The 57,671-nt window shown below is 55.3% G+C and carries 45 protein-coding genes and 3 pseudogenes (1 of these 48 running past the window's edge); 30 read left to right on the forward strand and 18 right to left on the reverse strand.

Annotated elements, in window-relative coordinates; all coding sequences use genetic code 11:
- Nucleotides 1-169: 169 nt before the first annotated feature.
- Nucleotides 170-1,354 carry a NupC/NupG family nucleoside CNT transporter gene (locus EIEH_RS12570; RefSeq protein ID WP_035609768.1) on the reverse strand — a complete coding sequence of 395 codons (1,185 nt, stop codon included), beginning with the start codon at nucleotides 1,352-1,354 and terminating at the stop codon, nucleotides 170-172.
- A 382-nt stretch (nucleotides 1,355-1,736) separates the two neighbouring features.
- On the opposite strand from EIEH_RS12570, the gene EIEH_RS12575 reads away from it, so the two are divergent.
- The gene (locus tag EIEH_RS12575; protein WP_015870631.1) at nucleotides 1,737-2,975 is read left to right on the forward strand and encodes an Nramp family divalent metal transporter; all 1,239 of its coding nucleotides are present in this window, start codon (nucleotides 1,737-1,739) and stop codon (nucleotides 2,973-2,975) included.
- Here EIEH_RS12575 and EIEH_RS12580 read toward each other — a convergent pair.
- On the reverse strand, nucleotides 2,972-3,286 hold the full coding sequence (locus tag EIEH_RS12580) for a hypothetical protein (protein ID WP_015870632.1): 315 nt from the start codon (nucleotides 3,284-3,286) through the stop codon (nucleotides 2,972-2,974). The genes EIEH_RS12575 and EIEH_RS12580 overlap by 4 nt on opposite strands.
- A gap of 391 nt (nucleotides 3,287-3,677) precedes the next feature.
- Between EIEH_RS12580 and glk the strand changes: the two genes are divergently transcribed.
- On the forward strand, nucleotides 3,678-4,643 hold the full coding sequence (gene glk / locus EIEH_RS12585; protein WP_015870633.1) for a glucokinase: 966 nt from the start codon (nucleotides 3,678-3,680) through the stop codon (nucleotides 4,641-4,643).
- A gap of 68 nt (nucleotides 4,644-4,711) precedes the next feature.
- Here glk and EIEH_RS12590 read toward each other — a convergent pair whose 3' ends face one another.
- Nucleotides 4,712-5,080: a MysB family protein gene (locus tag EIEH_RS12590; protein ID WP_015870634.1), complete on the reverse strand. Its 369-nt coding sequence runs from the start codon at nucleotides 5,078-5,080 to the stop codon at nucleotides 4,712-4,714.
- 292 nt (nucleotides 5,081-5,372) lie between these two features.
- On the opposite strand from EIEH_RS12590, the gene EIEH_RS12595 reads away from it, so the two are divergent.
- The 3 genes from EIEH_RS12595 (at nucleotide 5,373) to mdoH (ending at nucleotide 10,284) form a co-directional block, all read left to right on the forward strand.
- Complete coding sequence (locus EIEH_RS12595) at nucleotides 5,373-5,714, forward strand: DsrE family protein (RefSeq protein ID WP_015870635.1); 342 nt, start codon at nucleotides 5,373-5,375, stop codon at nucleotides 5,712-5,714.
- 525 nt (nucleotides 5,715-6,239) lie between these two features.
- Nucleotides 6,240-7,736, forward strand: coding sequence for a glucan biosynthesis protein G (locus EIEH_RS12600; protein ID WP_226092419.1), 1,497 nt, complete (start codon nucleotides 6,240-6,242; stop codon nucleotides 7,734-7,736).
- Nucleotides 7,729-10,284 carry a glucans biosynthesis glucosyltransferase MdoH gene (gene mdoH, locus EIEH_RS12605; protein WP_015870637.1) on the forward strand — a complete coding sequence of 852 codons (2,556 nt, stop codon included), beginning with the start codon at nucleotides 7,729-7,731 and terminating at the stop codon, nucleotides 10,282-10,284. Before EIEH_RS12600 ends, mdoH begins: the two co-directional genes overlap by 8 nt.
- A 521-nt stretch (nucleotides 10,285-10,805) precedes the next feature.
- Here mdoH and EIEH_RS12610 read toward each other — a convergent pair.
- From EIEH_RS12610 to moeA, 3 genes are all read right to left on the reverse strand, one after another.
- Nucleotides 10,806-11,501 carry an aspartate/glutamate racemase family protein gene (locus EIEH_RS12610; protein ID WP_015870638.1) on the reverse strand — a complete coding sequence of 232 codons (696 nt, stop codon included), beginning with the start codon at nucleotides 11,499-11,501 and terminating at the stop codon, nucleotides 10,806-10,808.
- A gap of 593 nt (nucleotides 11,502-12,094) precedes the next feature.
- Complete coding sequence (gene moeB, locus EIEH_RS12615) at nucleotides 12,095-12,874, reverse strand: molybdopterin-synthase adenylyltransferase MoeB (protein WP_035609775.1); 780 nt, start codon at nucleotides 12,872-12,874, stop codon at nucleotides 12,095-12,097.
- Nucleotide 12,875: 1 nt separating this feature from the next.
- The gene (gene moeA, locus EIEH_RS12620) at nucleotides 12,876-14,114 is read right to left on the reverse strand and encodes a molybdopterin molybdotransferase MoeA (RefSeq protein WP_015870640.1); all 1,239 of its coding nucleotides are present in this window, start codon (nucleotides 14,112-14,114) and stop codon (nucleotides 12,876-12,878) included.
- Nucleotides 14,115-14,563: 449 nt separating this feature from the next.
- Between moeA and folE the strand changes: the two genes are divergently transcribed.
- From folE to EIEH_RS19750, 3 genes and pseudogenes are all read left to right on the forward strand, one after another.
- Nucleotides 14,564-15,226, forward strand: a complete 663-nt coding sequence (gene folE / locus EIEH_RS12625; RefSeq protein ID WP_015870641.1) for a GTP cyclohydrolase I FolE — start codon at nucleotides 14,564-14,566, stop codon at nucleotides 15,224-15,226.
- A gap of 72 nt (nucleotides 15,227-15,298) precedes the next feature.
- Complete coding sequence (yeiB, locus tag EIEH_RS12630; RefSeq protein ID WP_015870642.1) at nucleotides 15,299-16,471, forward strand: DUF418 domain-containing protein YeiB; 1,173 nt, start codon at nucleotides 15,299-15,301, stop codon at nucleotides 16,469-16,471.
- A 791-nt stretch (nucleotides 16,472-17,262) separates the two neighbouring features.
- Nucleotides 17,263-17,595: pseudogene (locus EIEH_RS19750) on the forward strand (EAL domain-containing protein); the annotation flags it as partial.
- A 55-nt stretch (nucleotides 17,596-17,650) separates the two neighbouring features.
- Here EIEH_RS19750 and sanA read toward each other — a convergent pair.
- From sanA to sbcB, 7 genes are all read right to left on the reverse strand, one after another.
- Nucleotides 17,651-18,385, reverse strand: a complete 735-nt coding sequence (gene sanA / locus EIEH_RS12640; RefSeq protein ID WP_015870644.1) for an outer membrane permeability protein SanA — start codon at nucleotides 18,383-18,385, stop codon at nucleotides 17,651-17,653.
- 179 nt (nucleotides 18,386-18,564) lie between these two features.
- Entirely contained in the window at nucleotides 18,565-20,262 is a 1,698-nt protein-coding gene (locus EIEH_RS12645) for an NAD-dependent malic enzyme (RefSeq protein ID WP_035609780.1), read from the reverse strand.
- Between the two features lie 181 nt (nucleotides 20,263-20,443).
- Complete coding sequence (gene cdd / locus EIEH_RS12650) at nucleotides 20,444-21,331, reverse strand: cytidine deaminase (protein ID WP_035609784.1); 888 nt, start codon at nucleotides 21,329-21,331, stop codon at nucleotides 20,444-20,446.
- 195 nt (nucleotides 21,332-21,526) lie between these two features.
- A complete protein-coding gene (locus EIEH_RS12655; RefSeq protein WP_035609799.1) occupies nucleotides 21,527-22,216 on the reverse strand; it encodes a CidB/LrgB family autolysis modulator in 690 nt (229 codons plus the stop codon).
- An 8-nt stretch (nucleotides 22,217-22,224) separates the two neighbouring features.
- Nucleotides 22,225-22,641 (reverse strand): CidA/LrgA family protein, encoded by a 417-nt coding sequence (locus tag EIEH_RS12660; RefSeq protein ID WP_015870648.1) that lies wholly within the window; start codon nucleotides 22,639-22,641, stop codon nucleotides 22,225-22,227.
- A 236-nt stretch (nucleotides 22,642-22,877) separates the two neighbouring features.
- Nucleotides 22,878-23,759, reverse strand: a complete 882-nt coding sequence (gene rarD / locus EIEH_RS12665; protein WP_015870649.1) for an EamA family transporter RarD — start codon at nucleotides 23,757-23,759, stop codon at nucleotides 22,878-22,880.
- A 138-nt stretch (nucleotides 23,760-23,897) separates the two neighbouring features.
- A complete protein-coding gene (gene sbcB / locus EIEH_RS12670) occupies nucleotides 23,898-25,322 on the reverse strand; it encodes an exodeoxyribonuclease I (protein ID WP_172468380.1) in 1,425 nt (474 codons plus the stop codon).
- 251 nt (nucleotides 25,323-25,573) lie between these two features.
- Here sbcB and EIEH_RS12675 point away from each other — a divergent pair, with 251 nt between their 5' ends.
- The 3 genes from EIEH_RS12675 (at nucleotide 25,574) to wzz(fepE) (ending at nucleotide 30,262) form a co-directional block, all read left to right on the forward strand.
- Complete coding sequence (locus EIEH_RS12675) at nucleotides 25,574-26,632, forward strand: FUSC family protein (RefSeq protein ID WP_015870651.1); 1,059 nt, start codon at nucleotides 25,574-25,576, stop codon at nucleotides 26,630-26,632.
- Nucleotides 26,633-26,721: 89 nt separating this feature from the next.
- Entirely contained in the window at nucleotides 26,722-28,890 is a 2,169-nt protein-coding gene (dinG, locus tag EIEH_RS12680) for an ATP-dependent DNA helicase DinG (RefSeq protein WP_035609787.1), read from the forward strand.
- 298 nt (nucleotides 28,891-29,188) lie between these two features.
- Nucleotides 29,189-30,262, forward strand: coding sequence for an LPS O-antigen length regulator Wzz(fepE) (wzz(fepE), locus tag EIEH_RS12685; RefSeq protein ID WP_233420356.1), 1,074 nt, complete (start codon nucleotides 29,189-29,191; stop codon nucleotides 30,260-30,262).
- A 154-nt stretch (nucleotides 30,263-30,416) separates the two neighbouring features.
- Here wzz(fepE) and nfo read toward each other — a convergent pair whose 3' ends face one another.
- The 3 genes from nfo to EIEH_RS12700 form a co-directional block, all read right to left on the reverse strand.
- Entirely contained in the window at nucleotides 30,417-31,265 is an 849-nt protein-coding gene (nfo, locus tag EIEH_RS12690; RefSeq protein ID WP_015870654.1) for a deoxyribonuclease IV, read from the reverse strand.
- Between the two features lie 105 nt (nucleotides 31,266-31,370).
- The gene (locus tag EIEH_RS12695; protein ID WP_015870655.1) at nucleotides 31,371-32,435 is read right to left on the reverse strand and encodes a YeiH family putative sulfate export transporter; all 1,065 of its coding nucleotides are present in this window, start codon (nucleotides 32,433-32,435) and stop codon (nucleotides 31,371-31,373) included.
- A 136-nt stretch (nucleotides 32,436-32,571) separates the two neighbouring features.
- The gene (locus tag EIEH_RS12700) at nucleotides 32,572-32,829 is read right to left on the reverse strand and encodes a DUF2545 family protein (protein ID WP_015870656.1); all 258 of its coding nucleotides are present in this window, start codon (nucleotides 32,827-32,829) and stop codon (nucleotides 32,572-32,574) included.
- A 375-nt stretch (nucleotides 32,830-33,204) separates the two neighbouring features.
- Between EIEH_RS12700 and yieE the strand changes: the two genes are divergently transcribed.
- Both yieE and EIEH_RS12710 read left to right on the forward strand, forming a co-directional pair.
- Nucleotides 33,205-34,071 carry a DNA-binding transcriptional regulator YeiE gene (gene yieE / locus EIEH_RS12705; RefSeq protein WP_015870657.1) on the forward strand — a complete coding sequence of 289 codons (867 nt, stop codon included), beginning with the start codon at nucleotides 33,205-33,207 and terminating at the stop codon, nucleotides 34,069-34,071.
- Between the two features lie 209 nt (nucleotides 34,072-34,280).
- Entirely contained in the window at nucleotides 34,281-35,762 is a 1,482-nt protein-coding gene (locus EIEH_RS12710; protein WP_015870658.1) for an amino acid permease, read from the forward strand.
- Nucleotides 35,763-35,901: 139 nt separating this feature from the next.
- Here EIEH_RS12710 and metG read toward each other — a convergent pair whose 3' ends face one another.
- Nucleotides 35,902-37,950, reverse strand: coding sequence for a methionine--tRNA ligase (metG, locus tag EIEH_RS12715; protein ID WP_015870659.1), 2,049 nt, complete (start codon nucleotides 37,948-37,950; stop codon nucleotides 35,902-35,904).
- A gap of 474 nt (nucleotides 37,951-38,424) precedes the next feature.
- Here metG and apbC point away from each other — a divergent pair, with 474 nt between their 5' ends.
- A complete protein-coding gene (gene apbC, locus EIEH_RS12720; RefSeq protein ID WP_015870660.1) occupies nucleotides 38,425-39,537 on the forward strand; it encodes an iron-sulfur cluster carrier protein ApbC in 1,113 nt (370 codons plus the stop codon).
- A gap of 188 nt (nucleotides 39,538-39,725) precedes the next feature.
- The gene (udk, locus tag EIEH_RS16945; RefSeq protein WP_049640149.1) at nucleotides 39,726-40,367 is read left to right on the forward strand and encodes a uridine kinase; all 642 of its coding nucleotides are present in this window, start codon (nucleotides 39,726-39,728) and stop codon (nucleotides 40,365-40,367) included.
- A gap of 36 nt (nucleotides 40,368-40,403) precedes the next feature.
- Here udk and EIEH_RS12730 read toward each other — a convergent pair.
- Nucleotides 40,404-41,338: pseudogene (locus EIEH_RS12730) on the reverse strand (EamA family transporter).
- Between the two features lie 206 nt (nucleotides 41,339-41,544).
- On the opposite strand from EIEH_RS12730, the gene dcd reads away from it, so the two are divergent.
- The 15 genes and pseudogenes from dcd to EIEH_RS12795 all read left to right on the forward strand — a co-directional run.
- Nucleotides 41,545-42,126, forward strand: coding sequence for a dCTP deaminase (dcd, locus tag EIEH_RS12735; protein WP_012848051.1), 582 nt, complete (start codon nucleotides 41,545-41,547; stop codon nucleotides 42,124-42,126).
- 38 nt (nucleotides 42,127-42,164) lie between these two features.
- On the forward strand, nucleotides 42,165-43,976 hold the full coding sequence (gene asmA / locus EIEH_RS12740; RefSeq protein ID WP_015870662.1) for an outer membrane assembly protein AsmA: 1,812 nt from the start codon (nucleotides 42,165-42,167) through the stop codon (nucleotides 43,974-43,976).
- Nucleotides 43,977-44,244: 268 nt separating this feature from the next.
- Nucleotides 44,245-45,603 carry an anaerobic C4-dicarboxylate transporter DcuC gene (dcuC, locus tag EIEH_RS12745; RefSeq protein WP_015870663.1) on the forward strand — a complete coding sequence of 453 codons (1,359 nt, stop codon included), beginning with the start codon at nucleotides 44,245-44,247 and terminating at the stop codon, nucleotides 45,601-45,603.
- Nucleotides 45,604-46,469: 866 nt separating this feature from the next.
- A pseudogene (locus EIEH_RS18545) lies at nucleotides 46,470-47,144 on the forward strand (IS1 family transposase).
- A 237-nt stretch (nucleotides 47,145-47,381) separates the two neighbouring features.
- Entirely contained in the window at nucleotides 47,382-48,629 is a 1,248-nt protein-coding gene (locus tag EIEH_RS12755) for an oligosaccharide flippase family protein (protein WP_015870667.1), read from the forward strand.
- A gap of 559 nt (nucleotides 48,630-49,188) precedes the next feature.
- On the forward strand, nucleotides 49,189-50,352 hold the full coding sequence (locus tag EIEH_RS12760; RefSeq protein ID WP_015870668.1) for an O-antigen ligase family protein: 1,164 nt from the start codon (nucleotides 49,189-49,191) through the stop codon (nucleotides 50,350-50,352).
- A 74-nt stretch (nucleotides 50,353-50,426) separates the two neighbouring features.
- Nucleotides 50,427-51,212, forward strand: coding sequence for a glycosyltransferase family 25 protein (locus tag EIEH_RS12765; RefSeq protein ID WP_015870669.1), 786 nt, complete (start codon nucleotides 50,427-50,429; stop codon nucleotides 51,210-51,212).
- The gene (locus EIEH_RS12770) at nucleotides 51,209-52,309 is read left to right on the forward strand and encodes a glycosyltransferase (RefSeq protein WP_015870670.1); all 1,101 of its coding nucleotides are present in this window, start codon (nucleotides 51,209-51,211) and stop codon (nucleotides 52,307-52,309) included. The genes EIEH_RS12765 and EIEH_RS12770 overlap by 4 nt, the downstream gene beginning before the upstream one ends.
- A 1-nt stretch (nucleotide 52,310) precedes the next feature.
- Nucleotides 52,311-52,820: a glycosyltransferase gene (locus tag EIEH_RS19755; RefSeq protein WP_239642634.1), complete on the forward strand. Its 510-nt coding sequence runs from the start codon at nucleotides 52,311-52,313 to the stop codon at nucleotides 52,818-52,820.
- A 20-nt stretch (nucleotides 52,821-52,840) separates the two neighbouring features.
- A complete protein-coding gene (locus EIEH_RS19760) occupies nucleotides 52,841-53,347 on the forward strand; it encodes a glycosyltransferase (RefSeq protein ID WP_239642635.1) in 507 nt (168 codons plus the stop codon).
- A complete protein-coding gene (locus EIEH_RS12775; protein ID WP_015870672.1) occupies nucleotides 53,344-54,315 on the forward strand; it encodes an NAD-dependent epimerase/dehydratase family protein in 972 nt (323 codons plus the stop codon). The genes EIEH_RS19760 and EIEH_RS12775 overlap by 4 nt, the downstream gene beginning before the upstream one ends.
- The gene (locus EIEH_RS12780; RefSeq protein ID WP_015870673.1) at nucleotides 54,302-55,204 is read left to right on the forward strand and encodes a sugar phosphate nucleotidyltransferase; all 903 of its coding nucleotides are present in this window, start codon (nucleotides 54,302-54,304) and stop codon (nucleotides 55,202-55,204) included. The genes EIEH_RS12775 and EIEH_RS12780 overlap by 14 nt, the downstream gene beginning before the upstream one ends.
- Before the next feature lie 15 nt (nucleotides 55,205-55,219).
- Entirely contained in the window at nucleotides 55,220-56,236 is a 1,017-nt protein-coding gene (galE, locus tag EIEH_RS12785) for a UDP-glucose 4-epimerase GalE (protein ID WP_035609796.1), read from the forward strand.
- Between the two features lie 23 nt (nucleotides 56,237-56,259).
- Nucleotides 56,260-57,426 carry a UDP-glucose 6-dehydrogenase gene (gene ugd / locus EIEH_RS12790; protein WP_015870675.1) on the forward strand — a complete coding sequence of 389 codons (1,167 nt, stop codon included), beginning with the start codon at nucleotides 56,260-56,262 and terminating at the stop codon, nucleotides 57,424-57,426.
- A 146-nt stretch (nucleotides 57,427-57,572) separates the two neighbouring features.
- Nucleotides 57,573-57,671: the beginning of an NAD-dependent epimerase gene (locus EIEH_RS12795; RefSeq protein ID WP_015870676.1), read on the forward strand. It continues 909 nt past the right edge of the window; the window shows 99 of its 1,008 coding nt (coding positions 1-99); it begins with the start codon at nucleotides 57,573-57,575; its stop codon lies off the right edge, out of view.

Here is a 57,671-nt window from a genome sequence, read left to right on the forward strand (position 1 = left end):
TCGTCCTTCGTCGTCCTTCGTCGTCTTCGTCGTCTCGTCCTCTGCCTCTGCCTCTGCCTCTGCCTCTGCCTCCCTTAGCATCTCAGTAATTCTAGGAACCAACATGAACGGGAGAAATAAAAAAGACGCCCCGTAGGGCGCCTGGTATCGTAATGGCGTGGATAGCAAATTACAGGAACAGGCCAGCGATGGACGCAGAAAGAATGCTGACCAGCGTAGAGCCATAGACCAGCTTCAGACCAAAACGGGAGACTACGTTACCCTGGTGTTCATTCAGGCCCTTGATGGCACCGGCAACGATACCGATAGAAGAGAAGTTGGCAAAGGAGACCAAGAATACTGACAGGATCCCCAGGGCGCGCGGAGAGAGCTCACCGGCGATCTTCTGCAGGTCAATCATGGCAACGAACTCATTGGAGACCAGCTTGGTTGCCATGATGCTACCGGCGTGCAGGGCCTCACTGCTCGGGATCCCCATGATCCAGGCGAATGGGTAGAACACGTAGCCGAGGATACCCTGGAAGCTAATGCCAAAAAGCGTGTCAAACAGGGCGTTGACAGCCGCGATCAGGGCGATAAAACCAATCAGCATGGCAGAGACGATGATCGCGACCTTGAAGCCCGCCAGGATATATTCCCCCAGCATTTCGAAGAAGCTCTGCCCTTCATGGGTGTTTTTCAGCTGCAGATCCGTCTCCCCCTCAACGGAATAGGGGTTGATCAGGGACAGCACGATAAAGGTGCTGAACATGTTCAATACCAGCGCGGCTACCACATACTTGGGATCCAACATGGTCATATAGGCGCCGACGATGGACATCGATACGGTCGACATCGCCGTTGCTGCCATAGTGTACATGCGACGCTCTGACATTTTGCCCAGAACGTCTTTGTAGGCAATGAAGTTTTCAGACTGGCCGAGGATCAGCGAACTGACGGCGTTGAAGGATTCCAGCTTGCCCATGCCGTTGATCTTGGACAGAACGGTACCGATAGCGCGGATAACGATCGGCAGGACACGGATGTGTTGCAGGATACCGATTAGCGCAGAGATGAAGACGATCGGACACAGTACATTCAGGAAGAAGAAGGCCAGGCCTTTATCGGTCATGTTACCGAAGACAAAGTTGGTACCTTCTGCGGCGAACTTGAGCAGTATCTCGAAGAAGCCAGAGAAACCTTTGACGAACCCCAGACCGATGTCGGAGTTGAGGAAGAAGTAAGCCAGCAGAATTTCCACCACGAGCAACTGAATAATAAAGCGCACGCGGATGCTCTTGCGGTCATGGCTGACCAGCAGGGCGAGTACCGCCACCACCACAAGGGCCAGTAAAAAGTGCAGAACGGGGGACATACTTTGCTCCAAATTATGAGGCAGGCTAAATTTCTCAGCTAATTTTATGTAACACTGAAACTAAAAACGAGACATTGATTGCATTTATTTAAATTGTTTTCACGTGGTAAGTGAAAAAGTTAGAAAAGTAACAAAAATGCGCGAGGTCAACGGGATAGGAGGAGAGCGCTTAACGCTACACACAGCGCGGGATGGCAGCTGTGCGAATGTGATTAGCATATCAGAATTACGCAGTGATTGCCCTTTATTGTGAGATTATTTTCAAGCGTGCGATTGAATATGCCGATTGCAGAGATAGGTATTAACGCAAAAGTGCTGTTGATAATCATTATCACCTATCTATACTGAGAGATAATAGAAACAACGGCAGTAAGGGCATCTTATGTTGAACTCTCGGACCGTAGACGGCGTCACCCGCTCCCCGGCGCGCAGGATTAAGATCTCGCTGATGGGGCCTGCCTTTATTGCCGCCATTGGTTATATCGATCCGGGTAATTTTGCCACCAATATTCAGGCCGGTGCCTCATACGGCTACACCCTGCTGTGGGTGGTGGTGTGGGCCAACCTGATGGCGATGCTGATTCAGCTGCTGTCGGCCAAGCTGGGGATTGCGACCGGAAAAAATCTGGCAGAACATATCCGAGATCGCTTCCCGCGCCCGGCGGTATGGGCCTATTGGGTGCAGGCCGAGATCATCGCGATAGCCACGGATTTGGCGGAGTTTATCGGCGCCGCCATCGGCTTTAAGCTGCTGTTGGGCGTCAGTCTGCTGCAGGGGGCGGTGCTGACCGGAATCGCGACGTTCCTGATCCTGGGACTACAACGCCGCGGTCAAAAGCCGCTGGAACTGGTGATCGGTGCGCTGCTGCTGTTTGTCGCGGCCGCCTATATCGTGGAGCTGGTCTTCTCACGCCCGAGTGTGGCCGGGCTGGCTCAGGGTATGCTGTTGCCGGAGCTGCCGACGCAGGATGCGGTGGTGCTGGCCGCTGGTGTCCTGGGGGCGACGATTATGCCGCATGTTATCTATCTGCATTCGTCGCTGACCCAAAACGGCAGTAAAGGCAGCCGGGCGGAACGCTATGCCTCGACCAAACTGGACGTGGCGATAGCCATGACCATTGCCGGCTTTGTTAACTTGGCCATGATGGCGACAGCAGCGGCGGCCTTCCACTTTAACGGGCACAGTGGGATCAGCGAGCTGGATCAGGCGTACCTGACGCTGAAGCCGCTGCTCGGTGAGGCCGCCGCCACGATCTTTGGCCTGAGCCTGGTCGCGGCAGGTCTCTCCTCGACGGTGGTGGGGACGCTGGCGGGGCAGGTTGTCATGCAGGGGTTCGTTCATTTCCACATTCCGCTGTGGCTGCGCCGTGCAGTGACCATGCTGCCGTCGTTTATCGTGATCCTGGCCGGTCTGGATGCGACCCGTATTCTGGTGCTCAGCCAGGTTTTACTGAGCTTCGGGATCGCCCTGGCGCTGCTGCCGCTGCTGGCCTTTACCGGTAACCGTGCGCTGATGGGGGACATGGTCAATAGCCGCCTGGTACAGGCAGTGGGCAGGGTGATTGTCTTTCTGGTGGTCGGGCTTAACCTGTACCTGCTGTTCACCATGTTGGCCGGTTAATCATCGTCATCCTCATTGTGGTGGCGATGCCAGATCGGGCGGCGGCCCTGCTCGTCCCGATCGCCACGCCATTTCCTGTGGCGCAGCGCGTTCTCTGGCCAGTCATCCAGCGGCGCCAGCGCTTTTTCAGACCAATCATCCAGCGGCTCAAGGGCGTTTTCTGACCAGTCGTCCAGCGGCTCCAACGCTTCCTCCAGCGGATTATCGATGGACAGTTTGACCCCCGGCAGCAGGTGCAGATCCGTATCGGCCTGCAGGGGAGCGCTGAGCAGCCACAGCGTCGCCAGCAATAGATAACCATTTTTTGCCATCTCTCTCTCCAGATACATCGGGCAGCAACGGGATATCACCCAGTGTAGCGGTTTTGTCCCCCCTCCGGTGGGGGGGCGAGGCTGCCGGTGCCTTTTTGAGAGTTATCCGTATGCCGGATTCGTGTCTAAAGATGCCCACCACACCGTACCGTCTGTGTTAGGCTGAACAGCGTAGGTGCCGTTGGTGTCCGGCGAGGCTGTAACCCGACGTGCGCGGTGCAGGTGGCAGGTACCCGTTGCGCCGGAAGGGGGATGAGGCGCAGGGATGAGTCTCCCGCTGTCGGATGATGGCATACTGTTCGATGACATGCATAGGCTCTCCGTCGGTATGGCGGGGCTGTAGAGGTGATCCCGCTAAGACGCGGCAGAGAGAAAGGGGGAGTGACGGAAAATGAGCCGTTTTGCGTTGGTTGGTGATGTGGGTGGGACCAATGCCCGCCTGGCGCTGTGTTGCCTCGATACGGGCTCTCTCGAGGCGGTGCAGAGCTACCCGGGACAGCAGTTTGATAGCCTGGAGTCGGTCATCCGGACCTACCTGCAGGCGCAGGCGGTATCGGTGACGTCGGCCTGCATCGCCATCGCCTGTCCGATCACCGGCGATCGCGTGGCGATGACCAATCACAGCTGGGCGTTTTCCATCAGCGCGATGCAGCGCTCTCTGGGGCTGGCGCATCTGTCGGTGATCAACGACTTTACCGCGGTCTCTATGGCGGTGCCGGTTCTCCCTGCGGAGAGTCTGCTGCAGTTGGGCGGTCAGACGGTGCAGCCAGATCGGCCTATCGCCATCTACGGCGCCGGTACCGGGCTGGGCGTCGCTCACCTGATCCGGGCCGGGGAGCGCTGGATCAGCCTGCCGGGAGAGGGAGGTCACGTGGACTTCGCGACCGGCAGTGATGAAGAGGACGCACTGCTGGCGGCGCTGCGCACTGATCTGGGGCGGGTCTCTGCCGAGCGGGTGCTCTCAGGGCCTGGTCTGGTCAATTTGTATCGTGCCGTCGCCCGGGTTGCGGGACGGACGCCTCAGCCCCTGACGCCACAGGAGGTCAGCGAGCGGGCGCTGGCTGACCACTGCCCGGACTGTCGGCGGGCGCTGTCACTGTTCTGTGTGATGATGGGGCGCTTTGGCGGCAATCTGGCGCTGAATATGGGCACCTTTGGTGGGGTGTATATCGCCGGTGGGATCGTGCCGCGTTTTCTGGCTTTTTTCCGCGACTCCGGCTTTCGTCAGGCGTTTGAGGACAAGGGGCGCTTTAAGGCGTACCTTGCGCCGATCCCGGTCTTTCTGATCGTGCATGATAACCCCGGCCTGCTTGGTGCCGGAGCCTACCTGCGTCAGCACTTAGGCGCCCGCCTCTAGGGTGCCATCGCCGCATCCCGCTGCGGGGTGCGGCACCAGGGACGGGCGCGGCTGGTGAGCGCCACAGCTCAGCTCGGCTCATCCCACTCTGCGGTGGCGTTCTCTCCTTCCTCGCTGTCCAGCGGCGGCTGATTCTGAAAGTCATCGTCGTCCCACTGATAGAGGGTGCTCTCCTCCTGCCACTCCTCGGTGATTTCGCCGTCGTCATAGTCGCCATCGAAAATCGCCTGCGCCGCGGCGCCAAAAAACAGCGCGATGCCGTCACCATCCTCCTGAGTATCCTCATGAAACTCGGCCATCCATAGGGTATCGCCATCCTGCAGGATATATTTTTGCAGGTTAAGCTGACTGACCTGCGGGGTGTCGTCGCCATGTTCGTCCAAAAACGTCTCACGCGCGGCGTCAATGGCTTCATCCAGCGTCAGATACATATCCATGGTGTGCTCCTTCCGGTCGGGTAGGGGAGGGCCATCGGGCAGGTACCCGCTACGGCGACGACCCTGATAATGTTTTATTGTTGACCTAATTCGCAGGGCTGCAAGGCGCGTGGCAAAAAATTTACTCGGGATGGGCAGACTAAGCTATGGGAGGACAATGACATATGCCGCATTGGCTGCTATGGTCAGACGGGAGCGGTACGGCGGCAGGCCGTGCACATCGCATTTTTTAGTGAATAACGCTGCCTCCGGCCATCGGCGGGGCGCGCTGCTTGGGATAAGGTTAACGCTGATGCAAACCATGAAAGTGATTTTTCACGTCTCTGAGGCTGCCAACTGTCTGCACGCATTTAATAACGCCCGTAACCTGATGGCCATTCGCGATGGTCAGCCGACGGAAATTCATATTTTGTTCAACGGATCGGCCATCAGTACGCTGCTGGCGGACTGTGAGGAGTCGCCGCATTGGGAGACGCTGCAGATGCGGGGGATCGCACTGTTTGGCTGTGAGAATAGCATGCGGGCAAACGGGATCTTAGTCGATCAGCTATTGATGGGCGTCCATACGGTGCCGGCGGGAATGCTGTCGCTGGTGGAGCATCAGCAGCAGGGTTTTCTGTATATTAAACCCTAAGCACGATCCGCAAGCGGAGCCTTCCCCCTGTGCTAAATGAGAAAGTCTTTCATACTGTCTCAAATTAGCGACAATCCAATTTGTTCCTCTGTCGCAAATTAACGACAATTCAGGCGAGTGTCTGAAAAATATTTCATGGATAAAAAAACAGTTTATGGAAACTTATTATGCTGCACTCTATTTAGGTGTGCATTTTTAAATCTACAGTGCGAATAGTTTAGCCGCTAAATGGTTAAAGTTGGGCAGAAATATTAGCAATGGAATTGTTTTAATTTATTGTTTTTTATGTGAAATTATCATAAATTTTATGCGTTCGGCAGGATGTGTCTGATCGCTGGTCCAGCGAGTATTATCCGCTTGTTGTCTGTAGGGTAACTAATCCATTACTATAGCCGCAGCAAGTAACTTAATTACCGTGTTTTTAGGTTTGGTTGAGCACCATCAGGGGGGTATGTGCTTACACGTTTAATCTCCATCCGGCCGACATCGCGTTCTGTTTCCGGACTGGCTGTATCAATGTTAATGATGTTTGCCAGCGCGCAGGCGTGGGCATTTTCATTGGATGATGTTGCCGCACAGGCACAGAAGCTGGCGGAGCAGTCTTATAAGGCACCCAAAAGCAATCTGCCGTCCGAGTTTCGCAATATGAAGTTTGCTGACTATCAGCAGATTCAGTTCAACAACGACAAATTGTACTGGACAGGGCAGAAGAATCCGTTCCGTCTGGCCTTTTACCACCAGGGGATGTACTTCGACACGCCGGTGAAGATCAATGAGGTGACGGCGACGTCGGTGAAGGAGATCAAGTACAGCCCGGATTACTTCAACTTTGGCTCCGTTAAGCATGATAAGGATGCGGTGAAGAATCTGGGGTTTGCCGGATTTAAGGTGCTGTACCCGATCAATAAGGCGGGTAAAGACGACGAGATCATGAGCATGCTCGGTGCCAGCTACTTCCGGGTGATCGGTAAAGGGCAGGTTTATGGCCTCTCTGCCCGCGGCCTGGCGATAGATACCGCGCTGCCCTCTGGCGAGGAGTTCCCGCGTTTCCGCGAGTTCTGGATCGAGCGTCCGAAGCCGCAGGATAAGCACCTGGTGATTTTTGCCCTGTTGGACTCACCGCGTGCGACCGGTGCCTATCGCTTTATCCTGCGCCCGGGTACGGATAGCGTGGTGGATGTGCAGGCCCGCGTCTTCCTGCGCGATAAGGTGGGGGTGCTGGGCATCGCTCCACTGACCAGCATGTACCTGTTCGGTGCCAATCAGCCGTCGCCGACGGTGAACTACCGCCCGCAGTTGCACGACTCCGAGGGGCTGTCTATCGCCTCCGGTAACGGTGAGTGGATCTGGCGTCCGCTGAATAACCCGAAACACCTCGCCGTCAGCACCTTCAGCGTCGACGACCTGAAAGGCTTCGGCCTGCTGCAGCGTACCCGCGACTTCAACGCCTATCAGGATCTGGATGACCGCTACGATCTGCGTCCAGGCGCCTGGATTGAGCCGCGCGGCAACTGGGGGAAAGGCAAGGTTGAGCTGGTTGAGATCCCGACTGCTGATGAAACCAATGACAATATCGTTGCCTTCTGGATCCCGGATAGCCTGCCGCCGATCGGGAAACCGCTGGACGTGGCCTACCGCCTGATCTTTACCCGCGACGAAGCCAGGCTGCATCGTCCCGATCTGGCCTGGGTGAAAAGCACCCTGCGCTCCGCCGGTGACGTGAAGCAGTCCAACCTGATCCGCGAAGCGGACGGCAGCACCGCGCTGCTGGTGGACTTTGTCGGTCCGGTGCTGAAAGGGCTGGAGCCGAATGCGCCGGTAACAACGCAGGTGACCACCGACGACAATACCAAGCTGCTGGAGAACAGTCTGCACTATAATCCCGTGACCAAGGGATGGCGTCTGACGCTGCGCTTCAAGGTTAACGATCCGAAGAAGCCGGTGGAAATGCGCGCTTATCTGATCAAGGACGGTAAGCCGCTGAGTGAAACCTGGAGCTATCAGTTACCCGCCAATGAATAAATCTCAGGAAAATGCCAACGCCTATCTACAGGCGTTGGCGTCGGGCGCGGAGCAACGGAGCGCACTCGATCAACACCTTTCCCATCTGCCGCACTCCGTGGAGGATGTTCATCTGTCGCTCGCCGGTGCGAACGACGGTGTAGATGAGGATGCCGACGTTGCGCTGCGCTCCGTGGCCGCACGCCTCGATTTGGGCTGGCGCGATGGGGAACATCAGCGGGCGGCGCTGGTGCAGGATCAGGCAGGTCATACTGCTATCAAGGCCATGCCGACGATCCGCCGTACCTCCATGTTCCCGGAAATCTGGCGTACCAACCCGTTCGTCCGTCTGTGGGAGCGGCTACTGGGGCGTACGCCGCCACCAAAGCATACGTTTCAGAGCCATCAGGAGGCTGAGGCCGATAAGCGCTGGCGCCGGATGGGCTCTCTGCGTCGCTGGGCGCTGTTGCTGCTGACCTTTGGACAGACGGCGGTTGCCACCTGGTATATGAAGACCATCCTGCCCTATCAGGGGTGGGGGTTGGTCGACCCTATGTCAATTTTCCACGGTAAACCGCTGATGCAGTACACGCTGGAGCTGCTGCCCTATACGCTGCAGTCCGGTATCCTGATCCTGTTTGCCATTCTGTTCTGCTGGGTTTCCGCTGGCTTCTGGACGGCGCTGATGGGCTTTTTGCAGCTGCTGATCGGGCGGGATAAATACAGTATCTCCGCCAGTACCGTCGGCGATGAGCCGATCGATCCGGCGCATCGGACCGCGCTGATCATGCCCATCTGCAACGAAGACGTCTCACGGGTGTTCGCCGGGCTGCGGGCCACCTATGAATCCGTGGCGGCAACCGGCCAACTGGCGCACTTTGATGTCTTTATTCTTAGCGATAGCAGCGATCCGGATATTTGCGTTGCCGAGCAGAAGGCCTGGATGGAGCTGTGCCAGGAGGTCGACGGCGCAGGGCATATCTTCTATCGCCGCCGCCGCCGCCGCGTGAAGCGCAAGTCCGGCAACATCGACGACTTTTGTCGTCGCTGGGGTGGGAACTACAGCTACATGGTGATCCTGGACGCCGACAGCGTGATGAGCGGCGAGTGCCTGACCGGGCTGGTGCGCCTGATGGAGGCCAATCCGACTGCCGGTATTATTCAGACCGCACCGAAGGCCACCGGCATGGATACGCTGTATGCGCGTATTCAGCAGTTTGCTACCCGTGTGTATGGCCCGCTGTTTACCGCTGGCCTGCACTTCTGGCAGCTGGGGGAGTCCCACTACTGGGGGCACAACGCGATTATCCGTGTGAAGCCGTTTATTGAACACTGCGCTCTGGCGCCGCTGCCCGGCAACGGGACATTTGCCGGCTCGATCCTCTCCCATGACTTTGTCGAGGCCGCGCTGATGCGCCGCGCCGGCTGGGGAGTCTGGATAGCCTACGATCTGCCGGGATCCTATGAGGAGCTGCCGCCCAACCTGCTGGATGAGCTGAAGCGCGACCGCCGCTGGTGTCAGGGCAACCTGATGAACTTCAGGCTGTTTTTCGTCAAGGGCATGCATCCCGTGCACCGGGCGGTGTTCCTGACCGGGGTGATGTCTTACCTGTCGGCACCGCTGTGGTTCCTGTTCCTGATGCTGTCAACCGCGCTGCAGGTGGTGCATACGCTGATGGAGCCGCAGTATTTCCTACAGCCGCGTCAGCTGTTCCCCGTCTGGCCGCAGTGGCGTCCAGAGCTGGCGATCGCGCTGTTCTCGACAACCCTGGTGCTGCTGTTCTTGCCCAAGCTGCTGAGCGTGGTGCTGATCTGGGCCAAGGGATCGCGTCAGTTCGGCGGGCCGTTGCGTCTGCTGGCCTCAATGCTGCTGGAGATGCTGTTCTCGGTGCTGCTGGCGCCGGTGCGGATGATCTTCCACACCGTCTTTGTGGTCAGCGCGTTCCTTGGCTGGTCGATCACCTGGCAGTCGCCGCAGCGTGACGACGATGCCACGCCTTGGAGCGAGGCTTTCCGCCGCCATGGATCGCAGATGCTGTTGGGGCTGGTCTGGGCCGGGGGAATGGCGGTGCTGGATCTGCGCTTCCTGTGGTGGCTGTCGCCCATCGTGGTGTCGCTGATCCTGTCACCATTTGTCTCGGTGATCACCAGCCGTCGTACCCTCGGGCTGCAGTGCAAGCGCGCCAAGTTGTTCCTGATCCCTGAGGAGTATCAGCCGCCGGTTGAGATGGCCGCCACCGAGCGCTATGTGGCGCTGAATCATCAGCGTCTGCTTGACGATGGCTTTATGCACGCCCTGCTGGATCCGCTGTATAACGCGCTGGCTTGCGGTATGGCCACGGCGCGTCACCGTAATCATCCGCTGATTGCCCGCGACCGGGACGCACGGGTGACTCAGGCGCTGGCCGAGTCGCCGCGGAGCCTGGGCAAGACGGAGCGTCTGGCGCTGCTGAGTGACCCGGTGGTAATGGCGCGTCTGCATCAGGCGCTGTGGGCCGATCCGGAACGCTACAGTCAGTGGCATACAGCCTACCGTCAGCTGGCGCCGGCTTACCGTATGCCGGCCTGAGTATGAAACAGCGTTAAGCCCCGTATAGGCGTGTTCCCATCCCCTGCGGGCGGTCTGCTGGCAGGGGTTTTTTCATGGTTCCCTATGCTGAGCAGCGTCTCAGAAAATACTGCGATACTTAATCTGGCGATCTCTCCGATGGTAGCGTGATGGGCGAGAGCCGGGAGATACCGGCGGCCTTGTCCCGCGGGGGAAAATCGGCTTGGCCGTGAGCGTTGGATGGGGCCCAGCGTATACTGAACACATGCTGAGTGGACGCCGGACGCTGTCGGACGGTCTTGAATGGCAGATCGTGGTACAGGGTAACGTGGCGGGAGCGGGCGATCTATACGGCAGAGGGGACTACCGCCGCCGGAGTGCGATGGATAAATCTTTGCTATTCGGATGCTACCATCAATAACAGCGGCTGGTCGTTGGTCGCCCCAGTCCCATGCAAACCACAGCATTGACCTGCGGTAGCGGCATTTTTGGGACTCGGGGCTTAGCGCGCCATACAGCAGCGCGTATGATGGCCGACGAACTTAATGGGCCAGAATATACTCCGCCGCGGCGCGTGCATGGATCGCCGTGGTGTCGAAGACCGGTACCCCGGCGTCTTGTGGGCCGACCAATAGGCCGATTTCGGTGCAGCCGAAAATAATTCCCTGCGCGCCCTGCTGCTCCAGACGGCTGATAATGCGCCGATACTCCCGGCGCGACGCATCGTGAATGCGCCCCAGGCACAGCTCCTCATAGATAATCCGGTGTATGCTGTCGCGATCCGCCGCCGCCGGTGTTACCACCTCAATGCCAAACTTATCCTGTAGTCGACCGCGATAAAAATCCTGCTCCATGGTAAAGCGCGTGCCCAGCAGCCCGACGCGGTGGATATGTTGCTGCTGCACCTGCCGCGCTGTTGCATCGGCGATATGGATCAGCGGCAGGCCGCAGGCCTGTTCTACCTGCTCAGCCACCTTGTGCATGGTGTTGGTGCAGATCGCTATCGCCTCGGCACCTGCCGCGCGCAGTGATGCCGCTGCCTGTGCCAGAATCAGCCCGGCGCCTTGCCAATCGCCGCGATGCTGCAGCTGCTCGATTGCATGGAAATTGACGCTGTACAGAACGATTTTCGCCGAGTGCAAGCCGCCCATCTGTGCTTTAACGTATTCGTTGATCAGCCGGTAATAAGGAATCGTGGATTCCCAGCTCATCCCGCCTAACAGTCCCAGTACTTTCATATGCCTCCATTTCTTAGGGGTATAAATTCCATATCATAATAATGACATTACCCGACCCACCGCGGATTAACAACGGGTTACCCTATCGCTGATGAGTCACGATATAGCGTATGAATTACAACGATACCCTCTTCGGACCGCCGCCGATCGGCCAGGCGTTCATGACGAAAACACTTGCCCCGGCTAACGCCGGACCCGGTCTCATCAACCTGCATATCAGCCATGCTGTCGGTACATCAGCGTGGCGTTCAGGCGCAGGCTTCTACGCCTTGCCCCGCAGCGGCGGGCTGATTTGTCCGCATTCGTCGAAGGCGATCCGCATAGTGCGCTGCAGTGGCCCATCGGACTGGATGATCTCCTGCTACACGTCGCGTACGGCGCCGGACAGGAAGAATAATGCGGACCCGCGCCTGCGCGTGTGCGGTCTGAGATGCTGGCCAAGCGCTGCGGGGAAAGCAGCAGAAGGCTACGGCATAACAGGGCGGAGCAGTGGTGCAGGGGGACTCGGGGGGCGACCCGACGGCAAGCGTGAATGAATGGGAGGAGCGTAACACCGGCCGGGAACAAGTGTTACGCACGGCGTCGGAGGCGCGTCAGCTGACGCTCTGGCTCCCGCAGATCTCACACGCCGGGCTGGCGGTCAGCGCCATACTGCGCCACTGTGACGCCATGGCGTCGTACAGCATCAGGCGCCCGCGCGGGATCTCCCCAAAGTGACACAGCAGCTTGATGCACTCCATGGCCTGGGTCGCACCGATGATCCCGACCAGAGGCGACATCACGCCCGCCTCAACGCAGGTGAGGGCGTTAGCGCCGAACAGACGGCTCAGGCAGCGATAACAGGGCTCGCCCGGCTGATAGGTGAAAATGCAGACCTGTCCCTCCATGCGGATGGCGGCCCCGGAGATCAGCGGGACCGCCGCGCTGCGGCACAGGCGGTTTAGGCTTTCGCGGCTCTCCACGCTATCGGTGCAGTCCAGCACGGCGTCGGCCTGCGCTATCTGCTGCGCCAGTGCTACATCGTCAAGGCGCCGGGCGATGGCGGTCAGGCGTATATGGGGATTAATGGCGGCCAGTGCCTCCTGGGCAGAGGCCACCTTATCCATCCCGATGCGCGCGTCCGTATGTAGGATTTGCCGCTGCAGGTTGGACAGAGAGACGGTGTCAAAGTCGAGCAGCGTCAGGTGGCCGACGCCGGCCGCCGCCAAGTATTGGGCGGCGGCGCAGCCCAGCCCGCCGAGGCCGACGATCAGCACCCGGCTGCCCTTGAGACGCTCCTGGCCGTCAAAGTCAAAGCCGCGCAGTACGATTTGACGGTTATAGCGCAGGGTTTCCGCATCGCTCAGCGGAGGCAACGGTACACGATCGCCCATCTCAGCTCCTCAGCAGCGGGTTGAACAGCTCCACATCCACCGTCTCACCGGCGGAGACGGCGCCGCGCTCACGCTCCAGCACGATAAAGGCATTCGCCGCAGCGAAGGAGCTGAAGACGTGGGAACCCTGATGACCGGTGCTGCGCACCTCCAGATCTCCCTGCGCATTGCTGCTGACAATGCCGCGCTGAAAATCGAGGCGCCCCGGCGCCTTTTTCAGCGGACTCAGGGTGCGGGCTTTCAGACGCTGCGGTGCCTGCCAGTGGCTGTGGCCGGAAAGGTGCGCCAGCAGTGGCTGCACCAGCTGATAGAAGGTGACGGCAGCGGAGACCGGATTGCCCGGCAGACCGCAGAACAGCGCGTGGCGCAGCTGGCCAAAGGCAAAGGGTTTTCCCGGTTTCATCGCCAGCTTCCAGAAGCTGATGGTGCCGACCTCATCAAGGATCTGTTTAGTAAAGTCGGCCTCGCCAACGGAGACACCGCCGCTGCTGATCACCAGGTCGGCCTGTGCATCGGCGCGGCGGAAAGCGTCGCGCAGCGCCTGCGGATCGTCGCGGACGATGCCCAGATCGAGGATGTCACAGCCCATCTGTTTGAGCATCAGGGTGACGGCAAAGCGGTTGGTATCGTAGATTTGCCCCGCTGCCAGCGTGCTGCCGACCGGCTGCAGCTCATCGCCGGTGGAAAGCAGCGCGACGCGCAGGCGGCGCATGACCCGGACACGAGTGATGCCCAGCGAGGCCAGCAGCGGCAGCTCGGCGCAGCCCAGGCGCACGCCGGCATCCAGCACCACGGCACCGCGGCGGATATCTTCGCCCACCAGGCGAATGTTTTGCCCCGGCTGCGCGGGATGGCTAAAGCTGACCCCCTGCTCCCCAGCCTGGGCCTGCTCCTGCATGATCACCGCTTCCGCCCCCTCCGGCACGGCGGCGCCGGTCATGATGCGTATCGCGCTGTGCGCTGGCCAGGTGCCTTGAAACGGCGTACCGGCAAATGCCTTGCCGGCGATGGGCAGCGGCTGGGCGCTGCCCAGATCGGCCAGACGTACGGCATAGCCATCCATGGCAGCGTTGGCAAAGGGCGGTACATCCAGCGGTGAGACAATGGGCTGTGCGCTGATGCGCCCGGCAGCGTCGGTCAGGGAGACCTCTTCATCATCGGCGATTGGCTGAGTGTCGTTCAGCAGCCGATCCAGTGCCTGTTGCAGGGAAAGCAGATCCGGGGGGGTACAACAATCCATCGTAATCTCCGATGTGATCACCCGCCGGTGGCGGGATGATAAGTAAACGATGGCGTCCATTATGGCAGATTATCGCTCCGGGGAGAATCTGACCCGGCTGTGCGGGCGGCTTGCGCTGCGAGGCGGATTTCTGCGATAGGCAATAACGAATTTACCGCGCGCGATCGAGGGCGAAAGCGGCGCCCGGGGCGGGTGAGCCCATGCGCCCGCGTCGGGAGGGGATGTGCGGATCGCATGCCTGACTGTCGGCAGTAGGGATTGCGCTGGATTAAGGCTACGGACTTCATTACAGTGGGAGACAACGCATTGCCGTGATCTGTATCATGTTAAGCCGTGTTTCGCTGCGCGGTGTCATATCGGTGCAGAGCCAGAATGAGATCATCGGTGTGGGGAGGCTGGCGCGGGGCCGGGGTTCAGGGGCAGAGATAAGAGGTATCGGGAGATAAGTGATGTCATCGCTAAGTAAAGAAGCTGCACTGGTGCACGAGGCGCTGCTGGCGCGCGGGTTGGAAACTCCACTGCGCGGCGAGCCGCTGGCGCGCGATACGCGCAAGGCGCAGATTGAGGCGCACATGACCGAGGTCATGAGGCTGTTGAATCTGGATCTGTCGGATGACAGCCTTGTAGAGACACCGTCGCGGATCGCCAAAATGTACGTGGACGAAATTTTTTCCGGCCTGGATTACGCCAACTTTCCTAAAATCACCATTATTGAAAATAAGATGGATGTCGATGAGATGGTGACGGTGCGCGATATTACGCTGACCAGCACCTGCGAACACCATTTCGTCACCATCGATGGCAAGGCGACGGTCGCCTACATCCCGAAAGAGAGGGTGATTGGGCTGTCCAAGATCAACCGGATTGTCCGCTTTTTTGCCCAGCGCCCACAGGTACAGGAGCGGTTGACCCAGCAAATCCTGGTGGCGCTGCAGACGCTGCTGGGGACCAAGAACGTCGCCGTCTCCATCGATGCGGTGCACTACTGCGTCAAAGCCCGCGGCGTACGCGATGCGACCAGCGCGACCACCACCACCTCGCTGGGCGGGCTGTTTAAAACCAGTCAAAATACCCGCCAGGAGTTTCTGCGCGCGGTGCGTCACCACGTTTAGCCCGGGCTCAGAAGCATGAAGACACCGGCGCGATACCGGCGTCCTCATCTGCAAACGACGGGGAATACCACCATGGCCGGGGTGCCTGTGGCGGCGGAGCGGGGACGGACGCCCCGGATCGCAGCGCTGGATGCCCTGCGCGGCATCGCGCTGCTGGGGATCCTGCTGATGAATATCATCGGGTTTGCCCTGCCCAAGGCGGCGTACCTGAACCCTGCCTATCAGGGGATCCCCCCGGTCTGGGATCAGGGGGCATGGCTGCTGCTCAGTCTGGCGGTGCAGGGTAAGTTTCTGGCCATGTTTGCGCTGCTGTTCGGCGCCGGTCTGCAGCTGCAGCTGCCGCGTGGGGGACGCTGGATCCAGGCGCGCCTGGGATGGCTGATGCTGTTTGGGCTATTGCATACCCTGCTGCTGTGGGATGGCGATATTCTTCTGGCGTATGGCCTTATCGGCCTGATGTGCTGGCGGACGATCCGCGACGCCGATTCTAGCCGCGGCCTGCTGTACCGCGGAGTGGGGATGTATGCCGTTGGCGTGGGGATACTGCTGCTGTTGGCCGTGATGAGCCAGGCAGAGCCGCATGGCTTTTGGCAGGCCGACTATGCCGAGATCCAGTATGAGACCTATTGGAAGCTGCGCGGGGGCGTTGAGGCCTGGCGTAACCGCGGCGAGCTGTTGATCAGCAATCTGCTGGCGCTGGCGCTGCAGTATGGTTGGCAGCTGTGCGGGGTGATGCTGCTGGGCGCGGGACTGATGCGCTGCGGCTGGTTGCGCGGCCGCTTTTCCTCTGCCCACTACCGGCGCTGCGGAGTCGGGCTGCTGCTGGGTGGGCTGGCGATCCAGGCGTTGGGCAGCGGTCTGCAGTGGTATCTGCGCTGGGATTTTCGCTGGTGCGGCTACCTGCTACAGCTGCCCGGTGAGCTGGCAGCGCCGCTGATGATGCTGGGGTATGTGGCGCTGATCTATGCCGCCTGGCCGCGCCTGTCGGGCTGGTGGCTGACCGCCGCCCTGCAGCGGGTTGGCCGTATGGCCCTGAGCAACTATTTGCTGCAGACGCTAATTTGTACTACGTTATTTTATCGACTGGGGCTGTTCAACCACGCCGGGCGCGCCATGCTACTGCTGTGGGTGCTGCCGGTATGGGGTTGCTGCCTGCTGTTTGCGACGCTCTGGCTGCGCGTCTTCCGTCAGGGGCCAGTAGAGTGGCTGTGGCGCCGTTTGACCGGACTGTTTCTGCACAGCTGATCTTACTGGGGATCCCGATGTCATGCCCAGCACATTCTAAAAATCGTCATTGTCAATTTCGCTATTGCGCTTGACCTCCTCCCGCACTGCCATTAAAAATAGCGGGTTTCTGGTTTTATTTTCTCTGCATGATTTAGATCTTATCCCAGCAGGCTATTTGATTTGCCATTGTGGCCCTGGGCTGTGCTCACCATTCTCACCTACTGCGTGTACACTCCGGTTGTTGTGCGTTGTCCGTGTCCAAACTGGTTGCAACAATATATTCCTACTGGGATAGGCTGTTATTCTGCGGGTTTTATTATTTTATATTTGTGTTCGGCGCTAATTTCCTCATCCGCAGCGTGATTTGCCCTGAGGTTGATTTTATTTGTGTGATTTTGTCATTGTAATAATTTAATTTTTATTAATAAATTTATCTCCTGCGTTTTGTATCACCGTTCTGGTGTTAGATTGTTTAATCTATAAAATATGCCACTTGGAAAGCGCGACGTACGCGTTTATTCGCGTTGCGTCACGGTATAGGCTTTATGATCAGCCGGGTTGGTGCTGATGCGGCGTTAAAATGACGGAAGGTGCTGGGTAATAACCTGCCGGGAGCACGGTCCTACGCGGAGAATCTGTCCCGCCCGGAATGCTCCCCGATTCACGCCATCATACCCCGCGCCGGGCTGAACAGCTCCAGTACCTATTTTTGGGTAAACCTGATGCCGCTGACGCTGATGCAAAACGGTGTGGCCGCGCAGGCATCATCCTCTCTGAACGTTATCAGGTACGGCTGCAGGCGATGATCGTTGAGATCACCGGGCAACAATTTACTGGATGAAAACGCCGAGCTGGAGACGGTGCGCACCTTACGTACCTACTGTTTTAAGATCGCCATCGATGACTTCGGTACCGGACTCTCCAACTATCAGCGTCTGAAATACCTTAACGCGGATGTGGTGAAGATCGACGGCATGTTTGTCAAAGATATCGTCAGCAGCTCACTGGACCACCTGATCATCAAGTCTATCTACGACATCGCCCGCGAGCGGCGGTTGCAGGTGGTTGTCGAGTACGTTGAATCGTGTGAGTCAATGGAGGTCCTGTGCAGTTTTGGAGGGCGGTATCTGCAGGGGTTTTTACTGGGCGAGCCGCGTCCACTGACGCAGGCACTGCAGCGCGCCCGATTTGTGTCGGCTAGGGGGCCGCCGGGTGATGGGCCTGCTGCTCCAGCGCCTGCAGCTGTTCAGGCAGTACCGCCGGGTAACTCTGGGCATCGGCCGCGACCTTATGCACCGCAGGGATCGGGATCGGCGGGCCGAGAAAACGCGGCTGGCGCTGAAGTAGGTAGAGATCGGAGAGGGCGCCAAGGCGGGCGCCAATTTCGCGCAGGCGCACCAGCAGCATATCTTTGGGAGAGGGTACCGCCAGACACTGAGCCTGAATGCCGAGATGCATGGCGATAAACAGCGCCCGCTCGCAGTGGAAACGCTGGGTGATAATGGTGAAGTCATCGGTATCAAAGACCCGGCGGGTACGCACGACCGAGTCCAGGGTGCGGAAGCCGGCATAGTCCAGCACGATATCGCCGTTCGGTACCCCTGCGGCGATCAGATCACGGCGCATGGTCACCGGCTCATTGTAGCTTTGCAGGGCATTGTCGCCGCTCAGTAGCAGATAGCTGACCTTATTGCTGTTATAGGCATTCAGCGCGCCCTGGATACGGTAGCGGTAATACTGATTGATAACACCGGGGGCTACATATTTAGCGGTTCCCAGCACCACCCCGACCTCGCGGCGCGGCAGGTCCTGCACGTCTTCGTAGATATAGGGGGCCGTGACCCAGCTTATCCAGCGGTCAAGCGCCAGCGCCGCCAGCCCCGATAGGATGCCAACGCCGATCAGGCCATATATGAGTCGCTTCCACCACATGGCGTACTTCCCGTTATTTTCTCTCTCCCGAGGCTACTTTACCCGCCGGTGCGGCGCAAGTCATAAGGCACGCGTGCAGGGCGGATGGCGGTTATTTACGCGGGAAAGAGAGCCGGGCCGCAGAGGCCCGGGCATGAGACGGCCAGCGCCCCGTTATGGGGCACCGCCGAGGGTGGCGATCAGAACGAGGTCCGCTTATAGCTACGGTATATCGGCAGCCAGAAGTTATGCTCAATGGCCTGTAGCAGCGCCTCGTCCGAGGTCTGCACTGCTACGCCCTGGCGTTGGGCTGCCTTGGCAACCTGAAAGGCGATGTCGCGTGAAACCTGCTGGATATCCTTCAGATCCGGTAACAGGGATCCGTGGCCGTCGCGTGCCAGCGGCGAGCTGTCGGCCAGCGCCCGGCTGGCGGCCATCAGCATGCCGTCGGTTACCCGCCGCGCACCGCTGGCCAGGACGCCCAGGCCGATACCGGGGAAGATATAGGCGTTGTTACACTGGGCTATCGGGTAGCGCTCTCCCTGATAGAGCACCGGTTCGAAGGGACTGCCGCTGGCGACCAACGCCGCGCCATCGGTCCAGTTGATGATATCCTCCGGACGGGCTTCCACCCGGGAGGTGGGGTTGGAGAGCGGCATGATGATGGGGCGGGGGCAGTGGCTGTGCATTTCGCGCACGATCGCTTCGCTGAACAGCCCCGGCTGGCCCGATACGCCGATCAACACCGTGGGGTGGGCATTGCGTACCACATCGAGCAGGGAGATCCCTTCACTCTCCGTTTGCCATCCGGCCAGCGCTGGCCGTTTCTGTACCAGACGACTTTGGAAGTCGAGCAGGTTGGGCAGGCGATCGGTTAGCAGTCCGAAGCGATCGACCATGAAGATGCGCGTCCGCGCCTCTTCATCGCTCAGCCCCTCGGCGATCATCTGGGCGATGATCTGTTCCGCGATACCACATCCGGCAGATCCGGCGCCAAGGAAGGTAATGGTCTGATCGCGCAGACGGCTGCCGGCGGCGTGACTGGCGGCGATCAGGCTGCCCAGGGTGACAGCCGCGGTGCCCTGAATGTCGTCGTTAAAACAGCATAACCGATCGCGATAGCGGCTCAGCAGCGGCATGGCGTTTTTCTGGGCAAAGTCCTCAAACTGCAGCAGAACATCCGGCCAGCGACGTTTGACCGCCTGAATGAACTCCTCGACGAACGCATTATATTCATCGCCGGTGATGCGCGGATGGCGCCAGCCCATGTACAGTGGATCGTTGAGGCGTTGTGGATTATTGGTACCGACGTCCAACACAACGGGAAGGGTATAGGCCGGGCTGATGCCGCCACAGGCGGTGTACAGTGACAGTTTACCGATAGGGATCCCCATACCGCCGATGCCCTGATCGCCAAGGCCAAGGATACGTTCGCCATCGGTGACCACGATCACCTTTACATTCTGTTTAGTGGCATTTTGCAGCATGTCATCGATGCGATCGCGGTTGGGATAGGCGATAAACAGCCCGCGGGCGCGCCGGTAGATATAGGAAAAGTGCTCACAGGCTTCGCCGACCGTCGGAGTATAGATGATGGGCATCATCTCGCTAAGGTGGCTGCGCAGCAGGCGGTAAAACAGGGTCTCGTTGGTATCCTGAATATTACGCAGGTAGATATGTTGCTCGGTGGCGCTATGAAAATCACAAAACTGGCGATAGGCGCGCTCAACCTGCTCTTCAATGGTTTCGATGGCCTCAGGGAGCAGGCCGTTCAGATTAAAGGTGTTACGCTCTTCTTCGCTGAAGGCGCTGCCTTTGTTGAGCAGTGGAAATTCCAGCAGGATGGGACCGGCATAGGGAATATACAGCGGACGTTTACTTTCGTGTTCCAGATCCATAAGTACGCTCTTATGTTAACGGGATAAAATAACACGCTGAAGATCCTAAAAGAGAGTTCGCCATTGTTCAATGTTTGTTATCAAAAACATTCATTTAATATATGTTTTGTAACAATGATTTTAGGGGGCGGGAGTGTTGGGGTAACGCGCCAAGGCTCCCGGGGGAACCCTGGCGTCAGGGTTACAGCGGATGGTGCTGCAGATCGTTGCAGCCGAGCGCCTGTAGGGTGGCGCGCGTCGCCGCATACTGTGACAGGGGCGCCTGACGGGATTCCACCAGCGCGGCCCGGCGAATAGCGTTGACGTTGTCGCCGGACATATTCAGCAGGATCAGGGCGGCCTGCAGCGGTGGCAGGCTGGGATTAAAGGCAGCATTTTCCGCATAGCGGCCGGCATAGACGGCTCGGGGGGTTTCGACAGCAACGCCGCTGTAGGCCTGGCTATATGGCGCATGGCTGGCGTTGGCGGCGTCCAGCGCCGCCTGCTGCAGGGGATCGCTGGCTGCATTGTCCAGCATCAGCCCGTGATGGGTAGGGTCCAGCAGCAGGGTTTTTATCTGCAGATCGCGTGGGCCAAAGGCGTCGGGCAGATAGTCGCCCAGGGTGGCGGTGTGGCGGCCCGGTAGATGGATTGGCAGCGAGGTACCGCTGTTCAGTTCATTCATAAACTGGCGGCAGTGGCCGCAGGGCGTGCAGTTAACGGTAATTGACGCCAGTGCCGTTTCGCCCCGTAGCCAGGCGTGGGTGATCGCGCACTGCTCAGCATGGATGGTCTGCTGCAGCGGGGTGCCGGAAAACTCCATATTGGCGCCGAAGTAAAGGTTACCGCTGGCACCGTGGACGATAGCACCGACCTGAAAATGAGAGATAGGCGTCAGGGCATAGGCGGCAGCCAGCGGCAACAGGGCAAAACTCAGGGCCTGGCGATCCAGGTGGCAGGCATGACCAATGGCATCCACCTGGGCTGCGGTGATCACGGCGTTGAAGGTGTCAGACGCCATTACTGGCGTAAGCGCCGCTTGGAGTTCGGCAGGCAGCTGGCTGAATGCAGCGGCAAAGCGTGCGTGCATGGGAAAGCCTCTTGTGAGTTACGGGAGGCTATTGTAAGGAAGCGAATAGGTGATATTTGTGATAATAATCACTTTTTAGATGCAATAATTGTAATAAATATCTCGAATGAGGGAAAAATTTCAACGTTTTTAACGTAAAAAAGGTTTGTCGATAGCGGAGAGCGCATACCGGCACCCCCCGCTGTGACAATGTTATCAGAAGATATGCAGCAGTATCGGGAACAGAAACGGCGCCAGCAGGGAGGTAATGATCCCGCAGATAACCAGCGCCAGAGAGCTAAAGGCACCCTCCTGGTAGTCGACCTCTGCGCAACGGGCGGTTCCCAGGGCGTGTGATGCCGTCCCCATAGCCAGACCCCGCGACGCCTTGGTACGGATGTTCAGGGCATTCAGCAGGGTGTGGCCAAATACGGCGCCCAGGATCCCGACAAAGATCACGCAGACGGCACTGATGGCCGGGATCCCGTGGATGGACTGAGCGACAGCCATCGCGATCGGTGTGGTCACCGATTTCGGCATTACCGAGGCGGCGATCTCCGGCGTCGCACCGAGCCACAGGGCGATGGCGGTGCCGGTGATCATCGCGGTGGCGCTGCCGATAAAGCAGATGGTGATAATGGACTTCCAGCGGGCGCGGATCTGGTGCAGCTGTTCATACAGTGGGAAGGCCAGCGCTACGACCGCCGGCTGTAGCAGGCTGTTGAGCGCCGAGCTGCCGGCAAAATAGTTTTTATAGGGAATATGCAGCAGCAGCAGCAGCGGAATGATCACTGCCATAGAGACCAGCAGCGGGTTGAGCAGCGGCATATTCAGGCGTTGGGCGAGACGACGGGCGCCAAAGAAGACCACCAGCGTCAGCGGCAGTGACCACCAGATATTCAGCATGACGGTCATCATTGTTTACTCTCCTGCGGATGGCTCAGGGGCTGCTCGCCGCTGCCGGGCCGTTCGCGATGAACCAGGTGTGAGCAGTAGGCTACCACCACCATAATGATCAGGGTGCTGACCACGCAGGAGACCACAATGGGGCCAAACTGGCGGCACAGTACGTCGTAATACTGCATGACACCCACGCCGATCGGCACGAACAGCAGCGCCATATAACGAATAAACAGACTGCACCCCGGTTTGACCCAGGTGGCCGGCATGATCTGCGAAGCCAGCAGGGCAAACAGGATCAGCATACCGATGATGCTGCCCGGGATCTTGATTGGTAACAGGGTGGCGAGCGCATTACCGGCAAACAGGCACAGGTAAATCAGCACGAAGGCACGTGCGTATTGCCAGCAAAGAGAAAGTGGATTTGACATCATAGTGTACCCAAAAACGAAAACATAATCATCATACAATTAATTGGTAAAATGTGCTACTGATCACATCATGAATTCGCTCTATGACAGCTATGCCCATTTGGTGGGGTATTGGTGCTGCCGTAGAGACGGAGCGTGCCGGGTAGCCCGGCGCGGAAGGAAAGCGTGAGCGAATTAGGTTTTCTCTGTGCTGTGCAGAGGAGGCGTATAGGCCTCTGTCGCCGCGCTGGCCCGGTTTACCGCGCAGGGCGGTGCGGGTTGCGAAACAGTTCATAGATACACAGCGCCAGTCCCAGCCAGATCAGTGAGAAGCTGATCATTTTGGGCAGGTTGATCGGTTCACCGAAGGCCAGCACCGCCAGTAGAAATTGCAGCGAGGGTTCGACATACTGCGCCAGGCCCACCACCGTCAGAGAGGTGCGCTTGATGGCGGCGGCAAACAGCAGCAGCGGTGCATAGGTCACTGGCGCAGTCAGAATATACAGCGAATATTCCGCCAGACTGAGGTTGCCCAGATGGCTGTCGCCGCCGATCTGTAGCCAGAGAGTGATCCCCAGCGCCAGCGGCAGCATCCAGAGAGTCTCCAGCGTCATGGAGGTCATAATATCGTAACGGATATACTTACGCACCAGGCCGTAGAAGGCAAAGGTGATACCCATTACCAGTGCCAACACCGGCACGCGCCCCAGCAGGATTATCTGGTAAGTCAGGCCGATGATGGCCAGCAGCACCGCAATGCGCTGAAAGCGGGTTAGCCGATCGTGCAGAAAGATGACACCCAGCGAGATGGCGAACAGCGGATTGGTGAAGTAGCCCAGGCTGGCGTCCAGCACCAGGTTGTGAGTCAGGGCATAGATGAAGGTGGTCCAGGAGATGCTCATGATGGCGCCGCCCAGCAGGCAGCAGTACAGCGAGCGTTTATCCTGCCAGGCCTCACGCCAGGAGGTGCGGTGCCTGAACAGCAGACGCAGCGCCAGCAGCAGGGGCACCGACCAGAACAGACGCTGGGCCAGCAGTTCGAAGGCATTGGCATCGTTAAGCAGCTTATAGAATAGCGGCGTGATCCCCCACAGAATAAACGACAGTACCGCCAGCAGCGGTCCATTGCGCAGCCACATAGTTCAGCCTTGATTGTCTGCTCCGTCGCGGAGCCTGGTTATCGGCCACTCTGCCGTGGGCAGAGTGGAAATAGAGAGAAGGATGGTGCAATAAACGTCATCAATCTGACGACGGTTGCATCCTTCCGGCGCAGATTATTATCCTACTAATTCACGGGCATAATCAAACAGCGCCTGCAGCAGCGTCAGCCGCTGAGGCTGATCCTCATAGCGGTTGTACAGCATTTCCAGCGTCTGTAGATAATCCTGTACGTGCTGCGGTGTCAGCATGCTCTGGCGATGCTGCTGCCAGCGGCGCATCTCGCTCTCATCCAGCGTCGCCGGGTAGTTACGGGCGCGGTAGCGAAACAGCAGCGGCGTGATGCGCCGATCGTTGAAACGCAGATCCAGCGCCGGCAGGTTCTGCGGCAGGGTGGCGCGAATAATTTGCATCGCCTGGCGATCGGCATCGCTGAAGAAGCCGTCGTACAGCTGGCTGTCCACGTCGTCCGATGGCGGAAAGGGCGGCGCATCGGCAAACAGGGATACCACCTTGTCACGGATCTCGCTGTGCTGCTGTAGCAGGGCCAGATTATCCCGGCAGCGCTGGCGATCGAGCCCCAACCGGACGGCGTTGTCCGCGAGCAGGGTTTTTTCCGGTGCCAGCACCGGACATTTATTGATGTGGACCAGCTTGATGGGCACCGGGGCGGCGTCGCCCAGCTCGTTGCGCGGCGTGTAGAGCCGTTCGCGCAGGGCGTCGGCATCCAGGGTCAGCAGCGGGGTGATATCGCTGTCCAGATCGCAGACGATCACGGCGTTTTTGTTTTCGGGATGCCAGGCCAACGGTGCGATCAGGCTGGTATTACCGCGCAGGGCGCCAAACATGCCGGAGACATGCACCAGGGGCGTCATTGCGGCGATGTCGATAAGCTGAGCTACCCGGTTTTTGTTGCGCAGCTGGAACAGATAGTCGAACAGCCGTGGCTGAGCCTGTTTGACCCGCTGGGCCAGCGCGATGGTGGCGTAGACATCGGCCATGGCGTCGTGGGCGTTGCTGTGCTCAATGCCGTTGGCCTGCGACAGGTGCTCCAGCTTGAAGCTGGGCAGCCCCTGCTCGTTTTCCGGCCAGACGATCCCCTCGGGGCGCAGGGCGTAGCAGGTGCGCACCACATCCAGCAGATCCCAGCGTGAGTTGCCGTTTTGCCAGCTGTAGGCGTAGGGGTCAAAGAAGTTGCGGTAGAACAGGTTGCGGCTCACCTCATCGTCGAAGCGGATGTTGTTATAGCCCAGTACGCAGGTACCCGGCACGCTGAACAGCCGGTGGATACGCCCGGCGAATTCGGCTTCACAGACCCCCTGGGCCAGCGCCGTCTGCGGGGTGATCCCGGTGATCATCACTGCATCGGGCTGGGGCAGATAATCATCGGCCGGACGGCAGTAAAACACCTGTGGCTCTTCGATGATATTGAAGTCGGCATCGGTGCGCACGCCGGCGAACTGTGCGGGACGATCCCGCGCCGGATGCTGACCGAAGGTTTCATAGTCGTGAAACAGGAAGGTGGGCGCAGCCTTGCTCAAAATAGGGCCTCTACAGCGAAAACGTGAATGAAAGTCAGCGGCGCTCCCTCTGGGTACAGATGCGATGCACAGTGACGTAACATGCCTTAGTGTAACCGTGCCGGGCGGGAAACCCAATATTCTATTATTTATTGCGATATCGGTATGACCTGTCCCAGAAGTGATGATAAGAGTGCTGGGTATTTTTTTATGCCGAGGATTTCCGTTACACTAAAGATTCATTTTTGTTGAGATCCTGATCCAAGGTCGTTTCCGTGCGTTTAAATAAAAGCATCACTCCGTTTGACTCTTTCATCTATGGGCATTATCGCGCTGTACACGGTGTGCGCATGGCGATCTCTTTCGTATTAACGTTCCTTCTGATCCGGGTGTTGGCGGTGCCAGAGGGGGTTTGGGCGCTAATCACCATGGTGGTGGTGATCGGACCGATCTCCTTTTGGGGTAACGTTACCGTCCGGGCACTGCAGCGCTGTATGGGGACGGTGTTTGGTGCCGCATCGGGGCTGGTGGCACTATATCTTGAGCTCTATTCGATGAGCCTGATGCTGGTGTGGTGCACTGTCGTTATGTTTGTCTGTGGTATCGCAGCCCTGGGCAAGCGCCCCTATATGGGGCTACTGATCGGCATCACGCTGTGCGTGGTGTCCGCCGCCGGGCCCGGCGATATTCAGACGGCACTGCTGCGCAGCGTCAACGTGATCATCGGCTCGCTGCTGGCGCTGCTGTTTGCCAGCATTTATCCGCAGCGGGCCTTCACCCACTGGCGGTTAAAGATGAACCATGGCCTGACCTGCATGAGTAACATCTATAGTGCCTATATTTCACCTAATATGGTTGAACGCCCGCAGTTGACCGAACATCAGCAGCTCATTCTCTCCGATCTGGGCACCGTACGCGGCCTGCTGGCACCCAGCGCCCGGGAGACCAAGGTGGATAAAGCGGTGTTCGACGCCATTCAGGTGATCACCCGTAACCTGGTGGCCACGCTGGAGATGATGACCGACGCCTATTGGGCCAGCCGTGAAAGCCACTTTATCATGCTGAACGCCACCCGGCTGCGGATGTTTCAGAAGCTGACCATCAACGCCCTGCACGGACTGTCACAGATGCTGCTCAGCGGACGGGGGGAGGAGGCGCTGGAGCACCTGCCGGAGATGGAGCCGATGGTGGTAGAGCTGAAGACATTGATCGCGCAGGCGCAGGTGCACAGCGACAGAGAAGCGCCGATTTATGGCTATCTGTGGCTGAATATGCAGCTGGCGATGCAGCTGGATGAGCTGCGCGATCTGTTGAGCAACGTATTGCGCCGCTGATCGGCGCCGGGACAACGGTGGGGCGGGTGGCTGATTTTGTCCGCCCGCTGTGCGACAATAGCGCGCCATGTTTCCCGCAGCGAGTATCAATGACCCTTTCCAGCGCACTCAAAACCCAGATCTCCCAGTGGTATAAGGCCCTGGCGCAGCAAATTCCCGATTTTGTCACCCGTCCGCAGCAGCGGAAAATGATCGCTGAAGTCGCCCGGGCACTGAGCGGCATTGACGCCCGTCATTTGGTGATCGAGGCGCCGACCGGCGTCGGTAAAACCCTCTCCTATCTGTTGCCCGGCATTGCCATCAGTCGGGCACAGCAGAAGCCGCTGGTGGTGAGTACCGCCAACGTAGCGTTACAGGATCAGATTTATACCCAGGATCTGCCGCTGCTGCGGCGAATTATCCCCGATCTGACTTTTACCGCCGCCTTTGGCCGCGGTCGCTACGTGTGTCCGCGTAATTTGGCGGCGCTCTCCGAGCATCAGGATGGGCAGGGATCCCTGCTGCTGTTTATCGATGATGCGCTGCAGCCGGGCAGCGAGGAGGATCGGGCGCAGTGCCGCCGTCTGCAGGAAGAGCTGGAGAGCCGCCGCTGGGATGGGTTGCGCGACCATCTGCATGACAATCTGGATGATGGGCTATGGGCCAAGATGAGCACCGATCGGGCCAGCTGCCTGAACCGCAGCTGTTCCCATTTTCGCCACTGCCCGTTTTTTCTGGCGCGGCGCGAAATTGAAAGCGCCGATGTGGTGGTAGCCAACCATGCGCTGGTGATGGCGGCGCTGGAGAGCGAGTCGGTGCTGCCGCCGCCGAAGGATCTGTTGCTGGTGCTGGATGAGGGGCACCATCTGCCCGATGTCGCCCGTGATGCGTTGGAGATGGAGGGTGAGATCACCGCTCTGTTTGTGCAGGGGCAGATCGATATGATCGTACGCCATATCGAACAGTGCCAGGCACAGTATCAGCCCAAGAATCCCCCGCGCTTGCTGGGCAGCGGGCGCCTGCAGGCGCACACGGCGGAGCTGCGTCAGCTGCTGACAGATTTCGATCGTGCTGCCGCCGGGCTGCTGGCCGGTGAGGAGCAGCACCGCTTTATTCTGGGCCAGCTGCCCGAAGCGCTGGGTGAGCTGGCACAGCGCCTGTATAAGCTGTGCGATGGTCTACGCGGCCTGAGCGAGTTTATGATGAACGACCTGCAGGAGAAGACCGGGACGCACGATGCGCTACGGGTACAGCGCGCGCTGCTACAGATGAGCCGGGCGTTCAGCTACCTAGAGGCGCTGAGCAAGCTGTGGCGCCTGGCGGCACTGGATCAGGCCTCCAATGCACCGATCTCCAAATGGCTGACGCAAGAGCTCAGCGATGGCGTACACCACCGCTACCTGCACTGCGTCGGGATCCGGGTATGCGATCAGCTGGAGCGCTTACTGTGGCGGCGTATTCCCCACGCGGTGATCACTTCGGCGACCCTGCGCTCCCTGAACCGCTTTGACCGCATCAGCGAGCTCTCTGGCCTGAACAGTCAGGCCGGCGATCGCTTTGTGGTGCTGGACTCGCCATTTGACCATGTACACCAAGGGTGTCTGGTGATCCCGCAGATGACGCTGGAGCCTACGTTGGCGCAGGAGGGAGAGCATTTACGTCAGATGGCTCACCTCTTCCGTGCGGCCTGGCTGCGTGGTGAACACACCGGTATGCTGGTGTTGTTTGCCAGCCAGCGGGCGATGCAGACTTTTTTAGGTTTTGTCCCGGATCTGCGCCTGGGGCTGCTGGTGCAGGGGGACCGTCCCCGCTATCGCCTGGTGGAAGAGCACTGTCGCCGGGTGCACGCAGGGACACAGAGCGCGCTGGTCGGGCTGCAGTCGTTTGCCGAGGGGCTGGATCTGAAGGGTGAGTTGTTGACCCAGGTGCATATTCATAAGGTAGCCTTTCCTCCGGTAGACAGCCCGGTGATCCTGACGGAGGGAGAGTGGCTGAAGTCGCATAACCGCTACCCCTTTGAGGTGCAAAGCCTGCCTGGTGCCTCTTTTACCCTGATCCAGCAGGTAGGGCGGCTGATCCGCAGCCACGCCTGCCGCGGCGAGATCGTCATCTACGATCGCCGCCTGCTGAGTAAACCGTATGGTAGCCGTCTGCTGGCCGCGCTGCCGGTGTTTCCTATCCTGCAGCCGCCGTTGCCGGAGGGGGAATTGCCTGCCTGGCCACAGCCCGTGGCGCAAAAGCGGGCCTCTCGCCACTCTGCCTCACGCCGTCGCCGCTAACGCAGCAGAGCGGATAGCCGCAATTATCATACTAAATCATTGCCTGCGATAAAATTCTTATGTAGAATCCAAAAAGTATAACCGTTTGAAATAATTATATATAAAATAGTTATATTTTATCGCAAATAATACTTGTCAGGTAGAGTGCCAGGCAGAGAATTGCTCCCTGATTTTTTGTGGTTTTCTCTGAGGGATCTATCGGTCTTTTTTAAAGGGAGGCTCCCATCACGGAATGGGAGGTACTGCATTGTCCAATCCATCCAATCCATCCAATCCGCTTTCTTCTTCCGGTGTTGCCTTGACACATCAGCATGTTGTGCCACCGCTGCAGCAGGATGAAATCGATCTGTTGTCTCTCCTGCTGGTGCTGTTTAAGGCTAAGTGGGTCATCCTGGGGGCCGTATTGGTGTGTGCCCTGGCGGGATTTGCCGTCAAGACACTGTTACCTCAAAAGTGGACCAGCTATGCCGAGCTGATCCCGGCACAGGCGCGTGAATTGGCTGCGATGAATAGCGAACTGAATCAGCTGGCGCTCCTGGATATTAAAGTGAATGCGTCGCCAGGCTGGCTGATAGAGCGGTTTGTACAAACCTACGAGTCCCAGATAGTACGTCGCGAATACATTGCCCAGACGGATTACTATAAAACGCTGGCGGCGGCATTGTCTGACCCGCTGGCGCGGGAGCGGCTGCTCAGCTCGCTGGCCCAGAAAGCCTTTACCCTGAAGAACAGCCAGCTGGATCAGGCAACCGAGAGTAAGGAGTACACCTACTACCGACTGGGAGTCAGTGCCCGCAGCTCCCAGGAGGCCCATGCACTGCTGCAGGGGTACATTGACTTTGTCGCCGCTCGGGTGGTGGACGATCTGCGCTATAACATTAAGAATCAGCTGGATCAGACCCTGGCGCGGGAAAAGGCGCGGTATCAGCTGACGCTGCAGAATCTGAGAAATGATCAGCAGGTGAAGATCCGCCGTCTGGACTATTCGCTGGCGGTGGCACAGGCGGCGGGGATCAGTAAACCGCTGTATGGCAACGGCGCAACGTTTAAGGATGACGATGATTTCCCGATTTCTCTGGGGACTAACGGTTTGCGCCAGAAGCTGGATATCGAGAAAAGCCAAACGGATCTGACGGAGCTTAACGCCGGTCTGAAGAACAGCCAGCAGTATATTGGGCGTCTCAGTCAGGTGCACCTGAGCGATCTGAAGATTCAGCCCTTTAAATATCTGATGCTGCCGAGTATTCCGGTACAGAAAGAGGCGCCTAAGGGGGCGTTGATCGTGCTGTTGTCGGCGATGGCGGGCCTGTTGCTTTCCTGTGGTGCGGTGTTGATGCGCCATGCAATAACCGGTCAGCGTACAGCTGCGTAGGCGTTTACCGCGCCGCCTGCGGCATAAAGCTTTTTTCCGGTATCATAATAAACAACGCAGCTAAGAGGCTGCGTTGTTTATTGTCAGTCTCAGGCCACCTCCCCGGGAGGGGATGATGGTGCTTCAGGCAATCGGCACCGGGGGCCATACTCTATTACTCTGCCGTTTGCTGCGCCTTGAGCCAGGCTATCTCATCCTGCCAGCGCCCAGGATCGGTGGTTTCCAGGATCAGCGGGATACCGTCAAAGCGTGGATCGCGCATGATCCAGCGGAACGCCGCATCGCCGATATTGCCTTCCCCGAGGCTCTGGTGCCGATCAACCCGGCTGTTGAAAGCGCTTTTCGCATCGTTGAGGTGCATGCCGCGCAGGTAACTAAAGCCGACGGTGCGGGAAAATTGGGCAAAGGTCTCCCCGCAGGCGGCCTCATCGCGCAGATCATAGCCTGCGGCGAAGGCATGACAGGTATCGATACAGACCCCAACGCGCGATTTGTCCTCGACCTGCTCAATAATGGCCGCCAGCTGCTCGAAGCGGAACCCCAGGTTGCTGCCCTGACCGGCAGTGTTCTCTATCACCGCGCACACCCCCTGGGTCTGAGAGAGTGCGAGATTGATCGACTCCGCGATGCGGGACAGGCAGTCGCGCTCGTCGATCTGCAGCAGGTGACTGCCGGGGTGAAAGTTGAGCAGGGTCAGTCCCAGATCGGCGCAGCGCTGCATCTCATCAATAAAGGCGCCGCGCGATTTTTCCAGCGCCTCGGTGACCGGGTGGCCCAGATTAATCAGGTAGCTATCGTGCGGCAGGATCTGCTGCGACTGATAACCGTAGCGCGTGCAGGCGGCCCTGAAGGCGTCAATGGCATCGTCTGTCAGCGGGGCCGCTTTCCACTGGCGCTGATTCTTGGTGAACAGCGCAAATGCGGTGGCCTCCAGCGCATGGGCGCGGGCGGGGGCCTGATCCAGTCCTCCGGCGGCGCTGACGTGAGCTCCAATATATTTCATAGGGTTATCTCCTGTTGCGATGGCGCTATTATGACACTGAACGCGCGGGCAATAAAATAAAAACACCCTGCTAACCATAGGTTAACAGGGTGCAGAGGCTATCGCTTACAGGCAGTGCTGGATAACGACGTTGATGGCGGCACCACCGATAATCAGCCAGACAAACAGCAGGCTGGCCAGAATGATGGGGCGGATGCCGGCCTGACGGATGGCGCTGATATGGGTGGTCAGGCCAAGGGCGGCCATGGCCATGGCCAGCAGGATAGTATCCAGGGTAATCAGCGCATGCACCAGCGCGCCAGGCAGCAGGTTAAAGGAGTTAAAGCCGGCGACCAGAATAAAGATAACCGCGAACCAGGGAATAGTGATCGGGGCCTTTTTTCCGTCGGTGGAGCCGGTACCGCGGCTGAGTGTGCTGGACAGGATCAGCAGGAACGGCGCCAGCATCATCACGCGGATCATTTTGGTGATCACCGCGGCGTTGCCGGTGTCATCGCTGATGGCGCGCCCGGCAGCGACCACCTGGGCCACCTCATGTACCGTAGATCCAATATAGATGCCGAAGCTTTCCTGGGTCATGGCGACCCACTGGTAGTGGGCGTTGAGCTGATAGAGCCAAGGGTACAGGAAGATGGCGATGGTGCCAAAGATAACGACGGTGGAGACGGCGACCGAAACCTTGCTGGCGTCGGCTTTGACCACCGGCTCGGTGGCCATGACCGCCGCCGCGCCGCAGATGCTGCTGCCGGCACCGATCAGCATCACGGTCTGTTTATCCATGCCGAAGACTTTACGCCCCAGCCACAGCGCCAGCAGGAAGGTGGAGCTGAGGGTCAGGGCATCGGTAATAATGCCGGTCAGGCCGACGTCAGCGATCTGCTGAAAGGTCAGGCGGAAGCCATACAGGATGATCCCCAGGCGTAAGAATTTCTGTTTGGCCAGATGGACCCCGACGGAGCAGGGGATACTCAGCGCCGGGTAGACGCTGTTACCGATCAGAATGCCGAGAATGATGGCCAGGGTCAGAGCGCCAAAGCCAAGCTGTTCGACCCAGGGCAGGGCACCGGCCCACATGGATACGGCGGTGATGATGCCGGTCAGCAGCAGTCCGGGGAGCAGACGCAGCAGGGCATGAGTCTGGTGTGAAGCGTGCGATCTGTTTTCTGTCATTGTTATGGTGAACTGTATTATTGTGAATTCAAGAGCCGTCAAGCTTAAAGAGACAGTGGCTAAATTCTAAATCGATAATGGTACTATGTTTTATAGACATATTTGCTAGATGCTCTCACGGCCGGACGCGGCCAGTTCAGGCATCCGGTGGGGTGGCTGCACTGGTGTTGATGATGATCAGCAGTACGCACAGGGGTGACAGCAGCGTCGCCAGCGCTGCGGTGACCGTGTTGCCCTGAGAGAGCAGCCAGGCGCCATAGTAAAAGCCACAGGCCAGCGCCATCTGCAGGATAAAGGCCAGCGTACTGCCGCGCCATCCCTGCCTGGCCCAGGCAAAGGCACAGATCGCCAGGGTCACCAACGCACCGATCAGATAACCATACAGGGTCTCCATGGCAACCTCCCACCCGCTGCTTTCGTCTTTATCCTGCCTGCGTTGAGTATAGTGGAAATGTGCCGGGGTAAAGCGTGGTGCGTTTGCCCTGAGTGGGGCGGCGGCGAATAAATCACCCGTCCGGGTGATCGTCAGACGGGATCTTCCGGCAGCGCGGCGTCAGATCCGCTGCGTGTGCGCCGCGCGGCGCTGGAAAGAGAAGCAGGGGACCGGGTACGAGACATTAATCGCTTTAAGTAGTAAATTATTTCTGATTTATCTATAGTTGGCGCTGCGTAAATGAAATTTGACGCAGAGAGCGGCCCCGTCGTCGTCGGGTCACAGGGCTATCGGCGCCGGGGACGGCGCGTTGGTTGAAACGGTTTGGATCTGTCTATGCACATCACCTTGCGACAACTGGAAGTTTTTACAGAAGTACTGAAAAGCGGTTCGACCACGCAGGCATCCATAATGCTGGCGCTTTCGCAGTCGGCGGTGAGCGCAGCGCTGTCGGATCTGGAGACCCAGCTGTCGGTGCGTCTGTTCGATCGCGTAGGTAAACGGCTGGTGGTCAACGAGCACGGTCGTCTGCTGTATCCGAAAGCGATGGCGCTGCTGGAGCAGGCCAGCGAAATCGAACAGCTGTTTAAGGGTGAGAGCGGAGCGCTGCGCATTGCCGCCAGCAGCACCATCGGTAACTATCTTCTGCCGCCGATGATGGCCGCCTACCGGCGCGATTTCCCGGTAACGCCGCTGGAGCTGCACGTGGGTAACAGCCATGATGTGATCAACGCCGTGGCGGCGTTCAACGCCGATCTGGGACTGATCGAGGGCCCGTGTCACATGCCGGAGCTGACCACCCAAAGCTGGCTGGAGGATGAGCTGGTGGTGTTTGCCGCACCGGACCATCCACTGTTGCGGGAGCCGGTTACCCTGGCCCGTCTGGCGGATGCGCCGTGGATCCTGCGTGAGACCGGTTCCGGTACCCGCGAGGTGGTTGAGCATCTGTTGCTCTCCCATTTACCCCATTTTGATCTGGTGATGGAGCTGGGCAACTCCGAGGCTATCAAGCATGCGGTGCGCTATGGTATCGGCATCAGCTGCCTGTCGCGCCGGGTGATCGAAGAGCAGCTGAGCAATGGTACCCTGGTCGAGGTCGCGCTGCCGGAGATCAACCTGCATCGCTCGCTGTATCTGATCCACCACCGCCAGAAGCATATTTCCAAGGCACTGGCCCGTTTTCTGAGCTACTGCCAGGCGTAGCGCCTACGAGGCGGCAGCAGAGGCTGCTGCCGTAGTTTATTGTGATCTTGGCGTATTTTTATTACATACGCGATTAGCTACCCGCTAATAATCCAGCAACCATCATGAAGCTCTCTTATTATCGTTAGATTGTTACTTCCTGCCGCAGATGGATTTGTTACAATCCCGCCTGGTTTCATGATTCAACGCAAAACAACGATAGGGTTCTAATGGCTCAGACAAAAACTACCGTCCCCGATGCGGGACAAGGACCGGCGCTGCGCCGGGAGTTAAAAGCGCGGCACTTGTCGATGATCGCTATCGGCGGTTCTATTGGTACTGGGCTGTTTGTTGCATCAGGCGCTACGGTGTCCCAGGCCGGCCCCGGCGGAGCGCTGTTGTCGTATATCATCATCGGGATGATGGTGTACTTCCTGATGACCAGCCTGGGTGAGCTGGCGGCGTTTATGCCGGTGTCAGGCTCGTTTTCTACCTACGGCTCACGTTACGTGGAAGAGGGCTTTGGCTTCGCGCTGGGCTGGAATTATTGGTATAACTGGGCGGTGACCATCGCCGTCGATCTGGTAGCCGCACAGCTGGTGATGGGCTACTGGTTTCCCGATATGCCCGGCTGGATCTGGAGCGCGCTGTTCCTGTGCCTGATATTCCTGCTGAACTATATTTCGGTGAAGGGCTTTGGCGAGGCGGAGTACTGGTTCTCGCTGATCAAAGTCAGCACCGTGATCATCTTTATCGCCGTGGGGCTGATGATGATCGCCGGTATCCTGAAGGGCGGCGAAGGTGCCGGTTTCCATAACTGGACCATCGGTGATGCGCCGTTTGCCGGGGGTTTTGCCTCGATGATCGGGGTGGCGATGATCGTCGGTTTCTCCTTCCAGGGCACCGAGCTTATCGGCATTGCCGCCGGGGAGTCTAAGGATCCGGGTAAAAATATTCCGATGGCGGTGCGTCAGGTCTTCTGGCGCATTCTGTTGTTCTATGTGTTCGCTATTCTGATCATCAGTCTGCTGATCCCCTATACCGATCCCAGCCTGCTGCGTAATGACGTGAAGGATATCTCCGTCAGCCCGTTCACCCTGGTGTTCAAGAATGCCGGTCTGCTCTCTGCGGCGGCGGTGATGAACGCGGTGATCCTGACGGCGGTGCTGTCAGCGGGGAACTCTGGGATGTATGCCTCGACGCGTATGCTGTACACCCTGGCGACGGAGGGCAAGGCACCGCGTATTTTCGGCCGTCTGTCCAAGGGGGGCGTGCCACGCAATGCGCTGTACGCCACCACGGTGGTCGCCGGTCTGTGCTTCCTGACTTCGATGTTCGGCAACCAGGAGGTCTATCTGTGGCTGCTGAACACCTCGGGGATGACCGGGTTTATCGCCTGGCTGGGGATCGCCATCAGCCACTACCGTTTCCGTCGCGGCTACGTGATGGCGGGACTCGACCTGAATGCGCTGCCCTATAAATCCGGCTTCTTCCCGCTCGGGCCAATCTTTGCCTTTGTGCTGTGTCTGATCATCACGCTGGGACAGAACTATGAGGCGTTCCTGAAGGATCGCATCGACTGGTACGGTGTAACTGCGACCTATATCGGTCTGCCGCTGTTCCTGATCATCTGGTTTGGCTATAAGCTGACGCAGGGAACCCGGTTTGTCCGCTATAGCGAGATGACCTTCCCGACGACCAAGGTCGACTAAGCGACCCACCGCGAAAAATCGCTCCGGATGCCTGTGCTCCGGGGCGTTTTTTTTGCGGCCTTCGCTGACAGAGCACATTGCTGAGGCCGGGGCGATAAAAAACCCGCCGCGGCGGGTTTGGGGGGAACGGACAGCGGCGTTACTTCACCTGCTGGCCCGGCAGGGCGCCACAATCCGGGCTGAGCAGGAAGATATCCTTCCCGCCCGGGCCTGCGGCCATCACCATGCCTTCGGAGATGCCGAAGCGCATCTTGCGCGGTGCCAGATTGGCGACCATCACCGTCAGACGGCCGACCAGCGCCTGCGGGTCAGGGTAGGCACTGCGGATACCGGAAAAGACCTGGCGGGTTTCACCGCCGAGATCCAGTTGCAGCTTAAGCAGTTTGTCGGAACCCGCCACCAGATCGGCGCTGACGATTTGGGCGATGCGCATATCGACCCTGGCGAAGTCGTCAAAGGTGATGGTCTCCTGGATGGGATCGTCGGCCAGCGGGCCGCTGGCGGCGGGTTTCGCTGCGGCCGCGGCGGCGAGTTTGCCTTCTTCAATCATGGCGTCAACCTTACTCATTTCAATGCGGTTAAACAGGGCCTTGAACGGATTTACCCGGTGGCCGAGCAGCGGTTCGGCGATAGCATCCCAGCGTAGCTCAGCGTTGAGGAAGGCCTCGGTGCGCGCGCTCAGCGCCGGCAGCACCGGCTTGAGGTAGGTCATCAGCACGCGGAACAGATTGAGGCCCATGGAGCAGATGGCCTGCAGATCGGCATCGCGTCCCTCTTGCTTGGCAACCACCCACGGCGCCTGCTCATCGACATAGCGGTTGGCCAGATCGGCCAGGGCCATGATCTCACGGATCGCCTTGCCCGACTCGCGCGCCTCGTAGGCTTTGGCTATCTCTGCCGCGGCATCGACAAAGGTCTGGTACAGCGCCGGATCGGCCAGGGTATCGGAGAGCTGGCCGGCGAAGCGCTTGGTAATAAAACCGGCGTTGCGTGAGGCCAGGTTGACCACCTTGTTGACGATATCGGCGTTGACGCGCTGAACAAAGTCCTCCAGGTTTAGGTCGATGTCGTCGATACGATCGGAGAGCTTGGCGGTATAGTAGTAGCGCAGGCAGTCCGGATCCAGGTGGTTCAGGTAGGTGCGGGCCTGAATGAAGGTGCCACGCGACTTGGACATCTTGGCGCCGTTGACGGTGACATAACCGTGTACAAAGACGTTGCTCGGCTTACGGAAACCGCTGCCTTCCAGCATCGCCGGCCAGAACAGGCTGTGGAAGTAGACGATGTCCTTACCGATAAAGTGATACAGCTCGGCGTCGCTCCCTTGGCCCCAGTAGTCGTCAAAGTTCAGATCGCCGCGTTTGTCGCACAGATTCCTGAATGACCCCATATAGCCGATAGGCGCATCCAGCCAGACGTAAAAGTATTTGCCCGGTGCATCGGGGATCTCAAAGCCAAAGTAAGGGGCATCGCGGGTGATGTCCCACTGCTGCAGGCCAGACTCAAACCACTCCTGCATCTTGTTGGCAACCTGCTCCTGCAGGGCGCCGGAGCGGGTCCACGCCTGCAGCATGGCGCCGAAGGATGGCAGATCGAAGAAGAAGTGTTCCGATTCGCGCAGGATCGGCGTGGCGCCGGAGACCACGGACTTCGGGTTGATAAGTTCTGTCGGGCTATAGGTGGCGCCGCACACCTCGCAGTTATCGCCATACTGATCGGCGGACTGACACTTGGGACAGGTGCCCTTGACGAAACGGTCCGGCAGGAACATGCCTTTTTCCGGGTCATAGAGCTGAGAGATGGTGCGGTTCTTAATGAAGCCGTTCTCTTTCAGACGGGTATAGATCAGGCTCGCCAGCTGATGGTTCTCTTCACTGTGGGTCGAGTGATAGTTGTCATAGCTTATCTGGAAGTCGGCAAAATCCTGCTGATGCTCTTTGCTGACCTCGGCGATCATCTGCTCCGGCGCGATCCCCATCTGCTGGGCTTTCAGCATGATCGGCGTCCCGTGCGCATCATCGGCGCAGATAAAGTGCACCTGATTGCCGCGCATTCGCTGGTAACGCACCCACACGTCCGCCTGAATATGCTCAAGCATGTGGCCGAGGTGAATGGAGCCGTTAGCGTAAGGGAGCGCACAGGTCACCAGAATTTTGCGTGATCCTGTTGTATCAGTGACTGAAGCCATAGTGGATTTTGTATCTCTCGGTTAAACAATGGAAGGTAACCTCTGATGTTACCCGATTGCGCCGTCGGTCGCTAGGGCGCGTCCCGTAACTGTCCGCGGCGTTGACGCTGCGCCAGAAGCGCATAATCAAGGCTGAGGGCGCAGGATATCGTGGGTTTATGTTCAAGTCCGACAACGTAAAGTCCGCGCTTTTGGCACACGTCCCGCAGGGCTGGGGCCATTTTAGCCCGGTACTGCGTTACTCAGGGTGCATTTTGGCTCACCCAGCCTCGCCGCCCGCGCCTTGCCCTGGGCGAAAAGAGGCTCACGACCCGTAATGGGCACGCCCTGGAGCGAGCCCCCACGATTCTGGCTACGGAGGCGGCATCTGTGGGTGAGCGGCGCCTAAAATTCGGCGGCGGATCCCCTGCGCGATCGGCCATCAGTTCTGGTAGACTGGACGGGCGGTTTATAATAACGAATAAAGGAGTCGGGATGAGCGATAAATCCCATGAGCAGTCCACGCCTGAAACGCTGTGCGCGCAGGTCGGCGCAATCCTTGATGGTTTTACCCACCCTACGCTGAATCATCCGCTGAGCGCGCTGAAGGCGTTGCACCACTGCGCCCTGCTGGATGGTGTCCTGCATATTGAATTGATGATGCCGTTTGCCTGGCAAAGCGGCTTTGCTGCCCTGCAGGCCAGCGTTACACCCGCGCTGCTGCAGCTGCCGGGCGTGCAGCGCGTCGCCTGGCGCCTGGCGCATAATATTGCCACCCTGAAGCGGGCCAATGACCAGCCGGGAGTGAAAGGCGTACGTAATATCATCGCCGTCAGTTCGGGCAAGGGCGGGGTCGGCAAGTCCAGCACCGCGGTTAACCTGGCGCTGGCGCTGGCTGCCGAGGGCGCCCGGGTCGGGATTCTGGATGCCGATGTGTATGGCCCGTCGATTCCGGCCATGCTGGGTACCGCCCACGAGCGCCCGACGTCGCCGGACGGACAGCATATGGCACCGATCATGGCCCATGGCTTGGCCAGTAACTCTATCGGCTATCTGGTCACGGATGATAACGCCATGGTGTGGCGCGGGCCGATGGCCAGCAAGGCACTGCTGCAGCTGCTGCAGGATACCCTGTGGCCAGATCTGGACTACCTGGTGCTGGATATGCCGCCGGGGACCGGTGACATTCAGCTGACGCTGGCGCAGAGCATCCCGGTGACCGGGGCGGTGGTGGTGACAACGCCGCAGGATATTGCGCTGCTGGATGCGATGAAGGGCATCGTGATGTTTGAGAAGGTGCACGTACCGGTGCTGGGCGTCGTGGAGAACATGAGCATGCACATCTGCAGCCAGTGCGGCTTCCATGAGCCGATCTTCGGTGCCGGTGGCGCGCAAAAGCTGGCGGAGAAGTACCATACCCGCCTGCTGGGGCAGCTGCCACTGCATATTTCGCTGCGTGAGGATCTGGATCGCGGCGAGCCGACGGTCAGCAGCCGTCCTGACTGCGAGTTCAGCGCCATTTACCGCCGACTGGCCGCCGACGTGGCCGCTCAGCTGTACTGGGGCGGTGAATCCATTCCGACCGAAATCGCCTTCCGCGCCGTATAAGCGCCGGGATCGGAGCCATCATAACGGGCGCCGTGGCGGCAGCCCGTTTTTTTACCGCCGCCGCGGTGCTGATTGGACTGGCGTCCGCCGGGCAGACTCCCTATAATTGCCGCGTCTCAGGCACCGGTCTATCCCGATCCTTTCGTGCCCTGCCCCGTCGAACACTTATACATACCAGGTCTTAACACATGACTGACAACACCCACCAGTGCGTCATTATTGGCATCACAGGCGCATCCGCCTCAGGTAAAAGTCTGATTGCCAGTACCCTCTACCGCGAACTGCGCGAACAGGTCGGTGAGGCGCATATCGGTGTCATCCCGGAAGATAGCTACTATAAAGACCAGAGCCACCTGACCATGGAGGAGCGGGTCAAGACCAACTATGACCATCCGAGCGCCATGGATCACAACCTGCTGTTTCAGCACCTGCAGATGCTGAAGCAGGGGAACGCTATCGAGCTGCCGCAGTACAGCTACGTTGAGCACACCCGTATTCAGCAGACCATCCGCCTGGAGCCGAAGAAGGTGATCATCCTGGAGGGGATCCTGCTGCTGACCGACGCCCGCCTGCGCAACGAGCTGAACTTCTCCATTTTTGTCGATACGCCGCTGGACATCTGCCTGATGCGCCGGATGAAGCGAGACGTAAACGAGCGCGGACGCTCTATGGAGTCGGTGATGGCGCAGTACCAGAAGACCGTACGCCCGATGTTCCTGCAGTTTATCGAGCCCTCCAAGCAATACGCCGATATCATCGTGCCGCGCGGCGGTAAAAACCGCATCGCCATCGATATTCTCAAGGCGAAGATCAGCCAGTTCTTCGAATAAGTCCGCCGACGGCGCGCCTGCCGCGGCTCTTGGCCGTCAGCGTGCGCCGTCCTGCGGCGCCAACGACTCCAGTTTATGCCCTCCCGGGCGCGCGCATCGCACGAGATCAGCACGACCGATGCGGTGATGAGCAGCGTTCCCAGCCAGTCCAGCGCGCCAAAGGTGATCCCCAGCAGCAGCAGCGACAGCAGTGCACTGCACAGCGGCTCAGTGCAGCTGAGAATACCGGCCCTGGCGCCACCGATGATTTGTGCCCCCTTCAGATACAGGCTGAAGGTCAGCGCCGTACCGATGATGACCAGATAGAAGGCGGCCAGCAGGGTGGCGTTATCCATCTGTACCTGTGCGGTTTCGCCGGCGAAGAAGGGCATCAGCATCAGGCCGCCCAGCAACATGCTCCAGCCGACGATCGGCAGGGTGCCAAAGCGGGCGATAAGCCCAGAGGGGTAGGTGGTGTAGAAGGCGGAGGCAAAGGCGGAGGCGATCCCCCAGAACAGCGCGGAACGCGAGATCAAGAGCGAGGTCGGATCGCCGTGGGTCACCAGCAAAAAGGTCCCCCCCAGCGAGGAGCCGATGGCCAGCATCACCGGCAGTCCCGGGCGCTGGCGCCTGACCGCGGCAAACCAGGCCACGATAATGGTCGGCGACAGAAATTGCAGAATGGTGGCGGTGGCGGCGTTGGAACGCTCGATGGTCATCAGAAAGGTCAGCTGCACCATGATGGCACCCAGCAGGGTGAACCAGAGTAGGCCGACAATGTCCCGGCGATGTCGCAGCGGTGCGAACAGCCGGTCGCCGTTCAGAAAAGAGACCACCAGCAGGATCACCCCGGAAAAGGTCAGGCGAAACATGGTCAGCCATTGGGCGGAAAGCCCGGTTTTTTGCAAAATATATTGTGCGCAGACGCCGGAGCTGCCCCACAGCGCGGCGGCGACCAGCACATATCCCATACCCTGACGCAGACTTCCCATCGTACGCTCCCTGTACGCATTGCCATATCCGCCACGATGTTAATGGTTTATCCCGTGGCGGCCAAGCCCATGACCCGATTTTTTACGTCACAGCCCTGGGTACAAAGGGGCAATGTCTCTGAATCATTTCGGAAAAAGGGGGTGATCGGGTAAGATATTCTCATCTGCAGCCGTGCTGCGTGGCGATGAGACGGAGATGAACTATCATGAGACTGTGTGACCGCGATATAGAGGCATGGCTGGATGACGGCAGGCTGAGTATTACCCCGCGTCCGCCTCAGGAGCGGATTAGCGGCGCCACCGTGGACGTGCGTCTGGGGAACCGGTTTCGCGTCTTTCAGGGACACACGGCAGCCTATATCGATCTGAGTGGCCCCAAGCAGGAGGTCGCCGAGGCCCTGGAGCGGGTGATGAGCGATGAGATCCAGCTGGGGGAGGATGAGGCCTTTTTCCTGCACCCGGGCGAGCTGGCACTGGCCGTCACCTATGAATCCGTCACGCTGCCGGACGATCTGGTCGGCTGGCTGGACGGGCGCTCCTCGCTGGCGCGCCTGGGGCTGATGGTCCACGTCACGGCCCATCGCATCGATCCCGGCTGGCAGGGCTGCATCGTGCTGGAGTTTTTTAACTCCGGTAAGCTGCCGTTGGCGCTGCGCCCGGGGATGTTGATTGGCGCCCTGAGCTTTGAACCGCTTTCCGCCCCGGCGGCGCGTCCCTATAATCGCCGGGAGGATGCCAAGTACAAAGGGCAACAGGGCGCGGTAGCCAGCCGAATCGATAAAGACTGATCCCATGATCGTAACGGACGACCAAGACTGAGGATGGCATGAGACGACTTCTCACCACATTAATGATCCTGCTGGTGGTGGTGGCGGCAGGCATCAGTGCGCTGCTGTTGTTGATCAATCCCAATGATTTCCGGGCCTACATGATCAAGCAGGTGCAGCAGCGCACCGGCTACAGACTGACGCTGGACGGCGATCTGCGCTGGCGCGTCTGGCCACAGCTGAGCATCCTCTCCGACCGTATGTCGCTGCGTGCCGACGGTGCTGAGCAACCGGTGATCGCAGCCGACAATATGCGCTTAGACGTCCGTCTGTGGCCGCTGCTCTCGCATCAGCTGGAGGTGCGCCGGGTGATGCTGAAGGGGGCGGTGATCCGCCTGACACCGGCGAGTGAACCGACGCCGTTGCCGAACGCGCCCCGCTCGTCGGCGGTGCGCAGCGAACCCATCAGCGATATGGCATGGCGTCTGAACATTCATCAGGTGAAGGTCGAAGACAGCCTGGTGATCTGGCAGGCGCCCGACGGGGAGCCTATCAACCTGCGCGATATCGAGCTGAATATCCAGCAGGATGCGACCCGCCATGCCAGCGTCGACTTTTCCAGCCGTATCAACCGCGATCAGCGCGATCTGCAGCTTAGCCTGCAGGCGGACGTCGATCTGAGCCGCTATCCCCAACAGTATCGGGCGCGCATCGACCACCTGGAATACCGCTACAGCGGTGCCGGGCTGCCGTCAGCGGGGATTGCCGGACAGGGCAGTATGACCCTGGGCTATAGCGCTGCGTCGGCCGCCGTGACCCTGAGCGATCTGACGCTGAGTGCCAATGACAGCCAGCTGCGCGGCGAGATCCAGGCGACGCTGGACGCCATCCCCGAATACCGGGTAACGCTGCAGGCGGATAACCTGGACTGGGATAGCCTGAGCGGCTGGCAGGTGCAAAGCGTGGATAGTGCCGATGCCAATGCCGGTAATACGCCGCCGCCGCCACCGCCGGTGGTGTCACAGGTGGCGCCGCCGGAGAGCAGCGACGAGATGGCATTCCTGCGCGATTTCAGCGCCTGGCTGAATATTCAGGCCAAGCGCGCGACCTACCATGGCATGGCCATAGAGGCGTTTGCCCTGCAGGCCAACAATCGTCGGGGGATGGGAACGCTGGAGAGCCTGAGCGGTCGCATGGGGGCAGGGGAGTTCGCCATCAGCGGTACGCTGCAAAGCCGGCCGGGTCAGGCGGTACAGGTCACGCTTGACCCCCGGCTGCGCCAGCTGAGCCTGGCGCCGCTGCTCGGGACGCTGGCGCTGCCGGCGTTTATCGACGGATCACTGTCGCTCAGTGGCCATCTGCAGGGCGAGGGGCTTTCCATTGCCAGCCTGCAGCGGCGCTGGCAGGGCTCTCTCTCCCTGGTGGTGGATAATGCCCGGTTGGAGGGGATGAACATCGCCCAGCTGATCCAGCAGGCCGTGGTGCGCGATCGGAGTGATGTGCAGGCCGGGGAGAGCGTGGACACCTTTACCACCTTCCAGAGCCTGAAGGCGGCGGCGGCGCTGCACAGCGGTCTCCTTACCCTGAATACGCTGAATGGACACTCACCGCTGCTGGATCTCGGCGGCAGCGGTAGCGTCGATCTGGCGGCCCGGCGCTGTGATATCACTCTGGGGGTCCGGGTATTGCAGGGTTGGACCGGTCACGGCAGCCTGATCGATACGCTGCAGAAGACCTCAATTCCGCTGCATATCTACGGCGATTGGCAACAGCTTAACTATCAGATAGATGTTGATAAGGCGCTGCGCGATTCGCTGGAGCAGCAGGCGCGCGATGCGCTTAAGCAGTGGCTGCAGAAGCGTCGCGAATAGATCCGGGGCGACTCCCCGCCGCCGCTGCTCTGCGTAGCCTGACGATGCAGAGCAGCGGCGGGATAAAAATATATCCTGCATCACACTCTCTCCGTGCTCCACACCGTCACATCGGAAAAGCTTGACCAATATCAGTAAATTAATCTTATCATTTGGGCACAGTGCGGTAGTTTTGACCGTGTTAAAAGGAATTAACAGCTAATAAAGGCAGAAACAATGCCTGTCTTGGGTGCGGCTGAGGTCGCCTGTCTATCTTTTGAGGAAGAATATGCTTGAGCTACTGATTGGGGTCGTGGTTGCCGTTGGCGTCGGGCGTTACATTATTAAAGGATACTCCCCCACCGGGGTACTGATGACCGGCGGCCTGCTGCTGCTGATCATCAGCGCGCTGATGGGGCACGATGTCCTGCCCGCCAGCAGCAAGTCGACCGGCTGGCGCGCGACCGATATCGTTGAGTATGTAAAAGTTCTGCTGATGAGTCGCGGCGGCGACCTCGGCATGATGATCATGATGCTGTGCGGTTTTGCCGCCTATATGACCCATATCGGTGCCAACGATATGGTGGTCAAGCTGGCCTCCCGCCCGCTGCGCTATATTAACTCGCCCTATATTTTAATGATTGCGGCCTACTTTGTCGCCTGCCTGATGTCGCTGGCCGTTTCGTCGGCCACCGGGCTGGGAGTATTGCTGATGGCAACCCTGTTCCCGGTGATGGTCAACGTGGGGATCAGCCGGGGGGCGGCGGCGGCGATCTGTGCCTCGCCTGCGGCGATCATCCTGGCTCCGACCTCCGGCGATGTGGTGCTGGCAGCCAAGGCGTCCGAAATGCCGCTGATCGACTTTGCCTTTAAAACAACCCTGCCCATCTCCATCATCGCTATCGTCTGTATGGCGATTGCCCACTACTTCTGGCAGCGCTACCTGGACAACAAGGAGCAGGCGCAGCACGAGATACTGGACGTCAACGAGATCACCACCACGGCACCCTCGTTTTATGCCATTCTGCCCTTTACGCCGATCATCGGCGTGCTGGTGTTCGACGGTAAGTGGGGGCCACATCTGCACATCATCAGCGTCCTGGTTATCTGTATGCTGCTGGCCTCGGTGACTGAGTTTTTGCGCAGCTTCGACGCTAAAAAGGTCTATAGCGGGCTGGAGGTGGCCTACCGCGGGATGGCGGACGCCTTTGCCAGCGTGGTGATGCTGTTGGTGGCCGCCGGGGTCTTTGCCCAGGGGCTGAGCACCGTCGGCTTTATCAGCAGCCTGATCGAGCTGGCCCAGTCCTTTGGCACCGGTGGCATCATCATGATGCTGGTGCTGGTGGTGATCACCATGCTGGCGGCGATGACCACCGGCTCCGGCAACGCGCCGTTCTACGCCTTTGTCGAGTTGATCCCCAAGCTGTCCGGCCAGATGGGCATCAACCCGGCCTACCTGACCATTCCGATGCTGCAGGCCTCCAATCTGGGCCGCACCCTATCGCCGGTTTCCGGTGTGGTGGTGGCTGTCTCCGGGATGGCCAAGATCTCCCCCTTTGAGGTGGTTAAACGCACCTCGGTGCCGGTGCTGGTCGGCCTGGTGGTGGTGATCGTCGCCACCGAGTTTATGGTACCGCTGCACCGCTGACAAATGCAGCGATATACACGGAGAGGGCAGGCCAGAGGCCTGCCTTTTTTGGTTTGCGGTGGCAAGTGCCAGCCATGTGGAAATGACATGTCGATAGGCTGGTTTTATGTTACTTTTACGCCTTGGTGGCGGCAGATGCAGATGCAGATATTGGTTATATACACAGGGTGATATACAATAATCGGAAAGATAAATTGTATGATAATTGGCCGTCGGAGTTTGAAAATAAAAATTTGAGATGTTTTACCTTTTTTCTATTAAGTATAAAAATTAGTGCTGCTTGTGTCCACTGGTGAGAGTGAGCCGTGGGGAAATCTCACAGCCGTACTGCGTTATGATGGGCTTGTTTGCATGCCGTGTCTTGTTTTTCAAGGAATATATTGACAGTGTGGCATAGATGTAAACACAGTAAAAAGTTGCTCAGGGTAGTCAGTGCATTGGTAGCTGTAGAGCCAAGGGCGGTAGCGTAAGAATAGCAATCCTTTTTTAACCAGTCGCCTGTCACTATTTGTTTTTTTAGATGTTAACTTCTATTTTTATATTTATGTAAAAAACTTCTGATAAATAAATTAACTAACAATTTAAAATGACTGTGGTTTAATATGCAAGATGATTGTAAGGCTGCCCATTATTTATTCAAAATAAATAATAATATGTACAGTGGGTAACTCCTTCAATTAGATCCATTCCAGTAGGAATATATTATTGCACCCAGTTTAGACCGGACAGCGCGTAACAACCGGAGCGTAAACGCAGTACGTGAGGATTGTCAGTTCGGCCCAGGACCAAAATGGCAAATCAAATAGCCTAATGGGATAGAGTCTTAGCTGATATCGGTGTATAATTCCCGCTGTTGAGGTTGTCTCATGGCCAGTGTTAACGCTCACTGCTCCCATTTTCAGTCTGCTCAGGTTTACAACCTTTAAGGGCTGTGACCGGGTCCGCTGTCGTGATTGGTACCCTATATTCCTGCTCTCTTATACCTATGAAGCCCGTAAGCTCGGAGTTAAAGAGCAAATTACTGAAATGGTATTCAACGGATCCGATGTCCGGGATACAATAAGAACATCCAAAATCGGCATTAACACCGTCATTATTCGCACTTAAAAAAACGCACGCCGAGGCGAATAACATCATCCCTGTTGCTCATGAAGATGTGGCGCTTATCTGCGAACTCGATGGGCAATAGCGTTTCGTCGGAATCAAAACCCGACAACACTGGTTTTGGTATGCATACAACACCACAACAGATGGCGTTCTGGTGTTATAGGTTTGGACCACGTACTTATGATATATTCCGTGAGCTGCTGATTCTGCTTACATCGTTTAATCTCGGCATGATAGCCAGCGATGACTGGGTCCGTTATGCCAGAGAATTCCCGAAAGAGATGCCTCTGATCGGTAAAATATTTACTCAGCGGATTGTGCATAATAATCTGATACTTTGCACCCGCATTCAGCGGCTGAATCGTAAAACAAGCTCAGCTAAGATTAACGGGAAAAGCATTGGTACCTTCATAGAAAAATATATGTTCTACTAATTGGATGCATCACCGTTGGTGTGTTGATTGGTGAAGTGGATCCAATTTTTCATTAATATGGAAGAGAATTCATATGTTTTTTGTTCTCAATAGGTGGGTTGTTATTTGTTGATGATAAGGCCGAGGTCTATATATTATTTAATTTAATAAGGAAGTTGCTTTGTAAAATAATAAAAATATTGGTATTGAGGATAAGTTTTGATGGCTGGAAGCATTGTTAAAATATAATGGTATATTATGAGTTCACTTCTAAAAAATTCCATATCTTTACTTGCAATGCAAGGGATTAACTACATACTACCACTAGTAACGCTACCTTACTTGACTAGAGTTCTGCATGTATATCCATTTGGTATATATAGTGCAACGATGAGTGTTGGCGCTTATGTAATATTGTTCATAAATTTTGGTTTTGATCTTAGTGCGACGAGGAAAATCGCAAAAAACAAGGGTGATAATTATGCTATTAGCGCCATATTTTTTAATGTTATCTTGGCTAAGTTTTTGTTATTTTTTCTCTCGCTTGTTATCGTGTTTTTATTGCTTTATACGATTGATTCATTTTATCCTATTAGGTCTTTATTCTTTTTATTAATACCTCAGTTTATTGGCTGTGTTTTTTTTCCTGCTTGGTTATATCAAGGGGTGGAGCGGTTATATCTAATATCAGCAATAACATCTGCCACAAAGCTATTAATTATTCCTCTGTTTTTTTTATTTGTAAGAGATGCTGGTGATATTGATAAAGCTATAATTATCTCTGGTTTCCCGCTGTTCTTTTCTGGTATCATTGGTTTTTATCTAGCATATAAGTTAAATATCATCAACTTTTCAGATGTGAGGGTAAGGGTTAATGATGCTATTCTTTTGATAAAAGAATCTACTTCTGTTTTTATTGGGGCTGTGGCTATAAGTATATATACGGCATGTACTCCAATTATTTTAAGCATTGTTAGTAATTATACTGAGGTCGGCTATTTTTCAGCAGTAGATAAATTAAGAAGTGCTATTTTAGGTATGTTTATTGTGCTAGGTCAGGTTTTTTATCCAAGAGCTACTGTTTTGTTTGAAAGTAATTTTTCAAAATATAAGCTATTTATAAGGCGAATTATTTTTTCGCAGATTATTTTTGGCGGGGTTGGGACGATATTATTTTATTTCTTCATGCCAATCATTGCGCCATTTATTTTAGGGCGTGGTTTTCATGGGTTGACAGAGCTCATTGAAATAATGGCCCCAATGATATTATTAATTCCTTTGTCTGTAATATTCTCTAATTGCATTCTACTGCCAATGGGGAAGAGTAAATTGTTTTATATTGCTCCCATAATAACAGCTATAATACATTTGCCATACTCTATTTATTTGAGTGAAAAGTATGGCGCTTTTGGTGGCGGGGTCTCGATATTAATAACTGAGGTCCTTAGTTTAATGTTGTTAGTGTTTTTTTCTTATAAATACGCAAATTTGAAAAGCATTTTTTGAAGTGAGAGGATTACATAAGGCACATGTTGTTTTATGGATTGGAGAGTCAATTAGGTGAGGGCTATATATAATTATAGGCTTTGTTGAATCATGCTGTTTGCAGTGTTGAGGGGAGGGTTCAAGAAGACATATTTCTCTACACGCTCTAACCACATGATTTTTCGTCACTAGGGTTGGCCACTATATTGAGATAACAGCATAAAATAGACTTATACAACAACGCTTAAGCCACATGTAATAACAAACAAATGGTTTGGGGAATATAACTATGAACATCCGTATAAACTCCTGAATAACCTGACTCTAGAGGAGTTTTGGATGACGAATACAAGCGACGGAAGCCTAAAGGAATTATGAAACTAAAGCTGGCGTTTTTGCAGTAGGCTATTTAATAGGAATGTATGCAGCTAAATTAATGATAGAAAATGATAAGCCATCAATCTTTAGTGATTGTATACTTCATGTGTATGATATTAATAGTAAAATATTACACATGTTATCCATGTATGATTTTAGAGGGTTGTTAAAGGATGTGTAATTGTATTAAAGGTGATGGGGAATGTTTCCTACAAAAGAGTTTAAGTATTTTGACTTTTTTTGTGTAATAGAGGGATTGTTCAAAGTGTTGCTCTCAAAATTGTCCGTTAATCGTAGTGTGAATCTTTTGTTTTTTTATTTGTTTTTTTCTGTCTTTGTGTTGATATTTATATTCAAGCCTCCGTTTCATTTTTTTTTGCTAAACGCATTATTTATTCATGTATATTCACTGGTTGCTTTGATTTTCTCTTTTTTCTATAGAGTAAAGCGAAAATATATCATCATCTTTTTTATTTTTTTATTCCCATTAAGTTATTTGACTATTATGGACAGAGTTACTGCTGCATATCCGCTTGTGGTGGCTCTTTTTTCATTATTAATCATCTCTGATAAGTTTCAGTTTCATAATTACTCCTGTCGCAATTTAACGCACTTTATTTTAATTTCTACTGTTCTTTTTTCATTTTTATTTCTGTATGAATCACACATCGATCGTTATTCGTTAGTTAATGGCGATCCTAACTATACCAGTTTGATCTTATTAACTGTGCTACTTATTTCTTTTGTATTTTCTGTGAGTAATAAGCTTAAAGTGTTAGTTTTATTATTAATGCTTTTTGTTGTTTATTTGACAAAATCAAGAACGGCAATATTGGCTTTGGCTGCATTTTTTCTATGTTGTAAGATTAAGCGGAAATTATTGTTGTTCTATTTTATATTATTTGTGTCTATAGCCTCTCAGTATTTCTTTTCATACATATTCCCTTCAATACTGTCTGATCTCGATTTCGGCCATAGCCGATTTTTTGATTTAAATGATGCCAGTAATATGGAAAGGATAACTATTTATAAGGAGGCCGTGGATTTTATATTATCCCATTTTACTCACTTTATTATTAATGGGGTGACTAATTATTTAGAAATAAACAAGTTGGCTACTAATATACCACATAATTGGTTTATCCAGTTTATTCTTGGGTTTGGGTTTTTATTTTCTATTTATTATTTGGCGGTGGTTGTTTTTGTTGCAAAAATAGTTTCTGGTAAGTCTTATTATCTATTGGCTTTTATGTGTTTTTTCTTTGTTTATGCATCATTTCTCAGTTATTATTCTTTAGCAACTCCATTATTATTTTTGGTGTTATCTCTATTCGTGTGCCATAGTATTGAAAGAGTGGCGAGATAATGAATGTTGTTTTATGTCGATTGCGTTATAATATTGAGTGTTTTACATCCACATTATAAGAATCCATTGAACCTATGAAAACTTTTATTATATCCTTGAAAGATGAAGTCGCTCGTAGAAATAGCATTAGCGATAGGTTACATCATCATGACTTCGAGTTTTTTGATGCGGTTGATTTGAGAGTGGCATCAGATGATGTGCTTTCAGCGGTAAAATGTAAAAATATTAATTATAAACATCCAGCAATTAGAGAGCATATGACAAAAGGAGAGATTGGATGTGCTTTAAGTCATATGCAGCTATATAAAAAAATTGTTGATGATAATTTAGCATTTGCTAGAGTAATTGAAGATGATGCGGTTATTTTAAATCATGATGAAAAGATTCTTAATGATTTCATATTGGCTTTGGAAATGAAGAATATAGACTGGGATATCATGTTGCTGGGATATTCTAAGTTAAAAGCATGTGATTCTTTTGGTTTTTATCTTAAGGAGCCAATTAAAAATATCGTAAAGAGCGGTGCATACTCTTTAGGAATACCATTTAGGAACTGGACTTGTGGAACGGTAGGATATCTGGTTTCTCAAAGTGGTGCAAAGAAAATGATTAATAATGCTGCCTTTGGTAAGGTATGCACTGTTGCTGATGATTGGCTTTTTTTTGAAAAAAATTATAATTTAAAAATACTTCATATAAGACCTCTAATTGTATTGGAGGACTTTGAGTCGTATGAAAGTTCAATAGAGACAGATAGAAAAACTTATGTTAATCATGAATCACATATCTCATTCTTTTTAAGAGTTATGAGAGGGGTTGTAAGGAAAGTATATTTATCTATCTCTTGGAAAAGTTTATGAAAATACTATATGTTATTACAGGGTTAGGGTTGGGTGGGGCAGAGAAACAACTTTCTTTATTAGCAGATAATTTTACTGCTAGAGGTGAGCAAGTTTCAATCGTTTATTTAACCGGAGAGGTACTGGTTAAGCCGAAAAACAAAAATATAAAAATATATAATCTAGGTATAGATAAAAGTTTTTCTTCACTAATCAAGGGGATCTGGAAACTAAAATCAATAATATCTGACGTTAGGCCTGATGTGATCCATTCGCATATGTATCATGCTAATATCTTAGCTCGTATTTCATGTTGCCTTTCCCTATTTTCATCTAGGTTAGTGTGCTCGGCTCATAATAAAAACGAGGGGGGGCGAGTTAGGATGATTATTTATCGAATGACTGATTTTCTATGTGCTAAAACAACAAATGTTAGTCAGGAAGCTCTGGATGAGTTTATAACTAAGAAAGCATTTAGAAAAAGAAAGTCTAGTTTAGTCTATAATGGAATAGATCTTTCTATCTTTAAAAAGAAAAGCACTAATATTCAAAATATTAAAAATAAATTAGGAATAAATTTTGATGAGAAGGTGATATTTTGTGCAGGTAGATTAACAGAAGCAAAAGACTATCCTAATTTGATCCTCGCAATATCTAAGATGCACCAGAAAAAATGTAAGATTATCATTGCTGGTGATGGTCCCATGCGTAGTGATATAGAGAGACTAATTGATCGTTGCCATCTATCGCATCGGATTTTACTTATTGGGATAATTGATAATATTTCTGATTACTATAATTTATCTGATCTATTTGTATTGCCATCTCGCTGGGAGGGTTTTGGGTTAGTTGTCGCAGAGGCTATGGCATGTGAATGCCCAGTGATAGCAACTGATGCAGGGGGTGTTGCTGAGGTTCTTTCTAATGCTGATTGGCTGGTTCCAATTGCTGATAGCAGTAAATTAGCTGAGAAAATTGATGAGTTTTTTTTGCTTGACTCTTCAGAAGTTAAAGATATCAAAGCGAAAAACAAAGACCATTGTGAGAACCAATTTTCCATTGGGGCTATAATTAATAATTGGTATGCCATTTATAATGGGATAAGATCGAAATTATAATATGAAAAAAATATTTTTTGTAATTACAAAATCAGAGATTGGCGGTGCGCAAAAGTGGATTGTTGAGCTATCCAATATTTTAAAAGAACAATATGAAATTTTCATTATTACATCTGGAGATGGATGGCTAACATCAAAATTTGATTCATCTCACGTCATTCTTTACCCAGGGTTATTGAATCTTAAGAGTATTTTTTGTTTTTTTAAATTGGCTAATATATTTCGGAAATATAAAGCTGATATCGTTATTTCAAGCTCTGCAAATGCTGGGGTTTATGCGAGGTTATCTAAATTCCTATATTCTCATAAAAGCATTTATGTTTCCCATGGATGGTCTTGTCTTTATAATGGCGGAAGATTAAAAAAGATACAGTGCTTGGTTGAAAGATTTCTATCATTAATTTCAGATAAAATACTATGTGTTTCTGAGAATGATATGAATAATGCTATAAAATTTATAGGGATAAAAGAAAAAAATTATTTGTCATTAGAAATGGTGTTAGCCCCCTGAAAAAAAAGAATGTTATTAATGTGAGAAAGAAAGTCCTCTTTGTTGGAAGAATGATTCATCCCAAAAGACCCGATTTGTTCGTCGCTGTAGCAGACAGTTTTCCTGATGTGGATTTTTATCTGGTAGGTGATGGTCCTCTAAAACAAAGGTTAGAGACATCCTGTCAACATAATAATGTTTATTTTCTTGGCGAGATTAATGGGTTTGACAGTTTTCAGTGCTATGATATTTTTGTACTTTGTTCTGATAGTGAAGGTTTACCTATGTCAGCATTGGAAGCCGCTTCTTCTGGGGTGCCTATTTTATTAAGTGATGTAGGTGGTTGTTCTGAACTAATTACTTTAATGAATAATGGATGTAGTAATGGCGAGTTATTTTCTAATGATATATCTTCGTTAAGATGTAAGTTAGGTGCTGTTTTGCTTGAATATGATAAATATTTTTCATCTGCTCAGGTTGTAAGCGGTTGCTTTGATATAAACAATCTTGCTGAAAAATATATTGAATTAATTGAGGGTGATAAATGAAATTAGCAATCATTGGCGGTTCTGGTTTTATCGGTACGCGTCTGGCTACGCAGTTAAAAAATAATAATGTTGAATTTACTATTGTTGATAAACGAAACAGCGAAACGTTTCCGGAGTGTTGGCAATATGGAGATGTTACTAAGCCTGAATCACTTGAAGAACCATTGAAAGGCGCAGATGTCATCATTAATCTCGCCGCAGAGCACAAAGATAATGTCCATCCAATCAGCCTTTACTATGATGTAAATGTCCAAGGTGCTAAAAATGTTTGTGATGTCGCTGAAAAGCTAAACATACAACATATTGTATTTACTTCATCAGTTGCAGTTTATGGTTTTGTGGAAAAAGAAACCGGAGAAGATGGGAAGTATAATCCTTTCAATGATTATGGTAAGTCAAAATTAGAGGCTGAGTTTGCGTATGATGCCTGGCAAGCGAAAGTACCAGAGAGAACATTGGTAACAGTCAGACCAACCGTTGTCTTCGGTGAAAATAATCGCGGGAACGTATATAACTTATTCCGCCAGATAGCATCAGGTAAGTTTTTGATGATTGGCCCAGGGCTGAATCAAAAATCAATGGCGTATGTTGAAAATATGGCCGCCTTCTTGAGGTTTTCGACCACGATGGGAGCGGGGCGTCATGTTTTTAACTATATAGATAAACCAGACTTTAGTATGAATGATTTAACTGGGGTGATTTGTACAGCATTACATCGCCATAAAAACAATATTCGTATTCCTTATGCGGTTGGCCTGTTAGGTGGCTATTGCTTCGATATCCTGGCAAAGGTTACCGGTCGAGAGTTCCCCGTAAGCAGCATTCGTGTGAAGAAGTTTTGTGCTCGTACTCAGTTTAAGTCAAACCATATCGCGCAAACGGGATTTAAAGCGCCGGTAACGTTAGAGCAGGGTATCGCCAATACGGTTCGTTACGAGTTTTTGGAGAAGCATGATGACAAGTCTTAAAGCCGTTATCCCCGTCGCCGGACTGGGGATGAAGATGTTGCCGGCCACCAAGGCCATCCCGAAAGAGATGCTGCCCATTGTTGATAAGCCGCTGATTCAGAAAGTTGTCCATGAGTGTTTGTCCGCCGGGGTGAAAGAGATCATCCTGGTCACCCATTCATCCAAGAATACCATTGAGAACCACTTCGATACTTCCTTTGAGCTGGAAGCGCTGCTCGAGGCGCGCGTTAAGCGCCAGTTGCTGGATGAGGTACGTTCCATCTGCCCTCCCGGGGTGACGATTAACAGCGTGCGTCAGCATAGGCAGCTGGGTCTGGGACATGCCATTCTTTGTGCCCGTCCTCTGGTGGGAGAACATCCTTTTATCGTCGCGCTGCCGGATATCTGGTTAGATGCCAGTACCTTCGATCCTGAAACCCAGAATCTGGCAGCGATGGTCAGGCGCTTTGAGGAGAGCGGGCGCAGCCAGGTGCTGGTGCAGCCGATGCCGCTGGAGGCTTTGCCGGAGTATTCGGTGATTAACTGTGCCGATGCGGTGCTGGAACCGGGGCAGAGTGCGTGTATGACCTCGATTGTCGAAAAACCTGAGGATGCGGAAAAGTACCACTCCGATCTGTCGGCGGTCGGGCGCTACGTCTTGTCGGCCGCCATCTGGCCGATTTTAGCTGCCACCGGCTTTGGCGCCTGGGAGCGCATCCAGCTCTCCGACGCTATTGCAACCCTGTTGCAGCACCGTCCGGTCGAGGCCTACCGTCAGGTGGGGCTATCCTATGACTGTGGCGATAAATTGGGGTATGCTGAGGCCTTTGTCGCCGGTGGGTTAAATCACTCTCAGCAGGGAGCGGCCTTTACCGCCTGGCTGCAGGATGTGCAGACGCGAATTGAATGATTCAGGGTATTTAGCATGGCAATTTTAGTGACCGGCGGCGCCGGCTATATCGGTTCTCATACGGTGCTGGCGCTGCTGTCCCGTGGGGATGAGGTGGTAGTGCTGGATAACTTTGTCAACGCCTCTGTGCAGGCGCTGGCCCGGGTGGAGCAGATTTGTGACCGCCAACCCCACCTATACCGCGGTGATGTGCGCGATCGGGCGCTGCTGCAGCAGATTTTTGCACAGCACGTCATTAGCGATGTGATTCACTTCGCCGGTCTAAAGGCCGTGGGTGAGTCGGTGGAAAAACCGCTTGAGTACTACGACAACAATGTCAGCGGTACGCTGGTGTTGCTGGAAGAGATGCGCCGCGCCGGCGTGCAGGGCTTTATCTTTAGCTCCTCGGCGACGGTGTATGGCGATCCGGAGTCAGTGCCGTTGACGGAAAGCAGCCGTACCGGCGGGACGACCAACCCCTATGGCACCTCCAAGCTGATGGTCGAGCAGATCCTGCAGGATGTATCCCGCGCTAGACCTGAGATGCGGATTACCGCGCTGCGCTACTTTAATCCGGTGGGAGCTCATCCATCGGGGCTTATCGGTGAAGATCCCAACGGGATACCCAATAATCTGATCCCTTATGTTGCTCAGGTGGCGGTGGGAAAACTGGCCTGCCTGTCCATCTTTGGCCATGATTATCCCACACAGGACGGCACCGGGGTACGCGACTATATTCACGTGATGGATCTGGCCACCGGCCACCTTGCCGCACTCGATCGTCGCGATGAGGGGGCCAGCTATAAAGTGTATAACCTGGGGACGGGCGTCGGGTATTCTGTTTTGGATATCGTTGCCGCATTTGAGAGGTGCTCCGGGGTTACTATACCTTATCGCTTTGCACCGCGCCGCGCGGGTGATATCGCCGAGTGTTGGTCCAATCCCGCCTTGGCGGCGCAAGAGTTGGGTTGGTGTGCGCAGTATGGTCTGGAGGCGATGATGACCGATACCTGGCGCTGGCAGCAGAACAACCCGAATGGATACCAGGATTAATTTTATTAACACAAAGGTATGTGATGAAGATAGCGATTAGCGGTACGGGCTACGTCGGCCTGTCCAATGGAATTTTGCTGGCTCAGCATCATGAGGTGGTGGCGCTGGATATTGTGGCGGAAAAGGTCGGGATGCTTAACCGGCGTCAGTCACCGATCGTGGATAAGGAGATCCAGGAGTACCTCACTAACCGCTCCCTGAATTTCCGCGCGACGCTGGACAAGGAAGAGGCGTACCGCGGCGCTGATTTTGTCATTATCGCGACGCCGACCGACTATGATCCCAAGAGTAATTACTTTAACACCGCCAGCGTAGAGGCGGTGATCCGCGATGTGCTGGCGATTAACCCGGCGGCGGTGATGATCATCAAGTCGACCATTCCCGTCGGATTCACCCGGCAGCTGCGTGAGCGCCTGGGTATCGATAACCTGATCTTTTCGCCGGAGTTTCTGCGCGAGGGGCGGGCGCTGTATGACAACCTGTATCCGTCGCGTATCGTGGTCGGCGAGCGCTCTGAGCGCGCGGAGCGCTTTGCTGCGCTGCTGCAGGAGGGGGCGATTAAACAGAATATCCCGACTCTGCTGACCGATTCGACGGAGGCGGAGGCGATCAAGCTGTTTGCCAACACCTATCTGGCGATGCGGGTTGCCTATTTTAACGAGCTGGATAGCTATGCCGAGGCACTGGGACTCAACAGCCGCCAGATCATTGAGGGGGTCAGCCTCGACCCGCGCATCGGTAACCACTATAACAATCCCTCGTTTGGCTATGGCGGCTACTGCCTGCCAAAGGATACCAAGCAGCTCCTGGCCAACTACTCCTCGGTGCCCAATAACCTGATCCAGGCGATTGTCGAGGCCAACCGTACACGTAAAGACTTTATCGCCGACTCGATTATCGCGCGCAATCCGCAGGTGGTGGGCGTGTACCGGCTGATTATGAAGAGCGGTTCGGATAACTTCCGCGCCTCCTCGATTCAGGGGATCATGAAGCGCATCAAGGCTAAGGGGATCAAGGTCGTGATCTTTGAGCCGGTGATGAAAGAGGACAGCTTCTTCCGCTCAGAGGTGATCCGTGATCTGGAGCAGTTTAAGGCGATATCGGACGTGATCATCTCTAACCGTATGGCGCCGGAGCTGGATGACGTGGCGGATAAGGTCTACACCCGCGATATCTCCGGCAATGACTAACCATTACCGGCAAATTTTGTAAGACAAAATTGGCCACTGAGGTTAGCATAATGTCCATTGGATCATACTGACCAACACCTGCCTCCAACGCACGCCCCAGGGCGTGCGTGTCGTTTCAGCCGGGGGAGATTTTTACAGGATAATTTATGCGTGTTTTAGTAACTGGCTGCGCCGGCTTTATCGGTGCCAATCTCTGTGGTCGTCTGCTGGCGGCGGGGCATCAGGTCGAGGGCATCGACAACCTG

Source organism: Edwardsiella ictaluri ATCC 33202, from assembly GCF_000264785.1.
Taxonomy (GTDB): domain Bacteria; phylum Pseudomonadota; class Gammaproteobacteria; order Enterobacterales; family Enterobacteriaceae; genus Edwardsiella; species Edwardsiella ictaluri.

Excerpts from the sequence above, each read along its gene's own strand:
- moeA (WP_015870640.1), bottom strand. The coding sequence starts at position 14,114 with ATGGATTGTTGTACCCCCCCGGATCTGCTTTCCCTGCAACAGGCACTG.
- EIEH_RS12760 (WP_015870668.1), top strand. The coding sequence starts at position 49,189 with ATGTTTCCTACAAAAGAGTTTAAGTATTTTGACTTTTTTTGTGTAATA.
- EIEH_RS12765 (WP_015870669.1), top strand. The coding sequence starts at position 50,427 with ATGAAAACTTTTATTATATCCTTGAAAGATGAAGTCGCTCGTAGAAAT.
- nfo (WP_015870654.1), bottom strand. The coding sequence starts at position 31,265 with ATGAAATATATTGGAGCTCACGTCAGCGCCGCCGGAGGACTGGATCAG.
- apbC (WP_015870660.1), top strand. The coding sequence starts at position 38,425 with ATGAGCGATAAATCCCATGAGCAGTCCACGCCTGAAACGCTGTGCGCG.
- EIEH_RS12780 (WP_015870673.1), top strand. The coding sequence starts at position 54,302 with ATGACAAGTCTTAAAGCCGTTATCCCCGTCGCCGGACTGGGGATGAAG.
- EIEH_RS12695 (WP_015870655.1), bottom strand. The coding sequence starts at position 32,435 with ATGACAGAAAACAGATCGCACGCTTCACACCAGACTCATGCCCTGCTG.
- asmA (WP_015870662.1), top strand. The coding sequence starts at position 42,165 with ATGAGACGACTTCTCACCACATTAATGATCCTGCTGGTGGTGGTGGCG.
- dinG (WP_035609787.1), top strand. The coding sequence starts at position 26,722 with ATGACCCTTTCCAGCGCACTCAAAACCCAGATCTCCCAGTGGTATAAG.
- dcuC (WP_015870663.1), top strand. The coding sequence starts at position 44,245 with ATGCTTGAGCTACTGATTGGGGTCGTGGTTGCCGTTGGCGTCGGGCGT.
- EIEH_RS12580 (WP_015870632.1), bottom strand. The coding sequence starts at position 3,286 with ATGGCAAAAAATGGTTATCTATTGCTGGCGACGCTGTGGCTGCTCAGC.
- mdoH (WP_015870637.1), top strand. The coding sequence starts at position 7,729 with ATGAATAAATCTCAGGAAAATGCCAACGCCTATCTACAGGCGTTGGCG.
- ugd (WP_015870675.1), top strand. The coding sequence starts at position 56,260 with ATGAAGATAGCGATTAGCGGTACGGGCTACGTCGGCCTGTCCAATGGA.
- EIEH_RS12595 (WP_015870635.1), top strand. The coding sequence starts at position 5,373 with ATGCAAACCATGAAAGTGATTTTTCACGTCTCTGAGGCTGCCAACTGT.
- udk (WP_049640149.1), top strand. The coding sequence starts at position 39,726 with ATGACTGACAACACCCACCAGTGCGTCATTATTGGCATCACAGGCGCA.
- glk (WP_015870633.1), top strand. The coding sequence starts at position 3,678 with ATGAGCCGTTTTGCGTTGGTTGGTGATGTGGGTGGGACCAATGCCCGC.
- dcd (WP_012848051.1), top strand. The coding sequence starts at position 41,545 with ATGAGACTGTGTGACCGCGATATAGAGGCATGGCTGGATGACGGCAGG.
- EIEH_RS12590 (WP_015870634.1), bottom strand. The coding sequence starts at position 5,080 with ATGGATATGTATCTGACGCTGGATGAAGCCATTGACGCCGCGCGTGAG.
- EIEH_RS12700 (WP_015870656.1), bottom strand. The coding sequence starts at position 32,829 with ATGGAGACCCTGTATGGTTATCTGATCGGTGCGTTGGTGACCCTGGCG.
- EIEH_RS12755 (WP_015870667.1), top strand. The coding sequence starts at position 47,382 with ATGAGTTCACTTCTAAAAAATTCCATATCTTTACTTGCAATGCAAGGG.
- galE (WP_035609796.1), top strand. The coding sequence starts at position 55,220 with ATGGCAATTTTAGTGACCGGCGGCGCCGGCTATATCGGTTCTCATACG.
- metG (WP_015870659.1), bottom strand. The coding sequence starts at position 37,950 with ATGGCTTCAGTCACTGATACAACAGGATCACGCAAAATTCTGGTGACC.
- EIEH_RS12710 (WP_015870658.1), top strand. The coding sequence starts at position 34,281 with ATGGCTCAGACAAAAACTACCGTCCCCGATGCGGGACAAGGACCGGCG.
- cdd (WP_035609784.1), bottom strand. The coding sequence starts at position 21,331 with ATGCACGCACGCTTTGCCGCTGCATTCAGCCAGCTGCCTGCCGAACTC.
- sanA (WP_015870644.1), bottom strand. The coding sequence starts at position 18,385 with ATGTGGTGGAAGCGACTCATATATGGCCTGATCGGCGTTGGCATCCTA.
- yeiB (WP_015870642.1), top strand. The coding sequence starts at position 15,299 with ATGGCCGGGGTGCCTGTGGCGGCGGAGCGGGGACGGACGCCCCGGATC.
- EIEH_RS12775 (WP_015870672.1), top strand. The coding sequence starts at position 53,344 with ATGAAATTAGCAATCATTGGCGGTTCTGGTTTTATCGGTACGCGTCTG.
- moeB (WP_035609775.1), bottom strand. The coding sequence starts at position 12,874 with ATGGGCGATCGTGTACCGTTGCCTCCGCTGAGCGATGCGGAAACCCTG.
- EIEH_RS12570 (WP_035609768.1), bottom strand. The coding sequence starts at position 1,354 with ATGTCCCCCGTTCTGCACTTTTTACTGGCCCTTGTGGTGGTGGCGGTA.
- EIEH_RS12575 (WP_015870631.1), top strand. The coding sequence starts at position 1,737 with ATGTTGAACTCTCGGACCGTAGACGGCGTCACCCGCTCCCCGGCGCGC.
- EIEH_RS12655 (WP_035609799.1), bottom strand. The coding sequence starts at position 22,216 with ATGCTGAATATCTGGTGGTCACTGCCGCTGACGCTGGTGGTCTTCTTT.
- EIEH_RS19755 (WP_239642634.1), top strand. The coding sequence starts at position 52,311 with ATGAAAAAAATATTTTTTGTAATTACAAAATCAGAGATTGGCGGTGCG.
- yieE (WP_015870657.1), top strand. The coding sequence starts at position 33,205 with ATGCACATCACCTTGCGACAACTGGAAGTTTTTACAGAAGTACTGAAA.
- folE (WP_015870641.1), top strand. The coding sequence starts at position 14,564 with ATGTCATCGCTAAGTAAAGAAGCTGCACTGGTGCACGAGGCGCTGCTG.
- rarD (WP_015870649.1), bottom strand. The coding sequence starts at position 23,759 with ATGTGGCTGCGCAATGGACCGCTGCTGGCGGTACTGTCGTTTATTCTG.
- EIEH_RS12610 (WP_015870638.1), bottom strand. The coding sequence starts at position 11,501 with ATGAAAGTACTGGGACTGTTAGGCGGGATGAGCTGGGAATCCACGATT.
- EIEH_RS12660 (WP_015870648.1), bottom strand. The coding sequence starts at position 22,641 with ATGTCAAATCCACTTTCTCTTTGCTGGCAATACGCACGTGCCTTCGTG.
- EIEH_RS12645 (WP_035609780.1), bottom strand. The coding sequence starts at position 20,262 with ATGGATCTGGAACACGAAAGTAAACGTCCGCTGTATATTCCCTATGCC.
- EIEH_RS12770 (WP_015870670.1), top strand. The coding sequence starts at position 51,209 with ATGAAAATACTATATGTTATTACAGGGTTAGGGTTGGGTGGGGCAGAG.
- EIEH_RS12600 (WP_226092419.1), top strand. The coding sequence starts at position 6,240 with ATGTTTGCCAGCGCGCAGGCGTGGGCATTTTCATTGGATGATGTTGCC.